Origin of the sequence: Hymenobacter frigidus (genome assembly GCF_014640435.1) — a bacterium.
Lineage (GTDB): Bacteria > Bacteroidota > Bacteroidia > Cytophagales > Hymenobacteraceae > Hymenobacter > Hymenobacter frigidus.
In genome coordinates, this window is the sequence record NZ_BMGY01000030.1 from 1 (window position 1) to 55,799 (window position 55,799).

Below are 55,799 nucleotides of genomic sequence, written 5' to 3' on the forward strand. Positions count from 1 at the left end.
CTTAGAGCGCTCATGCCAGCAAAAAAGACAAAGCTAAGCGGCCCTTTTTAATGCGTTTACCCTGGGGGTTTGGGGCGGTTCAAGGGGCGGCGCTGATAACCAGAACGTCATGTCGAGCGCAGCCGAGACATCTCGCCGGGTCGTCCTTACGATTGGGTTACAGCACCGGGCGAGATGTCTCGGCTGCGCTCGACATGACGTTCTTTTTCATGCGACTCCTCCCCTCATTCCACCTCACAAACACCCAACCCACCGGAAACCTTCCCTCCTTCCCTGTCGTTTCACCTCTACCGCGTACCTTCGCGGCCCGCTTAGCCTTTCGAGGCGACCGCGGGACTCGTTCTTTACCATTTGGGGATGACCGGAATTGACAGCTTGCGCAAATTGCGGGTAAGCGTGCCAGGAGTTGATGGAAGCTCTCCTGTCAAAAAATCTATCAAACAACAACTGGCGACTATTCGTACGCCATGGCTGCCTAATTCAGAATTAGGTAATTGCCATCGTTCCGCCCGGGTAAGTTTCTACACCTGGGAGTTCGGAGCGTCGTAAGTAGAAAATAGCCTTCGGGGAGCTGTGACTCGGGGGCGAAACTCCACTGTAGCTAGGGAGATTTCAAAGGCCTGACTGACGCCTGAAATTTCATGAAAATCCAAGTCTGGATACGCACGTAGAAAGCACGTTGATTTCCTTGTCTGGACCAGGGTTCGAATCCCTGCATCTCCACCCAATTATGAAAAAAGCCCCACTGGTCGCACGACCAGCGGGGCTTTTTTTTGCCTCACAATTTGGGGTTGCCCAACTGGGCTACTCCTGGCTTTTCTTTTTGACCATGGTCATAATCGTGGCTACGGCCACGGTTTCGCTCGTTTCGTCGGTTACGGTCACCAGCCAGCGCACGATGCCTTTGGCGATGTCGGTTTCGTCGCGCTTTTCCTGGCCGACCTTTTCCTTCACTGTGAGCTGCACGCCGATGGTGGTGCCGGGGTACACGGGCTTGGTGAAGCGGCACTCGTCAAGACCATAATTCAGCAAAACGGGGCCTTTGCGCGGGTCCACAAACATGCCGGCGGCCTTGCTCAGGATGTAGTAGCCGTGGGCCACGCGGCCGGTGAAGAGTGTGCCATCCAACGAAGTAGCGTCGACGTGGGCGTAGAAATTATCGCCCGATACGTTGGCAAAGTTGCTGATATCGGCTTCCGTCACGGTGTGCTTGTGGGTGGTGTAGGTCTGGCCGATTTCCAGCTCCTCGAAGTAGTGCTGAAACGGGTGCTTGTCGTATTCCAGCTGCTTTGCGCCGGTCTGGTACACCTGCGTGATGGCCGTAATCATGCTGGGCGAGCCTTGCAGGGCCACGCGCTGCATAAAGTGCTCCACGCCCCGGATGCCGCCCATTTCCTGGCCGCCGCCGGCCCGGCCGGGACCGCCGTGAATGAGCTGCGGCAACGGCGAGCCGTGGCCGGTGCTTTCCTTGGCCATTTCGCCGTTCAGCACCAGAATGCGGCCGTGGTGGGTGGCGGCGCCCAGCACGAAATCCTGCGCGGTGCGCGGGTCGTTGGTTGCCAGCGAGCACACCAGCGAGCCTTTGCCGAGGTTGGCGATGGCCACGGCTTCGTCGGTATCGCGGTAGGGCATCAGGGTCACGACCGGACCGAAGGCTTCGACTTCGTGGCTGTCGAGGTGCCGAAACGGGTCATTGTTCAGCAGCACGATGGGCGAGATGAACGCGCCTTTGGTGCTGTGCGCGCCCCGGTCCTGACCCAGAATTTCGACGTTATCAAGGTCGCCGTAGACGATGGGCGTAGTCTTGGCGAGCTGCCGCACCCGCTCGCGGAGCTGCTCGGCCTGGGCCCGGCCGGCCAGCGCGCCCATGCGCACGCCCTCGGCCTGCGGGTGGCCCACGGTAGTTTGGGCCAGGGCCTTGCCTAGGGCAATTTGTACGTCTTCCAGGAACTCAGCGGGCACGATGGCGCGACGGATAGCCGTGCATTTCTGCCCGCACTTGGCCGTCATTTCCTTACGCACTTCTTTGATGAACAGGTCAAATTCGGGCGTGCCGGGCTTGGCATCGAGGCCCAGCACGGCGGCGTTCAGCGAGTCGGCTTCCATCGTGAAGGGCACGGCTTCCTCGTTGATGCGCGGGTGGGCCCGCAGCTTGCGCCCCGTAGTGGCCGAGCCGGTGAACGTGACCACATCCTGGTAGGTGACGTGGTCGAGGATGCCGTGGCCCGAGCCGATGACCAGCTGCAAGGCCCCGGCCGGCAAGATACCGGAGGCAATAATCTCGCGCACCACGGCCTCAGTGAGGTAGGCGGTGGGCGTGGCGGGCTTAACCACGGCGGGCATGCCGGCCAGCAGGTTCACCGCAATTTTCTCCAGCATACCCCAAATGGGGAAGTTGTAAGCATTAATGTGCACGGCCACGCCCTCGCGGGGCACCATCAGATGCTGCGCCATGAAGGTGCCGCCCTTCGACAGGCCCACTGGCTCGCCCTCCACATAAAACGGCTTGTCGGGAAACTTGCGGCGCAGCGAGGCGTTGGCGAACAAGTTGCCGATGCCGCCTTCGATGTCAATCCACGAATCGGCGCGGGTCGCGCCCGAGCGGTAGCTCAACTCGTAAAACTGCTCCTTCTTCTCCTGTAAGTGGAAAGCCAGCGCCTTGAGCATACGGCCGCGCTCGTGAAAGGTCATTTTGCGCAGGGCCGGGTTGCCGACCCGGCGGCCGTAGTCGAGGATGGCGGCGAAATCGAGCCCTTCGGTATTGGCCACGGCGATAAGGTCGCCGGTGCTGGCGTCGAGCAATTCCTGCTGGGTGCCCGAGCCGGGCATCCAGTGGCCAAGAGCGTAGTTTTCGATAATCGGAGTCATGTCAGGGATGGGTGGGATGAGGCGAAAAAGTTAGGCCGGAAACCGCATACAGCGCCCCGGGACCGAGTTTTGCTACTGCACCAGCTGGGCAAACAGTCGCGTGAGCGTATCGGCCGCATCGGCGCAGCGGCCGGGGTGCACGGGCGAGCATTGCACCACAGTACTGCGGGTGGCCGTGAGCCAGCGAAACCGCTCAGCAATGGGTAGCTGGCCGATGGTGCCGCCAGTGGCCCGGCCCTGGCAAATACGCTCGAAGGCGTGCAGACGGGCAGTTATTTCCTCCTGCTCCAAATCCGGGGCAAAGGCGCGCAGTCGGGCCGCGGGCAGCGCACACCGGGTTTCGAGAAAGCCCAGGCTACGGCAGTACAGAATAACGCCGATGTTCAAAAACTCCTCGCGCTCCACGCGGGGCACCACGCGCAGCACGGCGTACTCAAATACGTGCATGGCGGGCGTCCTGAGCTTCCTGAACAAAGATTTCGGAGGCCGCCAGCCGCGCTTCAAGGAAGCGCACGTAGTCGGCGCGCTGGGCTTCGGGCGGGGCGTCGCCGTTGGTCAGCCACTCGTCGGGCACCAGGGCCACGATGGCGCGGAAGACCTCGGGCGTGAGGCGGGCGCGGTAGTCGGCGTCTACCTCGGCCAACTCACTGGCCTGGGGCAGCAGCACATGGTCCTTCACCTGTGGGAATGGGCGCGGGCGGGGCGCGGCCCATTCCGGGCCGGCGTGGTGGGCATAAAGGGCCGCGCCGTGGTCAATCAGCCACAGCTCCTTGTGCCACATCAGCAGGTTGGTGTTGCGGGCGGTGCGGTCCACGTTCAGCGTCAGGCAGTCGAGCCACACAAGTTGCGAAGCCAGCCGCGGCTCGACGGTGGTCACCAGCGCATCGAAGGTGATGGCCCCGGAGAGGTAGTGCAGGGCGAGGTTGCGGCCGGTGCTGGCCCGCAGCAGGTCCTGAATTTCCTCATCGGGCTCGGTACGGCCGAAGGATTCATCCAGCTCGCAGAACACCAGCTCGGGCACCCGCAGGCCCAGTACGCGAGCTATTTCGCCCACAATCAGCTCGGCAATCAGGGCCTTCACGCCCTGGCCCGCGCCTCGGAATTTGAGCACGTAGAGAAAATTGTCGTCGGCCTCGACCAGCGCCGGCAGCGAGCCGCCCTCGCGGAGCGGGGTCACGTAGCGCGTCACGGCCACGGTTCGGAGTTCAGGAACAACGGTTGCCGACATGCGGTATTGAATGGGAAAATTGCCGTGCAAAGGACGGACATTTTTCGGAGGGCAGAATCAGAATGAAGTAGAACGTTCGGGCTACTGCACCAAAATCAGGCTAATTTCAAGGTGCCGACCAGGAAGTTATTGTCGTAGGGAGCGCGTTTACGCTTGCGTTTGTTGCTGATGTTCTCCGGGGTTTGGCTCAATAAGTACGGCGCCATTTTACGCAAAGCATTGACGGTGAGGGCGGCGTTAGCGGTTCGCAGGCGGCACTGGTCCTCGCCGAAGGTCATGTCGGGTTGCCGATGCAGCGGGTTTTCAATGGACCAATGCTGCCGGACCAACCGGGCGTAGGCAGCCGGGTCGGGGTCGGTCACACTGCTCCGGCAAAAGCGTTGGGAGTGGGCCATGCCCGTAGCCGTGTGCCGTTCGGTTTCCACCAGCCCGAGCGTGCGCAACTCCGTCCAGGTCGTCGCAGCCCGCCAACGTGCCGCAGAGCAGCAACGCCAGCACATCTGCCAGCTGGTGCAGACAGCGACCCCGCACCCGAAAATCAGTCACTGTCAAAAAAGACTCAAAAGTAGACATCCCCAAAATCAGCGGCTAGTTTTGGTGCGGAAGCCCTGTTTAGGAGTTGGAATGAAGGAGATACCGAGTAGCGGGCCAATCGTTACAGCGGCCCCAAAAAAATACCGGCAGGCCGGGAGATAAGGCGACGGTGATTAGATAACACGCTTGTAATGTTGCGGTAATGGGTTCCTAATAGTTTTGGTAATTCATTCCACCAAGCCTCTCTTCTATGCCCTTCCACGCTTACTCTTCTCGATTTGCAACTGCTTTTACGCTGACGCTCAGTTTGGCTGGTATCGCCGCCCGGGCCCAAGCCGTGCCCGACCTGGGCTTTACCGGGGCCGCCACGCCGCTCATCGTGGCCGAAAACGCAAGCAGCGTGACGTTGCCGCTCAGTATTCGCAACGCCAACGCCACGGCCAGCACCGTGCAGGTGGTGGTAGCCCCGCTGGGCACGGCCACGGCCGGCGCTGATTTCACCTTCGCCACTGCCCAAACCCTGACGTTTGCGCCGGGCAGCACCACACCGGTCACACTCACGCTGCCTATTACCGATGATGCCACGACCGAGCCCGCCGAATACTTCACTGTGCGCCTCCAGAATCCCACCAACGCTACCCTCACGGCCGGCACTACCGAGTTCCTGGTGTTTATCAAGGATAACGACACGCCGGCCCCGACGCGCACCGGCAACCTGCGCCTCAACCTGCTGGGCAGCTACCAAAACGGCGCGAGCGGCACCAATTCGGCCGAAATCGTGGCCCACGACCCCAGCACGCAGCGCCTGTACGTGGCCAACTCCATTGGCGGCAAGCTTGATATTCTCAACTTCGCCACGCCCGGCATGCTCACGCCGGTGGCATCCATCAACATGGCCCCGTACGGCGGCATCAACTCGGTGGCGGTGCGCAACGGCCTGGTAGCCTGCGCCGTAGAAGACGCCGTGCTGCAGAACGCGGGCAAAATCGTGTTTTTCGACCAGAACGGCTTGTTTATCAAGCAAGTGACGGCCGGCAGCCTGCCCGATATGATAACCTTTTCGCCCGATGGCCGCTACGTCATCACGGCCAACGAAGGCGAGCCCAACGCGGCCTACACCAACGACCCCAACGGCTCGGTGTCGGTAGTGGACCTGACCAGCGGCATCGCCGCCGTGACCCAGGCCAGCGTCACCACCGTCGATTTCAGCGCCTATAATAGTCAGGCAGCCGCCTTGCGGGCGACCGGCATTCGCATCTACGGCGGGCCGGCGGGCACGCCCAGCACCGTGGCGCAGGATTTGGAGCCGGAGTACGTGGCCGTGTCGGCCGATTCGCGCACGGCCTACGTCGGCTTGCAGGAAAACAACGCCGTGGCCACGCTGGACCTCACCACCATGCAGTTCACCAGCCTGCGACCCATTGGCTACCAAGACCACAGCCAGTCCGGTTTCAGCTTCGATGCCTCGGACCAGGCCGCCGATGTGCTGCTGGCCAACTGGCCCGTGCGCGGCATGCGCCAGCCCGATGCCATTGCCTCTTTCGAGCTGCCCGCCAGCCTGGGCGGCGGCCGCTACCTCATCACGGCCAACGAGGGCGATGCCCGCGAATACACGGCCCTTACCGAAGCGGTGCGTCTTGGGGATGCCGGCTACGTGCTCGACCCCACGGTTTTTCCACAGGCTGCGGTGCTAAAAAGAGCCAGTGCCCTGGGCCGCCTGAACGTGACCAACCGCCTCGGCGACACCGATGGCGACGGCGATTTCGACGAGGTTTATGCCTTTGGCGGCCGCTCATTCAGCATTCTCAACGCCACCACCGGCGCGCTGGTGCATGACAGCGGCGACTTACTGGAGCGACTCACCAGCACCGATGCCGCGTTTGGCAGCATTTTCAACGCCAGCAACACCACGGGCAACCCCGTGCGGAAAAACCGCTCCGACGACAAAGGCCCCGAGCCCGAAGGCACCACCATCGGCATGATTCGCGACACGACCTACGCCTTCGTGAGCCTGGAGCGCCAGGGCGGCGTGCTTATCCTGAACGTAAACGACCCAGCCAACCCGCGCCTGGTGCAGTACCTCAACAACCGCAGCCTGACCACTGGCACCGGCGACCAGGGCCCCGAGGGCCTCCTATTCGTATCGGCTGCCAACAGCCCCACTGGCTCGCCCCTGCTGATTTTGGCCAACGAAGTGAGCAGCACAGTAGCCGTGTACCAGATTGGTCTGCGTGGCGTAGTCACAGCCCTAAAAAACGGCCTCATCGCCCCCGCCGCCCTCTATTGCTACCCCAACCCCGCCGTGCCCGGCGCGGCGGTGCGCCTCAGCCGACCCGTAGCCGGCGCCTTGCTCGACGGCCTGGGCCGCGTGGTGCGCCAGCTGCCGGTGGCCACCGACCAGCTCAATGTACAGGGCCTGCCCGCCGGCTTCTACCTGCTGCGCGCCGCCGACGGAGCCACCAGCCGTTTGGTAGTGCAGTAGAACTGCTTCCAGAATTTCGATTATGGGAAACTCCCTGTTCGCACCATGCGGACAGGGAGTTCCTTTTTAACCTGCTCACAGTCACTAATTACCTGGACAATTACTCTTAATTATATGAAGCTCCTTAATCCGAGCAGTACGCAGCCCAAAACATCAATTTATGAGCTCTTTGGTCGCACCAAACCGGCCCTGCAAATGTGGAGGAGGTCAACCATAATCGATTGTTTTTAGACATACAAATAGCTGATTTAAAATTATTTATCTCATTACAATATTTTGTCATTTTGTAACTATTGCTCCCTTCGGCTGCGTAAAGAATGACGAGATGCAGCAGTACTGCCGTGTCAGAATTTAGCCTCGTTTTTTCAACACTATCAAATTATCCAACTATGAAAACCAGCAAAATCTTTCTCGCCGCCTTTTTCGTCCTTGGTCTCAGCAGCACCGCTTTTGCCCAAACTACGCCGGGCGGTACCCCAACTATGCCCAACGGTACCACGACTACCCCCAACGGCACCATGTCGAACCCCAACGGTAGCATGACTACGCCCAGCGGCACCATGCCGAACCCCAACGGTACCATGACCTCGCCTAACGGCACTATGACCACCCCACGCTCCACTGAGGGGACCACCTACGACCGCGACCGCCAAGACCGTGGTAACATGAAGAGCAAAAGCAATATGCCGAAGGGCAGAGGCAAAATGAAAAACAGGCCCATGAACTAACCATTTGTATATCAGCCGCTTATTTGTGTATAAGCCGACTGTTTCATCAGAAGCAGTCGGCTTTATTTTTTGCTACTTATCCTACTTCCATGAAATCAGCCTTCTTATTTACCAGCCTGTTGCTGGCCGGCTCGGCCCAAGCCCAAACCGTGCCTTTCGACCCTTCCGCGCCGGTGCGCGGCGGCAGCCAGGGCCAAACCACCATCCCGCCCGTGAATCCGGCCCTGAACCAAAGTACCATTCAAGGCCCACCGGATATGCAGCGCACCGCCACCAACCGCGACGCGCAGCCCAGCCGCCTGCTGCCCGAACGCGGGTTCTCGCCCGCCGCCACGCCCGAATCCTCGCCCAACGCCGTGCCCGATATCCGGGAGCAACCTTTAATTAAAGACAACCGCCGGCGGCAGTCGACGGAAGTAACGCCCAGCCGTTCGCGCCGGAGCAGCAGCAGCAACGGGCAGCAGAACTGACCTACTGCCCTTGATGCACGAAAAGACCCCGTTCACAAAGATGAATGGGGCCTTTTCGTTGCAGCCGATGGGTTACCGCCGGGTACTATTTAGCAGCTTTCTCAGCGTGCGCCAACAGGTCGCTGCCGTGGCGGCGGAGGAGGTCGGCCAGTTCCACCAAGGGCTTTTGCAGGTCGGCAGAGGCTTGGGCACTCGCCTCACTGGTCTGATTGCCCAGCATGGTGAGCGAATTGCCGATGGCGCGGGCACTTAGGGCGCCACCGCTGAGCAGCGACTGCAGGTTGCCGATTTCGCGGGCAATGTCCTGTAGACCGGGCTGGCCACTTTGCAGAAACTGCTGCTGCCAGGTTTCGGTGTTGTCCATGGCCGAGCCCAGAGGCAAGCTGGTGAGGCCGTTTTTGAGGGCGCTAACGGTGGCAAGAAGGTGGTCTGAAGGCATGTTTTTGATGTAAAAATGTGAAGGTGTACTGATGTAAACGGGGTCGGTTTCTGCCAAGTCCGCAAGGCTGGTTGGCTATTTATTCACTGCTCACGGCCTTTTTGGCGCGCCGAACTTTGGGCGGCGCATTTGGGTCGGGCGGCAGGCTTAGGGGCGGACTGGGGATGTTGGGGGCGGGAACACTCAGGCCCAACTCACGCAGAATGGTTACGGCACGCAACGCGCTGGCTTCCTTGTTCTTAATTTCCAGCATCAGGTCCATGTCCAGACCGTGAAATTCCTGCAGGAAGCGGCGAAACTGGTCGTCGACCAAATCATCGGCGTGCTTGCCTTTGCGCTCGCCCAGCGCCTGCGAGCTGTAATCCATCATGGGCACGCCGTCGGCGGTGGGGTGCCAGGTGGCGGCGGCCAGGCGCAACGCCTCGGCCATAGGTTCGCCATGGTTGAGGCATTCGTGGTGGAAATTATCGAACAGAATGGGTACGCCGGTTTCGGCATGCAGCCGCAGGCAGTCGCGCAAGGGAAACAGCCGGTCGTCGTTTTCCACCACCACCCGGGCCTTCACGGCCGCGGGCAAGGTAGCGTGCACCGCCGCAAACCGGCTCAGGGCCAGTTCCCGGTCGCCATACAGTCCGCCCACGTGAATCTGGAGCTTAGCGGTGCCATCGAGGCCCATCAAATCCAGCATCGAACCCTGATAAATCAGCTCCTGAATGCTGCGCTGCACAATGTCGACGCTGGGCGAATTAAGCACCACAAACTGGTCGGGATGGAAGCTCACCCGCAGATTATTAGCCTTGATGTAGTCGCCAATTACCTGGAAATCGGCCGCGAAATGGGTCTGCCAGGGAAAAGTATTGATGGGGTGCGAGCCGAAAGGCACAATGCCCGAGCCCATCCGAAAAAAGAGCAGGCCTTGGGCCACGTTCCATGCCAGCATCCGGCGCAGGCAAGCGAGGTTAGCCGTCACGGCCGCTACCAGCCGCTCGTCGGCGTACGAGGCCAACCGAAAGGTATTGGCGGCGCTGCAGTCCATCGCCTCGTTCACGCAAGGATACCCAATTTTCATACCCTAGGCTTACGGCAAGGGCTGAAGATGGGTTGGCAATGAAGGTAGTGACGGCTAAACCAGCCCGTCATGTTCAATTTTAGTGAAGGCTTATTGGTCGTAGCCGCGATTGTCGCGGAAGGCCTTGTTATACTCGGCGCGGACCTTGCGGGCCTTTTCGGCTTTCTGGTTGGCTTCAATCTCCTCCATCTTGCGGCGCTGCTTGCCCTCGCGCGAAAATTGGTCGTAAATCAGGCTGATGGGGCTTTGAATGGTGGGCACCGGCATTTTGGGCGCAGTGGTGTCCACGGCAAACAACGGCTTGGGCTTGGGGGGGCGCTTGGCCCCGCTCGCCACGGGCACGGGCGGCCGTTTCATGTTGCGCAGCGCCCGGTTGATGATGGCGCGGTCGGGCCGGTCGGCGATTACCTGCACTTCGCCCAGGCGCACGCTGTCGCGGGCCAACTGAATGCGCACTACCAGCTGCGAGAGGCCCGTGCCGCCCAGCGCCATTCGCTGGGTTTTATAGCCCAGGGCCCGGAACAGAACGGTATCGGTGGTCAATACGTCGATGGTGAAGTCGCCGGTGGTGCTCGTGACCACGCCGCGGCGCGTGCGCTGCACCTGCACGGTAACCCCCGGAATAGACAGGCGCGTACCGGCCTCACTCACCGAGCCGCTCACGCGCACTTGCTGCGCCTGGACGTATCCCGTGCCCACACCTGCCAGCAGCCACACGGCTACCAGCAGACTCAGCCCCCGGCCCAGCCGGCCCCAGCCGGCCCACACACGAAACAATACTTCGACAGCCATCAATCAGATTAACGCAACGCTACCACAAAGTAGCAACCCATAGAGCCAAAAAAAGCCCGCGCCGTTGCAGGCGCGGGCTGGAAACACGGGGCCAGAGGCCGCCGTTCACTATTCCATTTTGGTTTTTTCGCCTTCAGCGGGCTTCATTTTTACGGTGCCATCATCGCCGTCTACTTTGGTTTTGTTGCCCGCAGCGTCTTTGATTTTGATGTCGCCATCGGCTTTCACCTTGATTTTTCCGCCTTCACCGGCATCCATCGACTTCATGTTGCTGCTGGTACTGCCCGACGACATGGCGTCGGCGGAAGTGTTATCCGTGGTCGACATGGTCGAGGCATCGGGCGTGTAGCTGTTGTCGTAGTCGTAGTACGTCGAACGGCTCGCCTCGTAGGCCTGGTACTGCGTGGGGTCCGTGAACACGGTCTTGAACTCGGTATCGGTTTCCATATTGGCCTCCCGCATGGCGGCGGCCATGCCGGTGGTGTCGGCAGTGTACCGGGTGCTCATCTCGTTCATGCGCTTGTAGCGGTTCACGTACACGGTGCGGATTTTGGCTTTCGTAGCCTCATCCGTGATTTTCATATCGGCCACCATTTTGTTGGCAATGCGCTGGGCGCGGGCGTTCATGTCGGCTTCCGACATGGCGGTGGTAGTCGTCGTGGTCGTTGTCGTGGTGGTGCCGTCGGCAGGGACAGTGGTTACCTCGGTGGTTTTTTCCTGCGAGCAGGAAGCCAGCGAAAGGGCAGCAGCACCCGCGAGAATCAACAGGGAATTTTTCATAAAGAAGAAAGGGGGATTGAGAAAAGCAGACCGTAAGTCGGTTTGGGGGCGCTTTACGGCGATGTTCCTGCAGATGTTGTCATTACCCTTTCCCAAGCATCTGATTACTTAGGCGCGGCGTAATTCAAATACCGTAATTTCCGGCAAGAAACCCACCCGGCCGGGGTATCCCAAAAAGCCCAGCCCCACGTTGACGTACAGCTTTTGGCGGCCCTGCTCGTAGAGGCCGGCCCACTGCTTATACACGTATTTCACCGGGCTCCACTTCAGAAAGGGCAGATTCACGCCGAACTGCATGCCGTGGGTGTGGCCGCTAAGGGTGAGGTCGATATCGGGGTAGTTGAGCACCTGCGCTTCCCAGTGCGAAGGGTCGTGCGAGAGCAGGATTTTGAACGGCGCGTCGCCGCTCGCGGCGTGGGCCTGGGGCAGGTTGCCGTGCTTGGGGAAGTTGGCGTGGCTGCTCCAGTTCTGCACGCCCAGCACCGAGATTTTATCATCGCCCCGCGTGATGGTGTGGCTGGTATCGTTGAGCAGCGTCCAGCCGATTTTGGCGTGGTTCTGCATCAGCCGCTCCAGGTTGGCGCGTTTTTCGGCGGGGCTTTCCCACTGCACGTAGTCGCCGTAGTCGTGGTTGCCGAGGCTGGAAAAAATGGGCAGTTCGGACCTTATTTGCTGCAGGGCCGGGATGTGCGGCTCCACCTCGGTGGCACGGTTGTTCACCAGGTCGCCGGTCATCAGAATAAGGTCGGCCCCCTGCCGGTTTATCATGGCCACGGCCCGCTCCAGCGGCTCCGTCGAGTTGAAGCTGCCGGTGTGCAGGTCGGAAATCTGCAGCACTTTGAAGCCATCGAAAGCCAGTGGCAGGTTGGGGTAGCGCAAGGTCACGCGGCGCACCGTGTAATCGGTACCGCCCTTCGCCATGCCCCAGAGCAGCGCAAAAAACGGGATGGCTCCCAGTCCCAGCGCCAATTTGGCCAGGAATTCGCTGCGCGGAATGGCCTCACCCACGCTCCCGGCGGGCCGCGTGGCCGCGCCCACGCCCCAGCGGCCCAGGCGCGTGAGGTCCTCCAGCAATAGCGGCAGCAGCATGAGCAGCTTGGCCCCCAGCAGCAGCAGCGGCAGGCTCATGAGGTAGCTTTTTAGCACGGTGTTGCCAGTCTGGCGCGTCGAGCCCGCCCAAAATGCCAGCCCCCAGACGCCCACCGTGAGCAGCCAGTAGGCCACGGCCGCGCCACGCCGAGCATTAGGCGATAGGTGCTGCGCCACCGTACGAACGGCTTGGTAACCATACCACTCGGCCAGCACTATTGCGGCCAGCATTAACCATAAAACCAACGGATTTCGCATAAATAAATTTGAGTCAGATTAAGCCGTTACACCTTAGTGCACCAGCAGCTTCGGGGCTTAAACGCGCCCGGCCGCCTTTTGCTTTACATTTAATTCGCTTTTTACATTCTACCCCACTGCGCCGCATGGAAAATCCTGCCCCACTGCCCAACTCCGCGGCCCTCCCGGCCGCAGCCGCTGCCCCACCCTACGCCGCGCCCGGCGCGCTGGGCATCAAGAGCTGGGCTGAGGAAGACCGGCCGCGCGAAAAGCTGCAAGCCAAAGGCCGCGCCGCCCTTTCCGACGCCGAGCTGGTTGCCATTCTGCTGGGCTCGGGCACGGTGAAACTGTCGGCCGTGGACGTGGCCAAGCTCATGCTGCAAGGCGTGAACAACGACCTCAACGCCCTGGCCCGTGAGAGCGTGAAGCAGCTCTGCCGCCACCCCGGCATCGGCGAGGCCAAGGCCATTGCCGTGGTAGCCGCCCTGGAGCTGGGCCGCCGCCGCAAGGAAGTCGACGCCGCCTCGCGCACCACCATCACCTGCTCGCGCGACATCTACAACCTGATTCGGCCCAACCTGATGGACCTGCCCCACGAAGAATTCTGGGTCATTCTCCTGAACCGAGCCAACGTGGTGATGCGCAAAACGGCTATCAGCCGCGGCGGCGTGGCCGGCACGGTAGCCGACCCCAAAATGATTTTCAAAGAAGCGCTGGAACAGCTGGCCAGCAGCATTATCCTGGTGCACAACCACCCCAGCGGCAACCGCAGCCCCAGCGCCGCCGATATCCAACTCACCAAGAAACTCAAGGAAGCCGGCAATTTCCTGGATTTGCCCATCCTCGACCACCTCATTTACTCCGACCAAGGCTACTACAGCTTTGCTGATGAGGGCATGCTGTAGTTTTGGTAAAATCACCGTTTTGCTGAACGAGTAGCGTTGTGGAATTAGGCGCCAGCGGGCATCTTTGCCATATCCCCCTTTGGGCATGGCGTCCTGCTTAGGTGCCGTTGGGACAAGGGTTAACAGTAAATGAAAAAAGTTTTCCTCCTTCTCATGCAGGCAATTCTTCTGACTGCCTCCTGTGCCAGGATAGACAGGGGACAAAACATTCATGCCGATTTTATGGACTTCGTATATCTCGAAGACCACAATCAATTTGTGTATAAATCCCGCGTCAATGCAGTCGCCGATACCGAATTTTTCCTAACCACCCGGTTCAGAGTAAATCTACCCAAGAACTTAAAAAACTGGCAAAGCTCCGGTAATGTATTTGTCTTTGAGTACGATAAGAAACAAATAATCTATATTCAAGCAGCCTATAAAAACAAGAGCCAGCTCCGGAAACCCACGATACGAGATGTTGACAACCAAGAGATTGATGAACGGCTGAGCCCGTACTGGAACGAGAGGAAGTATCACAAAAACACGTTGAAAGGTGGCCAAGCCGGCAGGGTTTCCAAGGTGTACTCCGATGGAAGGGTGGTGGTGTTATTATACAATGTCAAACAGGAGAACTTTGACCATTTCCTGAGCCTAACAAGCGGGCTAACCTATCTCGACTGAGAAAAGGCTCCTTTTTATGAACACTATCTTAAACCTCTGTAGAATTTTGCAAATTGTGACCTCAACTCCATAAAAGTTTAAGAAACTGGTTCATCCTTTAAAGTTTAGTCAAGCAGCTTTCGAGATGAGTTTCGCAAACTCCATTTCCTACACTTATACGGCCAGTCTTCCCTCAAGCGAGCCCGCTACTTCGCGGCCCGAATCTCCGCCACGGCCTGCTCTACCAGCCCGGCGGCGTGGGCGGCGTGGGCCCCGGCCGCCTGGCGCGCCTGAACCTGGCGTAGCAGCCCGATGATTCGTTCGGAATCGATAAACGCCTTGAATTCCACCGTCAGGTCTTTGATGCGCGCAATGCCTTGGTTTAGGGCCGTAGCATCATCAAGGTGGCCGAGGAACTCACCAATACCGGGCAGCATGTTGAAACGGCCGCTGGGGTCGGCGGCATCGTACTTGGCCAGCACCAACGGCCATTGTGCCGGGCCGCCCGCCTGACCGTATACATTCACCATAGCCGTAGTCAGGGCGCCTTTGTTATCGGCTTCAAAAGCCGTGGCGCGGGCCAGCGCCTGCGCCGGATTCAAAGGCAACAGCCCTTGCAGCGCCGCCGCCTGCACCCGGTACGACTTGCTCTCCATCGCCTTAGTGAATAGCGTAGCGTAGCGCTTTTCCTGCAAAGTGCCCAGCGCCATGAGGGCAGCGGCCTGCACCGGCACCGCCGAATCGGTGGCGGCCAGCAGGGCCAGCAGCGGCGCGGCGGCTTTGCGCAGCGCCGCGTTTTTGAGGTCTGTGCTTTCCACGGCCAACTGCCGGAGCATAGGGGATTTATCGCTCAGGCCCGCTACCAGCAGTTGCCGAGCTAGTGGTTCCGTCAGTTGCGCTTGGGCGGCAGCCAGGGCTTCGCGGCGGTCGAGGTAGCGCGGGGCGTGGCGGTATTGGTAGGCGTATTCGGCCAGGGATTTGTGGTCCTCCTTCTGCCAGACCAGCACTTTTTCCGCGTCCACGTTCACCAAATCCGGCTTGGCAGCGGCTGGGAAATACAGCGTGTCCACGGCGTGGCGCAGGGTGGCGGCGTAGCGCTGGGCGCGGCCGTTGGTATAAATATCCACCTTGAGCGGCAGCACAAACGGCCGCACGGCCTGAGTCTGACGCACCACCACGGCCTGCCGCTGGCGAGCCGCATCCCACTGGTAGTCAATGGTGACGATAGGGTGACCTGCGCCATAATACCACTGATTAAAAAACCAGTTCAAGTCGCGGCCCGAAGCTTCTTCCAGCGCCAGTCGCAGTTGGTGCGGCTCGCCGGTGCCAAAAGCGTTTTGCGTGAGGTAGCGTTGCAGGCCCCGGAAAAACACGTCCTCACCCAGCTCGGCCCGCAGCATGTTCAGAATGCTGCCGCCCTTCTGGTAGGTCACGGCGTCGAACATGTCCTCCTTATCGGCATACTGAAAGCGGGCCAGCGGCTTGGCATAATTGGCCGGGTTGCGGAAGTAGATGCGCAGGCTGCGGTCGGCCTGCGCGGCGCCGGCATCGGGGCCGTGGGCGTACTCGGCCCACAGCACCTCGCTGAAGTTGGCAAACGACTCGTTCATGGTCAGCGTGCTCCAGCTTTCGCAGGTCACGTAGTCGCCAAACCAGTGATGGAACAGTTCGTGGGCGATTTCGCGCTCCACGCCCGAATATTCCCAATCCAGCAGCTCGCGGGCCGAACCCTGGGCCTGCTCCCCGAACAGCGCGGCGGTGGTGTTTTCCATGGCCCCGCTCACGTAGTCGCGGCACGCTATCTGGCTGTATTTATTCCACGGAAACGCCACGCCGAGGCGTTCGGAGAAAAACTCCAGCATCCGCGGCGTGTCACCGAAAATGGTTTTGGCCTGGGCGGCGTAGCGGGGCTCCAAGTAATAGTTTACCTCCTTGCCGCGCCAGCTGTCCTGGTAAATTTTGAAGTCGCCCACGGCCAGCATAAACAAATACGGGGCGTGCGGCTGGTCCATTTTCCAGGTGTCGGTGCGCAGGCCGGGGCCGGCGGGCGCTTGCGCGGTGAGCTGGCCATTGCTGAGCGTGACGTACTTGGCGGGCACGGTCAAGCTGATTTCGGACGTGGTTTTCTGGTTGGGCCGGTCAATGGTCGGAAACCAAACCGAGCTGGCTTCCGACTCGCCCTGCGTCCAGATTTGCACCGGCTTGCCGCTCACCGCGCTGTCGGGGTTGATGAAATACAGTCCTTTGGCACCGCGAATGGCCGCGCTGCCCCTGGCCCCCAGCTCATCGGGCTTGGCCGTGTATTCGATGTAAACGGTGTAGGGCTGGTTTGCCGGTATCATCCGACCCAGGTGCACCAGCAGCTGCCGCTGGTCGTAATCAAATTTCAACGGCTGCTGGCCAGCGCCCTGCAGCAGCGCCACTGCTTTAATGTCCATGCCTTTGGCATCGAGCCGCAGCGAATCGATGGCGGTGGCGTGGGGTTTCAGCGTGAGCCACTCCTTGCCGTAGGCGTAGCGCCTGGCGTAATCGAACCGCAAATCGAGCTTGGTGTGCACCAAGTCGTTTACTTTGCGCTCGGTAGCGCGGTACGTGGTGGCAGTGGGCTGTTGGGCCGCCGCGGTAGCGGCCCAGCCCAGCCAGAGGGCCAGCAGCAAGGATTTTCGCATGAGGCGAACAAGGTAAGAAGGCTGTTGGTAGTGCAGGTTAGCAGCCTGGTTCAATTATTAGCCGACTCGTTGCCTCGCCATTCAAATAAGTAGCATGATTAAAAAAATAATTTTCGCCGCCGCTGTAATTGGTATTATCTTCTATTGCCTGAGCGACTCCAAGCCCAATTCAAGCGCTTATTTAGCGCAACTAAATAAATTTCGCAGCGAGAAGAACCGCAGCTTTCGCCAGTCCGAAGAATCACCGCTATCTACCCCGCAAAAGGCGAAATTCGATAGCCTGAAATACTATCCCGGCGACCCAGCCCTGATTCCGCACGCCGATGTTTCGCGCAATACTACTCCCGATACCACGCTGCTGCAAATGAGCGACAACAAATCGGAGAAATACCTGAATTGGGGCCAAGTGAAATTTACCATCAATAATGCGCCGCAGCAATTGCGTATTTATTTGAAAGCCAACGGCACCGATTCCACGCTATTTATTCCCTTCACCGACCTCACCAACGGCCGCGAAACCTACGGCGGCGGCCGCTACCTCGACGCGGCCATCCCCAAACTCAACGAAACCGAAATAACCCTGGATTTTAACCGCGCCTACAACCCGTTCTGCGCCTACAATAACGCTTATAGCTGCCCCGTCCCACCGGCCGAAAACCGGCTTCCGGTGGCCATTCCGGTGGGCGAAAAATCGTTTCACGATTAGCCCGCAGTAGTTGCCAGGTGGGCAGGTTGGCATGCTGCACTAGCTGCCCGTTGGGCCGAACCGCTCGGTTCGAATGGCGTTGTCGGGCAAGCCCTGGGCTTGCAACAAAGTCGCCGCCTCTTCGACCAAGCCAGTTGGGCCGCACACGTAGCACTGGGGCGGGCCGGACAAGTAGCCCCGGGCTTCGGCCAGCATGGCGGCGTCGAGCCGGCGCCGGTAACCGACCCAGCCCACCGGCACCCGCCGGGTGTAGGTGAGCAAGAGCGTGAAGGTCGGGTCGGTTTGGGCCAGGGCTTCTAGCTCATGCTGATAAATAAACTCGTCGGGGGAGCGCACGCTGAAAAGCAACACGACCGGGTTGGCCAACCCGGCCCGCTGGCGGTGGCGCAACATGGCCATCAGCGGTACCACGCCCGAGCCGCCGGCCACCAACAACAACGGAGCGTCAACGCCATCGACGGGCCACACAAAGTAGCCGCCGATGGGGCCGCGTACTTCCAGCTCATCGCCTACCGCCACGCCTTCGTACAGGTAGCCCGATACCTCGCCGCCACTAATCCATTCCACGGTGAGGGCGATTTCACCGATTTGCTCCGGGGGCGAGGCAATGGAGTAGCTACGCTCGGTTTGATAGCCGTCGGGAGCCGTTAGGCGCAGGTCGTAGTGCTGGCCGGCGCGGTGGGGCGTCCACTGGGGCAGGCGCAGAGTGTAGGTATTCACACGCTCGGTTTCGGACGTGATGGCCATGACGGTGGCAATTTGCCAATCGAGCCGGCTCACAGGCGGATGCTATTGGTAGAGGCGTTGTCGTCGTCGCTGTCGTAGCGCTGCTCCTGCCACGGGTCGCCGTACAGGCTGTAGCCGGCGGCCTCCCAAAAGCCGGGCTCGTTTTGGGCCATGAAGCGCAGGCCTTGCACCCACTTGGCGCTTTTCCAGAAGTAGAGGTGAGGCACCACCAGACGCGCCGGCCCGCCGTGCTCGGCCACCAAGGGCTTGCCTTCATACTGCAAGCCGATGAATGCCTGGCCGTTGCGCAAGTCGGCCAGCGGCAGGTTAGTCGTGTAGCCGCCGTAACTGAAGGCCATCACAAACTGGGCTTCGGGCTTGGGCTGCACGTGTTCCAGCAAGGTATCGAAGCTGATACCCCGCCACTTGGTGTCAAATTTCGACCATTTCGTAACGCAGTGAATGTCGGGGTTGAAGTCCTGCTGCGGCAGGGCATTAAACTCGTTCCAACTCCACTTCACCTGCTTCTCCACCAATCCTTCGAGCCGAAATTCCCAGTTGACCAGCGGAATACGCGGCGTGGGGCCGGCCGTGAGCACCGGAAAATCGGGTGTTTCGTACTGGCCGGGCGGCAGCTTGTGCGGCCCGTCGGTAGGCCGCCTAGCGTGGAAGCCTTTGTTGATAACTGGCATAATGAAAAGATTGACGTGGAGGGGGTATGACAACTGACTTCAACGCAATAATTTTTTCAAGCAAAAACAGCTTGCTGACCAGTGCGGCAGGGCAACAGCAGAGCCTGCGCTGTTTTTCGGGCGAGAGCTTGGGAGGATGTATACGAACGAGTCCCCAACCCGGTCATTTTACGCCGCCGTACCTTCGCCGTGGGTATTCGCCAACAAATACCTCTTTTACAATAAACCGAACAACCCAATGCGTATTTCTTTCGATTGGCTTAAAACCCTCATCCCAACCGACAAACCCGCCGCCGAAATCGGCGCTTTGCTCACCGGCTCGGGCCTGGAAGTGGAGAGTTTGGAGGAATTGGAAAGCATTCCCGGCGGGCTACGCGGCCTGGTGCTGGGCACCGTGCTCACCTGCGCCGCCCACCCCGACGCCGATAAGCTCAGCCTGACCACCGTAGACGTGGGCGACGGCACCCCGCGCCAAATTGTGTGCGGCGCCAGCAACGTGGCCGCCGGCCAGCGTGTGGTAGTGGCCTTGGAAGGGGCCATGCTCTACCCCACGCAGGGTGAGCCGTTCAAAATCAAGAAGAGCAAAATCCGCGGCGCGGCCTCCGAAGGCATGATTTGCGCCGAGGACGAAATCGGCCTCGGCACCTCGCACGCCGGCATTATGGTGCTGGAAACCGCGCTACCCAACGGCACCCCGGCCGCCGACTACTTCGGCCTGGGCTCCGACACAGTGTACGAAATCGGCCTCACGCCCAACCGCGCCGATGCCGCCTCGCACTACGGCGTGGCCCGCGAGCTGCGCGCCCTGTTGCGCCAGCCCTGCCACCTGCCGGACACCAGCGGCTTTCACGCGCCCACTTCGGCCAGTACCAACATTGGGGTCACCATTGAGGACTCAACCGCTTGCCCGCGCTACGCCGGCCTACTGCTCAATAATGTTAAGGTTGGCCCTTCGCCCGAATGGCTGCAGCGCCGCCTGCGCAGCATCGGCCTCTCCCCCATCAACAACGTGGTGGACGTGACCAATTTCGTGCTCCACGAGCTAGGCCAGCCCCTGCACGCCTTCGACGCCGACCAGATTGCCGGTGGCCAGATTCGGGTGAAACGCGCCGCAGCCGGCGAGAAATTCGTGACGCTAGACGGCACTGAGCGCACGTTAAAAGCGGAAGATTTGGTGATTGCCGATGCCCACGGCGCGCCCATGGCCCTGGCCGGTGTGTTCGGCGGCAAGACGTCGGGCATGAGCGAAACCACAACCCGCGTATTCCTGGAAAGCGCGTATTTCGGCCCTGCTGCCGTGCGCCGGACTTCGCAGGTGCATCAGTTGAAAACCGATGCCTCGTTCCGCTTCGAGCGCGGCACCGACCCGAACATGGTGCTGGTGGCGCTGCAGCGCGCTGCCTTGCTGCTGCAGGAAGTAGCCGGGGCCACCGTGGCCGCCCCCATCGTGGATGAGTATCCCGCCCCGGTGCAGCCGGCCACTGTGCGCCTGCGACTGCCCCGCGTGGCGCGGCTGGTGGGCCAGTACATCGCCCCTGAAAGAATCCGCCAGATTCTGACCGATTTGGACATTGAAATCACCGAGGAAAACCTGGACGAGGGCGACCAAGACACCTGGCTGCTAACCGTGCCGCCCCACAAAGTTGATGTGACGCGCGAGGCCGATATTATTGAGGAAATTCTTCGGATTTACGGGTACAACAACGTGGAATTGCGGACGAATAATTCGGCCTCTTTCCTGGCGAGATTTCCGAACCCCGACCCGGAAGTGACGCGGGTGAAAATTGCGTCATTACTAAGCGGGCAGGGCTTTTCCGAAATTCTGACCAACTCGCTGACCAACTCAGCTTATTTCGACAAAGAGGGCGAAGCAAATAATTCGCTGGTCCGTATTCTCAATTATAACAGCGTTGATTTGAATGCTATGCGGCCCACGCTGCTGCATTCGGGCCTTGAAATTATCCGGCACAATATCAACCGGCGGCAGCGCGATTTGAAGCTGTACGAATTTGGCAAAGTGTACTCGCAAAACGAGAACGGCAAATACCAGGAAAAGAACAAGCTGGTGATTTACCTGACCGGCAACGCCGATGGCGAAACCTGGCAGTACAAGTCGGAGAAAGCCGCTTTCCATGACCTGGCCGGGGCGGTGCAGCAGGTGCTGGCGGCGCTGGGCTTCGGCGGGGCGGCCTCACAGCCGGTGCAGCACGAGTACCTGGCCGGCGGCCTGGCCCTACTGTTGCACAACCAGCCCGTGGCGCAGCTCGGGGCCGTGGCGGCCTCGGTGTTGAAGCGCCTGGATGTGACGCAGCCGGTGTGGTACGCCGAGTTGGATTGGGACGCGCTGAGTAAGAAGTACAAGCCCACGCTGGTGGCCCGCGAGCTGTCGAAATTCCCGGAAGTACGCCGCGACTTGAGCCTCGTGGTGGACAGTAGCGTGAGCTTCGACCAGTTGCGCCAGATTGCCCAGCGCACCGAAAAGAAGCTCCTGCAAAGCATCAATGTCTTCGATGTGTACGCCGGCGAAAACCTGGGCGCGGGCAAAAAGTCTTACTCGGTGAGCTTCATTCTGCAAGATTTTGCGCAAACGCTCAGTGAGCAAGCCATCGACCAGGTGATGCAAAAGCTGATTGCGCAGTTTGAGAAGCAGGCCGGAGCACTGATTCGGAAGTAGTAGTTCGGGAAGTTACCGCAGAGGTCCGCGGAGAAAGTGCAGAGGTGCGCGGAGAATATTCTTCTGCGTATCTCAGCACTTCCTCCGCGGACTTCTGCGGTAATTTTCTACCAAATATTTGTAATGAGCAAGGCCGCACCCGCGATGTATGCCGGGCATGGTTGCGTTCGCAGTAGTAAGTTGCGGCCCAGTTCACGCTTTTGTTTTTCCATTTTCAACTTTTCCGCAAAAATGAACCTTCGTTTTCTATCTACTCTGGGCCTGGCCCTGATTACCACGGCCAGCCTGGCGCAGCAAAAGCCTGCTGCCAAAGCCCCCGCCGCCAAAGCCGCGCTCATGACCACGCCCGGTGGCACCCGGCTGGTGGAAAAAGTAACCCGCAAGCCCGGCGAGCTGGTGGTGCCCTATGAGAAGTACGTACTACCCAACGGCCTCACGCTCATCGTGGCCGAAGACCATTCGGACCCGCTGGTGCACGTGGATGTTACCTACCACGTGGGCTCGGCCCGCGAGCAGGTAGGCAAGTCGGGCTTTGCCCACTTCTTTGAGCACATGATGTTTCAGGGCTCCGACAACGTGGCCGACGAGCAGCACTTCAAGTTCGTGACGGCGGCCGGCGGCACCCTCAACGGCTCGACCAACACCGACCGCACCAACTACTTCGAGACGCTGCCCAACAACCAGCTCGAAACCGGCCTCTGGCTGGAAGCCGACCGCATGGGCTTCCTGCTCGATGCCGTGACGCAGAAAAAATTTGAGGTGCAGCGCAGCACGGTAAAAAACGAGCGCGGCCAAAACGTGGACAACCGCCCCTACGGCCAGGCCCAGGAATACATTCAGAAGGCCCTGTTCCCCTACGGCCACCCGTATTCGTGGTCGGTTATCGGCTCACTGGCCGATTTGGACCGCTCGAACGTGGACGACCTGAAGAACTTCTTCCTGCGCTGGTACGGCCCCAACAACGCCACGCTCACCGTGGGCGGCGATGTGACCCCGGCCCAGGTGGTGAAGCTGACGGAAAAATACTTCGGCTCCATCAAGCGCGGACCGGCCGTGACCCCCACCCGCGTGGCAGCCCCTAAGCTGACCCAGGACCGCTACGTGAGCTACCAGGATAATATCCGCTTCCCGATGCTGCAAATGGTATTTCCAACAGTGGCCCACGGCCACCCCGACGAAATACCGCTCGACGCGCTGGCCGAAATCATGGGTGGCGGCAAGAACTCGCTCATCTACAAAAACCTGGTGAAAAACCAAAAAGCCGTGCAGGCCCAGGTGTTTCAGCAGAACCAGGAGCTGGCCGGCGGCTTCACCTTCCTGGCCTTACCCTTCCCCGGCAAGGGCCTCGACAGCCTCGAAACCATCGTGCGCAACACCATGGTGGAGTTTGAGAAGCGCGGCGTGACCGATGCGGACGTGCAGCGTTTCAAGGCCCAGACCGAAGCGCAGAACGTGAACAGCCTGGCCAGCGTGAGCGGCAAGGTGAGCCAGCTGGCCGCCAACCAGACCTTCTTCGGCAACCCCAACTACCTCGCCGTGGAGCAGCAGCGCCTCAAGGCCCTTACCAAGGCCGACGTGCAGCGCGTGTACGACCAGTACTTGAAGGGCAAAAAGGCCGTTATCCTGAGCGTGGTGCCCAAAACCGGCGGTGCCCCCGCCAAGGCCGACAACTTCACGGTGGACCAGACCGGCTACAAAGCGCCGAAAGACGAGTACGCCGGCTTGAAATACAGCAAGGCCACCGACACCTTCGACCGCAGCAAGCAGCCCAAAGCCAGCGGTAATCCCGTGGTGAAAGTGCCCGCTCTGTACCAGGAAGCGTTTGACAACGGTCTGAAAATCATTGGTACCCGCAACACCGAAGTTCCGGCCGTGACCATGCTGCTGACTCTGCGCGGCGGCCGTCGCCTGGAGCAAGGCAATCCCGGCAAAGCCGGTGTGGCCGCCCTCACGGCGGCGATGCTCAACGAAGGCTCGCAGAAGTACACCGGCGAGCAGTTCGCGGCCGAACTCGACAAGTTGGGCAGCACCATTCAGGTGGGCGGCGGCACGGACCGCACCACGGTGTATGTGCAAAGCCTGACCAAGAACCTGCCCGCCACGCTGGCCCTTCTGGAAGAGCGCCTGCTGCACCCGCGCTTCGACCAAGCCGATTTTGACCGCTTGAAAAAGCAAACCTTGGAGGGTATTGCCAACCAGAACACTCAACCGGTGGTCATTGCCGATAAAACCTACGCCCGCTTGCTCTACGCACCAACCGACGTGATGGCCCTGCCCACCAGCGGCACGGCCACCAGCGCCGCCAGCCTGACCTTGGATGACGTGAAGCAGTTTTACGCGCAGAACTACGCCCCCAACGTGAGCTTCCTCACCGTGGTGGGCGACGTGAATCAGGCGGACCTGACGCCCAAGCTGGCTTTCCTGAAAAGCTGGGCCAAGAAGCCCATCACCCTGCCCACGGCCATGGCCGCCACGCAGCCCGACAAAACGCGCATCTACTTCGTGAACAAGGACGGGGCCGCGCAGTCGGAAATCCGGGTGGGCTACCTCAGCACCATGCCCTTCGACGCCACCGGCGACTACTACCGCGCCGGCTTGGCCAACTACGTGCTCGGTGGGGCCTTCAATTCGCGCATCAACCTAAACCTGCGCGAAGACAAGGGCTACACCTACGGCGCCAACTCGGGCTTCCGCAGCAGCGCCTACCCTGGCCCGTTCACGGCCAGCGCGGGCGTGCGCGCCGACGCTACGGCGGCTTCGGTGAAGGAGTTTGTGAAGGAAATCACGGACTACAGCAACGGTATCACGGATGAAGAACTGACCTTTCTGCAAAATTCGATTGGTCAGGGCGACGCGCTGAAGTACGAAACCGGCCAGCAGAAAGCCGCTTTCCTCAGCCGCCTGCTGGAGTACAACCTAGCCCCTACGTTCGTGGACGAGCAGAGCCAGATTCTGAAGAAGCTGACCAAGGAAGACGTGCAGGCCTCGGCCAAGAAAAATCTACCCGCCGATAAAATGTACATCGTGGTGGTAGGCGACCGCAAGCAGCTGCCCGCCGTGCAGGCCCTCGGCTACGAAGTAGTGGAGCTGGATGCCGATGGCAACCGCGCGGCCGAAGCCGCCAAGGCCCCTGCTGAGGCCTCAGTGCCAATGGCCGCGCCCGCCAATGAGAAGACCAAGACCAAGATGGAAGACGGCGGCAAAATGAAAACCAAGTCGAAGAAGGGCTAAGCGAGCGCCGTAAGAACGTCATGCTGAGCGAAGCCGAGACATCTCGCGTGCAGCAGTAATTCAATCGATTGGATTGCTACCACACGCGGGATGCTTCAACTTCGCTCAGCATGACGTTCTTTTTTTATGCATTACCCAGGCCCGAAAGCAAACCGACCTGACTAGCAGGCAGCGAACGGGCCGGGGATAAAGCGTAGCTTTCGCATCGCCGCTTTATCTTCACCCAAAAATTTACCGCCCGTGGCCTCTACTCAACAGCTTGCGCAACTCGACCGCCTGGAGCGGCAGATTACCACCTTAGTGGCTGCCTATCAGCAATTGCGCGAGGACCTGGCCGATGCCAACACCACCGTGCAGCAGCTGCGGGCCGATGTGCGCGAGCGGGACCGGCAACTCAAGGAGCGCCAAAATCAGGAAAATATCGTTAAACTTGTACATACCATAGCTGGGGAACCCACCCACGCCAACGAACTTAAACTACGCCTCAACGAATACATCCGCGAACTGGATAAGTGTCTTGCCTATTTGAGAGACTAACCCCACTGACCCTCACCTCCGCCGCCGTAACTGCCGCCTTATGAGCGAACTAGCCATCAAAATTCGTATTGCTGACCGGGACTATCCGATGCGCGTAGAAGTGCAGGACGAGGAACGGCTGCGCCTGGCGGGCCGCCTATTGGGCGACAAGCTGCGCGAATTCCGGGAAGGCTACGGCATTCAGGACAAGCAGGACCTGCTGGCCATGGTAGCCCTTGCCACCATGGCCGACCAATTGAAAGTGAGCAAAGAAAAGGACGGCACCGATGCGGCGCTGACCGAGCGGCTGGCTCGTTTCGACGAGCTGCTATCAGGCGTGGTGCTAACGAGCTAATACAGCCCGGCTAGCACCCACACACTCGTTGGCCCGGCAGGGCGGCGCGGCAATCGGCCGCTTCCGCCCGGCCCGGGCACATCTGTTCTACCCGGTTATGGTTTTTTACCCACCCCAAAAACCATAATTCCATGACCTCTTTAATAATGTACTGTCTGCTGACTGCAGTGGTCGCCCTGGTGGCGGGCATCGTAGCAGGCAGGCAGCTGGCCGGCAAAGCCCGGCTAGACCACGAGGGCGAGGCTACGGCCCGCGCTCAGCAAATCCTGCGCGATGCGGAGGAGAAAGGCAACCGCCTTCGCGACGAGAAAATCAAGCAGGCCGATGAGCGACTAGAGCAATCCAAGAACAAGTTCAAGAGCATCCGCAACGAGTTTGACCAGGAGAGCAAGCGCCTCAAGCAGTCACTGGACCAAGAGCTCACCGAGCGCCGCCAGGGCGTGGTGGAGCAAGAGCAAAGCATCAAAATGCTGACCGAAACCACCCAGCGCCAGCTCGAGCAATTGCAGCGCAAAGAGGTAGACCTGGAAAAAGCCCGCGAGAAAAACCAGACCGACACCCAGCAGCTGCGCGACAAGCTGGAAAGCCAGGCCGAAAAGCGCCGCACTGACAACGAGGAGGCCATGGCCGAGCTCGAAGAAAAGCAAAAAGAAGCCGACGAGCAGTTGCACTCCGTGCAGCGCCAGCTTGAGACCATAGCCAACCTGACGGCCGCTGAAGCCCGCGAGCAGCTGGTGGAATCGCTGAAGAACGAAGCTCAAATTCAGGCTAGTTCCTACGTGAAGGACACCGTGGCCCAGGCCAAGCTGACTGCCACTAAGGACGCCAAGAAGATTGTGCTGGAAACCATTCAGCGCACGGCTTCGGAGCACGCCATTGAGAACTGCGTGTCGATTTTCAACATTGAAAGCGACGACGTGAAGGGCAAAATCATCGGCCGTGAGGGCCGTAACATCCGGGCGCTGGAAGCGGCGACGGGCGTTGAAATCATCGTGGACGACACTCCGGAGGCCATTATCATTTCGGGCTTCGACCCGGTGCGCCGCGAAATTGCCCGCCTCTCCCTGCACTTGCTGGTGAAGGACGGCCGGATTCACCCGGCCCGCGTGGAGGAAATCGTAGCCAAAACCCGCAAGAATATTGAGGAGGAAATTATTGAGATTGGCGAGAAAACCATCATCGACCTCGGCATTCATGGCCTGCACCCGGAGCTGATTAAAATGGTAGGCCGGATGCGCTTCCGCTCGTCCTACGGCCAGAACCTGCTGCAGCACTCGCGCGAAGTAGCCAACCTCTGCGCCACCATGGCCGCCGAGATGGGCCTCGATGTGAAGAAAGCCAAGCGTGCCGGCCTGTTGCACGACATCGGCAAGGTGAGCACCGAGGAACCCGAGCTGCCCCACGCCATCTTGGGCATGGAGATGGCCAAGAAGTGGAAAGAGCACCCCGACGTGGTGAACGCCATCGGGGCTCACCACGACGAAATTGAGATGACGGCCATGATTTCGCCGCTGGTGCAGGCCTGCGACGCCATTTCGGGCTCGCGCCCCGGTGCCCGCCGCGAGATGATGGAGAGCTACATTAAGCGCCTCAAGCAGCTGGAAGAAACCGCCAACGGCTTCAAGGGCGTGAACCAGTGCTTCGCCATCCAAGCCGGCCGCGAGCTGCGCGTGATGGTGGACGCCGAGAACGTGACCGACGAGCGTGCTGCCGAGCTGAGCTTCGAGATTTCGCAGAAAATCGAAAAGGAAATGCAGTACCCCGGCCAGATTAAAATCACCGTGATTCGGGAGATGCGCGCCGTGGCCTACGCCAAGTAAGCAGCGGGCTACGTTTATGCAGGAAGCCCTTGAAGCAGTTGCTCCAAGGGCTTCTTTTTTTACTTTTTTAGCTCCTCTTTGATATCAAACTCTGAGCCGATGCAGGTCTGTTTCCCAGTTAACTCGTGCTGTCTGGCTGTAGCCCTCGTGCTGAGTGCCTGCGCCGTGCAGAAAAATCCCTACGCCACCACCAACCGCTCCTACAAAGCGCAGGTGAAGGCATATGCCCAGGCATTGCGCGCCACGCCCGGGCCCACGCCGGGGGCCGACAGCCTGGGGGGCAAGTATTGGGTGGGCACTACCAATTTCAACCTGCGCAAGCCCAACTATGTCGTAATTCACCACACGGCACAGGACTCTACGGCCCAAACGCTGAGGACCTTCACGCTGCCCCGCACGCAGGTGAGCGCGCACTACGTGATTGGGCGCGACGGCCGGATATACCACCTGCTCAACGACTACCTGCGGGCCTGGCACGGCGGCGTGGCCCGGTGGGGCAACACCACCGACATCAACTCCAGCTCGGTTGGTATTGAGCTGGATAACAACGGGACCGAGCCCTTTGCCGAGGCTCAGATGACCAGCCTGCTGCTCGTACTGACCGATTTGAAAAAGGCTTACGGTATTCCGGCGGCTAACTTCATCGGCCACGCCGACATTGCTCCCAGCCGCAAGAATGACCCCAGCGCCCAGTTCCCCTGGAAGCGTTTGGCCGACCAGGGTTTCGGCCTATGGTACGATGCCGGGCCGTTGCCCAGCCCTTTCCTGCCCGACAGTGCCGCTGCCTTAGCCAGCCGGCTGCTGATTCCGCGCTTGCCCGATACCGACACCGCTCTGCCCGCCCCTACCCTACCGCCCGACACCAGCACCGTTGATGTCCAGCTGGCCCGCCTCAACAGCTCGCTTACGGCCTTCGACCCGCAAGCGGCGCTGCGCATTATTGGATATGACACGCGGGACTTGCCGGCGGCCATCCGGGCTTTTAAGCTTCATTTCATTCAGCAAAACGTGGCCGGGCCGCTGACGGAGGCCGACAACCGGATTCTGTACAACCTGTACAGAAAGTGCCTCTGACCCACCACCACTGTTATATTTATCCTACTGAAGCCGCCGCAACAAGCATTGTGGGCTTTAAAGCAAGTATATGTTAGAAATATCTCAACGCGGGCAGGCCATGCCCGTTTCCCCGTTCCGCAAGCTTGCCCCCTATGCCGAACTGGCCCGCCAGCAGGGCAAAATCGTGTACCCGCTCAACATTGGGCAGCCCGATATTGAGACGCCGCCGGCCGCGCTGGCCGCCGTGCGCAACGCCGATATTCGGGTGCTGGGCTACACCCACGGCGCGGGCACCGAGAGCTACCGCCGCAAGCTGGCCGCCTACTACCAGCGCACCGGCATGCCCGTGGTAATGGAAGACATCATTGTGACCACGGGCGGCAGCGAAGCCATTTTATTCGCGCTGCTTACCTGCCTGAATCCCGGCGACGAGGTAATCATTCAGGAGCCATTTTATGGCGCGTACACGGCGTTTGCTATTGCGGCGGGCGTCAGCATCGTGCCCGTCACGGCGCACATCAAGGATAATTTTGCGCTGCCGCCACTAGCCGATTTTGAGCGGGCCATCACGAAGCGCACCCGCGCCATCCTCGTTTGCAACCCCAGCAACCCCACCGGCTACGTGTACAGCCGCGCCGAGCTGGAAAGTATGCTGGCACTATGTAAAGCCCATAATCTATACCTGATTTCGGACGAAGCCTACCGGGAATTCTGCTACGACGCGCCCTACGTGAGCGCGCTGCAACTGGCCGGAGCCGAGCCCAACGTGGTGGTAGTCGACACCGTTTCGAAGCGCTACAGTGCCTGCGGGGCGCGCATCGGCGCGCTCGTCACGCTGAATAAAGCGGTGTACGCGGCCGCCTTTCGCTTCGCCCAAATGCGGGTGAGCCCGCCCGGCCTGGGCATGCTGCTGGCCGAGGCCGCCGCCGAGCTGCCCGAGTCGTACTTCGACGCCAGCAAGGCCGAGTACCAGGCCCGGCGCGACCTGACGGTGGCCCGCCTGCGGGCCATGCCCGGCGTGGTGTGCCCCTGCCCCGGCGGCGCGTTCTACGTGCTGGCCCACCTGCCCGTGGACGACACCGAAGCTTTCGGCCAGTGGCTGCTCGAAAGCTTTTCCTACGAAAACCAGACCCTGATGCTTTCGCCCGCCAACGGCTTCTACCAAACGCCGGGCCTGGGCCGGCACGAAGTGCGCATCGCCTACGTGCTCAACCAAACCGACCTGACTGCCGCGCTCACCTGCCTGGAGCACGCCCTGCGCGAATATCCCGGCCGGACCGAACCACTGCCGAGCGTTGCCAAAACCGCCGCAGTGCTAACGGCCTAACTCCTGCATTCCTCGTTTCAATTCTTCTTACCGATGACCCCAACCATTGCTCCTGCTCCCGAAGCTCCTACCAAAGACTACCGCGCCCCGCTGCGGTTCTGGCACTGGGGCAGCGCCTTGCTCATAAGCGCGCAGCTGGCCACCATTCTGTTCCAGAAGGTTATCGTGAACGCGCGGTCGGCAGTGCCAGAGTTTCAGCAGGCGCTGAGCAAAGACAATGTGGTGCTCACCACGCAACAGGCCCGCTCGCTCACGCACATTATCAGCGAGCGCATCTGGGAGTGGCACATTTACATCGGACTAACGCTGGTGGGTTTCTGGCTGCTGCGCGTGGTGCTGGAGCTGCGCGGGCCGTCGGACATGCGCTTTTCGGCCCGGCTGCTGGCAGTGGCCCGGCGCTACCGCCTGGCCCCGCCGGCGGAAAAGGGGGCCGCGGGCAAAATCCTTTTTGCCACGGGCACCTACGCGCTATTCTACGCTTTCCTGGCCGTAATGTGCCTCACCGGCCTCGTGCTGACGTACCACAACGAGGTTGCCTTCTTCGATAAAATCGAACACACGGCCGAGGAAATCCACAACGTGACCATGTGGCTCATCATCGGCTTTTTTGTAGTGCACGTAGCGGGCGTGGTGTGGACTGAAATAACCAAGGACCACGGGTTGATTTCGCGCATGGTAGGCGGCGAAGCGCCCAAGGCGTAACCTGACTCCCTGCCTCCCTCTCCAAAAAAAAGGGGCACCGGATATGCACTGAAAGGTATACCCAACAAAAAAGCCCGCTTAGTAGCGGGCTTTTTTGTCTTTGGTGGCGCAATTTGCTCAGAGCCAGTGCCCCCTCTCTTTTGGAGAGGGGGTCAGGAGCTGAGGTTACTTAGTTGCCGCTGCCGGGCTTCTGCTCCATCTTCTGCATGGGGCTGGCCTGGGCGGCCTGCTGCATGGGGTTGGGCGCGGCTTGCTGCTGCTGCTGAAACAGTTCGAAGCGCGAGGCGGCGGGCTGGCGCGGGAAGGCGTTGTTGCTCAAATCCGTGTCGGCTGTTTGCTGAAAGGGGTCGATAACGAAGCTGATGACGGGCTTCTTGGTCACGATGATTTTCGTGACTTTCTCGTTGTTTTTGCGCCAAATTTCAGCCGGAATCGTTTGGATTTCCTGGGTGTTGTCGGCGTAGGTCATTTGCAGCACCACGGGCATCACGAGGCCGCCCGCGTTGCGCAGGCTTAGCTCGTAAAAGTTTTGGGTGTTGCCGAGGCGCTCCTGCTGCTCGGGGCTCAGGGTTTTCAGGTAAGCAGCGAAGCGCTGCTGGTCGGCCGAAGTCACGGCCAGCGGGTCGTAGCCGTTGTAGAAATCCTTCAGCTCGGACTTCTCCTCCACCAGGGTTTGCTTGATGTCGGTGGCGTTGCGCTGGGCCGTGATGGACTGCGGCGCGGCGGCTTTCTGCTGCTGCAGGCGCACGTTTTCTACCTGCGGGTTCTTGGTACTCACGTTGAAAGATTTCACCGATTCCAGGGCCAGGTCGGTATGGTCGGTGGTGTAGAACCAGCCGCGCCAGAACCAGTCCAAATCAACCGCCGAGGCGTCTTCCATCGTGCGGAAAAAATCGGCCGGCGTGGGGTGCTTGAAGGCCCAGCGCGTGGCGTAGGTCTTGAAGGCGTAGTCGAACAGCTCGCGGCCCATCACCGTCTCGCGCAGGATGTTGAGGGCCGTGGCAGGCTTGCCGTAGGCATTGTTGCCAAACTGCAGCGCCGACTCCGAGTTAATCATAATCGGCGACTGCAGGTTGCTGCCCGTGGCCATGTAGGCGGCAATGTTGCGCGGCTCGCCGCGGCGGCTGGGGTAGTTGCGCTCCCACTCCTGCTCGGTCAGGAACTGCACGAAGGAGTTCAGGCCCTCATCCATCCACGACCATTGCCGCTCGTCGGAGTTGATAATCATGGGGAAAAAGTTGTGGCCCACCTCATGAATAATCACCGAAATCATCCCGTATTTCCGCTCTGCCGAGTACGTGCCGTCCTTCTCGGGCCGCCCGCCGTTGAAGCACAGCATCGGATACTCCATGCCGCCCACCGGGCCGTGCACCGAAATGGCCACCGGGTAGGTGTAAGGAATGGTGTATTTCGAATACGTTTTGATGGTGTGGGCCACCACCTGCGTCGAGTACTGGCCCCACAACGGGTTGCCCTCCTTGGGATAATACGACATGCACATCACCGGCTTACCGTCCTGGTCAATTTCCATGGCATCCCAGATGAACTTGCGCGAGCTGGCCCAGGCAAAGTCGCGCACGTTGCGGGCCACGTAAGTCCAGGTTTTAGTGCCGGTGGCGCGGCCGGCCTCAGCCTTCACGGCCTCCTCCTGGCTCACGATGAGCACCGGCTTCTTGGCATTTTTAGCCTGCGCGAAGCGTTTCATTTGGCTGGATGACAACACCTGGGCCGCGTTCTGAAGCGTGCCGGTGGCCCCCACCACGTGGTCACTGGGCGCGGTGATGCTCACCTTATAGTCGCCGAAGGGCAGCGTGAACTCGCCGTTGCCCAGAAACTGCTTGTGCTGCCAGCCCTGGTTGTCGGAGTACACGGCCATGCGCGGGTAAAACTGCGCGATTTCGTAGAGGTAGTTCTTGTCCTCCGCGAAGTACTCGTAGCCGCTGCGGCCGTTGATTTTCGACTGGTCGTTGATATTGTAGTGCCACTTCACATTGAAGGACACCGACTGGCGCGGCAGCAGCGGCGCGGGCAAATCCACGCGCATCATGGTGTTGTTGGTCACCGTGTGCAGCGCCCGGCCGTTGGCCCCGGTCACGCTCTCAATCTTGAAGCCGCCGTCGAAATCCGACAACATGCCTTCGAGCGCCTGAAACGGCACCTTGTCCTGCATCGAGCCCACCTGCGTGGCGCTGGCGATGGAGTTCTGGTCGAAAATATTCTGGTCGAGCTGCACCCAGAGGTAGGGCAGCGCATCGGGCGAAAGATTGGTGTAGGTGATGGTTTCGCGACCCGTAATGGCCTGCTTGGCATCATCAAGCGTCACCTTGATGTCGTAATCGGCGCGCTGCTGCCAGTAGTCGGAGCCGGGCGCGCCGCTGGCGGTGCGGTAGCTGTTAGGCGTGGGCAGCATCGTTTCGAGCTGCGCAAATTTGTCGGTGCCCGAGTTGGTGTTCTGGGCCGCGGCGGGCAGCTGGCCCGCTACGGCCAGCACCAGGCCGGCGAATAAAAAACGACGCATACAGTAAGCGTGAGTTGAAAAAATCGAAAGAAGTTGGAAACCTTGATTGAAAAGGTCGTCGAAAGTTACGCCAACGTTGCGCCACCGCAACTGGTGCGATAGTCGCCAGTGGGTGGCGGAGCGGCTACGACCACAGCTGTTGCAGCAGCAGCACCGTGGCAATGCCCAGCGCCGCCCCGCTGGTGGTCAGCAGCCAGTCGCGGCGCGCCACGCCCAGCCCCCGCAGCAGCAGTGCCCCCAGCAGCAGAATGATGGTTACGATAAGCACCTGCCCCACTTCTACGCCCACATTGAAGGCCAGCAGCTCCTGAATGGGCCGGCTACCGGCCCCAAGCAGCGCCCGCAGGTAGTTGGAAAACCCCAGCCCGTGAATCAGGCCGAAGCCCAGCGCCAGCGCGTTGGGCGCGGCGGCCAGCACCGGGGCCCGGGGCCGCAGCGCCCGGCCTGCGCCCCGCAGGTTCAGCAGCGCCGTAACCATGATGGTAACAGGAATCAGGGCTTCGATGATGGCCGGGTTGAAGGACACTAGGCCCAGCGTGGCCAGCGCCAGCGTGAGCGAGTGCCCCAGCGTGAAGCTGGTGACCAGCGCCAGCACCCGCCGCCAATCCGTCAGCACATAGGGCGCGCACAGCGCCAGCAGAAACGTGAGGTGGTCGGCGGCGCGGGGCGTGCAGATGTGCAGAAAGCCCAACTGCCAATACGTTTGAAAAACAGAAGCCATGCGGCAAAGCTAGTGCTAGCCTCCGGAGGCCGACGTGTATCTTGCGGCGGTTTCTACCCAGTCAAAAATTTTATGATTAATCGTTTACTGCTCCTCCTCACCTTCGTCCTGCTCAGCACCGGTGCTTTGCGCGCCCAGAACCAAGAGTTGCTGGCTTCGGCCACGTTCAAGCAACGCCTGCGGGGGCAATACCTGCACAACGACACCGCCCAGGCCATTATCAACCTCTACAGCCGCCGTCAGGCCGGCGGGGCCAGCTGGATTGTGGGGGCCGCGCTCGCCGCCACCCGCCTTTCCATTGGCTCCACCACCCCCACGCCACCCAACAGCTACGTGGTGAACGACAACCGGGTCAATCCCGCGCTGGCCTTCCTCGTAGCCTCGCCCATTGCGGCCTACGGCGTGGGCAAGCTGCTGCATTACAGCAACGGCCATCTCGAAACAATCCTGACCAACTACGCCGCCGGGCAGCGGCTGCCCCGCTCGGTTCGGCGCAAACTGGCCCCCCGATTTTTCGCGCAGTCCATCATCCAGTACCAGCCCGTAAAGGTGCAGCCAGTCAAATAGAACCATTACGTGATTGCTATGCGCTTTTTACTTCTTTTGATGCTGCCGCTGTTTCTATTGAGCAGCTCGGCGGCAATGGCCCAAACGCCGGCCGTGACTGGCCCACCGGCCACGGCAACTCCCCGCCCCAACGTGCTGCCCGCCGATACCGGGGCCGTGCTGCTCTTCAATGGCTGGTACCTGCCCGCTTACCGCGGCGGCTCCTCAGCGGCCGATACCACCGGCGCATTGCTTTCGCTGTTTCGCAAGCGGCGCTACGCGGGCTTTTTGTTCGCCGTACCATTTATCTTGGGAGCGTCACTAGCCTTGCCCATTGCCTCCACCGATGCCAATGGCACCCGCACGGTGGCCTCCGAAGCGATTTCGCCGCCGCTGGGCTCGGCCATTCTGCTGGGTACGGTGGTGGGCTTTATCGCGCACGCCGCCAAGTTCAACAAAGCGCATTTGGTGGCGGTGGATGGCGCCTACGCTGCCGGCCGGCCCATTCCCCGCAAGTACCGCAGCCAGCTCAACGCCTCGCACTTCGCCGAAGCGGCCTACCTGCGCGAAGCCATTGCCCAGCAAAAGGCCCGCGAGCGGTCGGCCGCTCCGCGTTAGCGCAGTCGTCAGCCGCAAATAATTGCCTGCACCAGACTTTTCAACGTGCATCACTGCACGTTTCAAACCCATTCGAACGCTATTTATGGCAGTTTGAATGGGTTTATTAATTGAAATTTGTCAGTCGGTCATGCCGAGTATGTGGCGCATCAGGCCAGGGACCGAGGCATCTCGCTCGGGCCGTCCGGGCCGTTCAACGAGGCGAGCGAGATGCCTCGGTCTCTGCTTAATGCGCAGAATGCTCGGCATGACGGTCACTTAGTTTTTTTGACTTTCTAAACAGCTTCACAACTACCAAGCTTGCTGTCCTCAACAAAGCCAACAAAAATGCGCTGGTAAGTGCCTAAAGTAGCAGCAGAGCCCTTCCCGGAAAGATAATCCGTAAGCTGTCCTGCGGCTACTTCTTGTAAATCCGTTCAGCTGCGCTGATGTTCACCGCCGGGGAGGGGCTTACTTTTGAGGCTAAACCTGCTTTCTCATCGGGAGCACCGCCACTTGCTATGGACACTTTACTCGGCACCGATTTGGCCCACGCCGCGGCTTTGCTCCGCGCGGGCGAGCTCGTAGCCATTCCGACCGAAACCGTGTACGGGCTGGCCGGGCATGGCCTGCGGGAAGACAGCCTGCGCCGCATTTTCGCGGTGAAGGGCCGGCCCCTTACCAACCCACTCATCCTGCATTTTGCCAGCGTGGAGCAACTGCCCTCGTACGTGCGGATGGCGGCCGTACCCGCGGCGGCGCATCGGTTGCTGGCGGCGTTCAGCCCGGGGCCCCTCACGCTGTTGCTGCCCCGCGAGCCCGCCGTGGTGCCCGACCTCGTCACGGCCGGGCTGCCCGACGTGGCGGTGCGCATCCCGGCCCACGCCTTGGTGCAGGACCTGCTGCGGCGGCTCGATTTTCCGCTGGCGGCCCCCTCGGCCAACCCTTTCGGCTACATAAGCCCCACCCGGCCCGCGCACGTGCTAAGCCAACTCGGCGGCCACATTCCCTACCTGCTCGATGGCGGGGCTTGCCAAGCGGGCATCGAAAGCACGGTAGTGGGGTTTGGGCCAGCCGGTGAGCCGGTGGTGTACCGCCCCGGTGCCATTTCGCTGGAAATGCTGCAGGCCGTGGTGCCGGCCACCCGCATGCGCACCGCCCCGGAAAAGGCCCGCCCCGCCGCCAGCCCGGGCCTGCTGCCGTATCACTACTCCCCCCACACGCCGCTGCAGTTGTTTGGCCCGGGGCACGCTGCGTTGCCACCTTTCGATATGGCCACCACAGGCGCGCTCGCCTTTCGGGAACTACTGCCCGGCCTACCCGCCGCGCAGCAAATAGTGCTGAGTCCCGGCCGGGGCGATTTGGCCGAGGCCGCCCATGGTCTGTACGCGGCCCTGCACCAACTCGACGCGCTGGGCCTGCAGCTGCTGCTGGCCGAACGCCTGCCCAACACCAGCCTGGGCCTTGCCCTGAACGAGCGGCTGGAGAAAGCCGCCGCCCGAAAATAGCGAACCCAACAGCCGAGGCATCCTTCTCCTCCCCAACCCGCCCCGCCGCCGTGGCTGGCGCAGCGCGGGTAGCGGCAGTTTCTAAAGCAGCACTACTAGACTGCCTTGGGCTGGCGCGAGTTTAGCGCAGCGTAACTCGTGCCTATCATTCGGGCGAGGTTGCGCCTCACATTAGAAAAAACTACTGTAAACCCTTTGGCGCAATACCGCCTTGCCGCTGCGCGGCAGTGGAGGCTCAGCCTCCACGTCAAGGTTAGTCACGAGTTGCGCTGCGCTAAACTCGCGCCAGTTGGGGCCAGTTGGGGGCTGAAGCTGCGGGAGTAGCTGGAGTTTCGGCAGGCACATACTGGAGAGTCAGTAGCCTAGCGAGGCGGCTTGCACCATTTTGTAGGCCTTTGGCGTTAACTTGCTACTGACCTCTACACATTACTACCATGTCTCCCATTACTGCAATTCAGCCTACTAAGCTCAACAGCTTACAAATTAGCCTACTTCGCTTATTTGAGCGCGGTATGAGCGATGAAGAGGTTTTGGAGTTGCGGCGGGTGTTGGTGGCGCACATGTCGCAAAAAATGCTGGTCGCGGTAGAGCACATGGATTACGAGCGCGGCTACACCGCTGAAGATTATGAGCGAATGCTCAATGCGCCTTCCTGATGCGTCGAGCAGTAATTGATACGAATTGCCTACTTGCGTCGCTCAACTGCAATAGCCCGTATCACCGCTTGTACCAGTTGTTCGCCAGCGAAGCATTCGACTGGATACTCAGCAATGAGATACTGACCGAATACGAGGAGGTTCTGACCAGAGAATACACGGCCAGCACCGCCAAGCAGGTACTGGAGATTTTGCTAGCAGCCCCCAATACGGTGCAACAGGAAGCCTACTACAAATGGCAACTGATTGAAGCCGACCCTGACGATAACAAATTCACTGACGTAGCCATCGCCGCCACCGCCGATTACCTCGTCACCAACGACCAGCACTTTGAGGTTCTTAAGCAGCTAGAGTTTCCACGGGTGCCCGTCGTCAGCTTGCAGGAGTTTTTAGGCAACTTTCGATAATTGAGTTTCCGCATAGAAAAGCCCCGTTGGCACTACGCCGACGGGGCTTTTTGTGTGATTCCCCCGCGCCCCGCCGCCGTGGCTGGCGCGGCCGCAGCAGCACTAGTTTCTGCCAGCATGCCCTGGCGCGGGTGTAGCGCCGCGCAACTCGTGCCGGAACAGCTGGTAGGGCGGCCTTACACTAGCAGGGCTGGCGGTGGAATGACCGACCGGCGCAATTCAGCCTTGCCATTGCGCGGCAGTGGAGGCTCAGCCTTCACGTCGACACCAGAATATTGGGTGCTGGTACTGTTACCTTTCCGTAGGCAGGCCGAGTAGATACAATTTCTTGGCCTTGCCCGATATGAGGCCAGTTTCCCAAGTGTAGCCATCGGATTGCAACCCTTCGAGCAGCGTTGCCATATCGCCGAGGGTATACGTGCGGGCATTGGAAACTGCGCCGTCCCAGGCAAAGCAAAACGGGATAACGGGCAAGGCGTACGTAAAAAGTAGCTGTTTTACCGTAAGCGGGCGCGCAAAGGGGGTGATGAAAAGCGCCATCAGGAAGTTCAGCGGCAGGGCCACCCACCACAGGCTGATTGGAAAGCTGTTGTCGCTAAGTTCGTACACGCAGATTGCCTGTCGCTTTTCCTTGGCGTCTTGGAGGATACGCCGGGCTACCTCCGGGCGCATGTGGTGAAAACTGCCAACCAAAGTGCGCACACCGCGCAATTCCGGGGCTACGTCGGCCGCGTTTATGGATTGGGTATCGTACCGTAGCGCAGCATCGCCCTGCCCTTTGATGGCAGCGGCCAAGGTCAGATTCGGGTACAAATCCGTCAGCGTGAGCGTCAGGCAGTCCAGTCCGGGCTGCTTCTTCAGCGTCCGGTACACTTCCAGCATCGAGCCTCCGCTGCCCGAGCACAGGTCCACAATGGCCGCGCTTTCGGAATGGGCCAACGCCCGGCTGAGCAGCTGCACCAAGTCGGCCGACGAGCCCAGAAATTTGTGCATGACCACGATGAGCCGCGTCACGCCGATGCGTATCCAGTTGGGAAACCAGGCGAAGTCTTCGAGCTCGAACAAGTGGATTCGTTTCATGCAGAGTAGGTGTAAGCCGAAGTGCCGGTTTGGAAAGGAAAAACGAAGCAACCAACTTGCCTAAGGTTGACAGTCAGACACCGGCCTTAGCAGTTACCTCTGGTGGCTGTTGGGCAGAAACTGGTTTGCCGTGGCAACTTACAAAAAGGCCGTTGCGTGTGCGTTATAGTTGCTGCACATAAAAATGCAAAAAGCCCCGCCAGCACTACGCTAACGGGGCTTTCCCATTTACAAAATCGACTCCAGTGAATTACACCGCCGGCATTTCCACGTTCTCGAACTTCACCGCACCGTCTTCCAGAACGGCTTCTACCACGGCATCTTTACTCACGCGGCCCGAAAGAATATCTTTCGACAATTCATTCAAAATAACGCGCTGCAACACGCGCTTGAGCGGGCGGGCACCGAACTGCGGGTCGAAGCCGGCTTCGCCCAAGAAATCCAACACCTCGCTAGTGGCTTCTAATTGAATTCCGGCATCGGCCAACCGCTGCTGGATTTGCTTGAACTGGATGTCCACGATGCGGCGGATTTCCTTGCGCTTGAGGGGCTGGAACATCACGATTTCGTCGATGCGGTTCAGGAATTCGGGGCGCATGTGCTGCTTGAGGCGCTCCATCACTTCGTCGCGGGTGCGGTCGACTACCTCCTCGTGGTTGAACTCGTTGAGGTCCTTGAAATTCTTTTGGATGATATCGGCCCCGGTGTTCGAGGTCATGATGATGATGGTGTTCTTGAAGTTCGCCACCCGGCCTTTGTTGTCGGTGAGGCGGCCATCATCAAGCACTTGCAACAGGATGTTGAACACGTCGGGGTGCGCTTTCTCAATTTCATCGAGCAGCACCACCGAGTAGGGCTTGCGGCGCACGGCCTCTGTGAGCTGCCCGCCTTCGTCGTAGCCCACGTAGCCGGGAGGTGCGCCTATCAGGCGCGAGGTGGCGTGGCGCTCCTGGTACTCGCTCATGTCGATGCGCACCAAGGCGTTTTCATCGTTGAATAAATACTCGGCCAAGGCCTTGGCCAGCTCGGTTTTGCCCACGCCGGTGGAGCCCAGGAAAATGAACGAGCCGATGGGCCGCTTGGGGTCTTGCAGGCCGGCCCGGGAGCGGCGCACGGCATCCGAAATGGCCGCGATGGCCTCCGATTGCCCTGCCACGCGCTTGCCCAGCTCGGCTTCGAGCTGGAGCAGCTTCTCGCGGTCCGATTGCAGCATTTTGCTCACCGGGATGCCCGTCCACTTGGCCACCACTTCGGCGATGCTTTCGCTGGTGACGACTTCCTGAAGCATCGCGCCGCCGTCTTTATTAGCTGCGGCTTCTTCCTGCAAGATTTTCAGCTTGGCTTCGGCTTCCTGAATCTTGCCATAGCGCAGCTCGGCCACGCGGGCGTAATCACCCTGGCGCTCGGCCTGCTCGGCTTCCAGCTTGAACTGCTCGATGGCTTCTTTTTGAGTCTGAATCCCGGTCAGAACGGCCTTTCCGCCTTCCCAGCGGGCTTTGAGGGTGTCGCGCTTGTCGTTCAGCTCGGCCAGGTCCTTGCTGAGGACGGCTTCGCGGTCGCGGTTGTCTTCGCGGCGGATGGCTTCGCGCTCGATTTCGAGCTGCATGATGCGGCGCTGGATTTCGTCGAGCTCCACGGGCATGGAATTCAGCTCGATGCGGAGCTTGGCGGCGGCCTCGTCCATGAGGTCGATGGCCTTGTCGGGCAGGAAGCGGTCAGTGATGTAGCGGGCGCTCAGCTCCACGGCCGCAATCACGGCGTCGTCGGTGATGCGCACGCCGTGGTGCAGCTCGTACTTTTCCTTGATGCCGCGCATGATGCTGATGGCGTCCTCAATGGTCGGCTCGTCCACCATCACGGCCTGGAAACGGCGCTCCAGGGCCTTATCCTTCTCGATGTATTTCTGGTATTCCTTGAGCGTAGTGGCCCCGATGGCGTGCAGCTCGCCGCGCGCCAGGGCAGGCTTGAGCAGGTTGGCGGCGTCCATGGCACCCTCCCCCCCGCCGCCGGCCCCGATGAGGGTGTGCATCTCATCGATGAAAAGCACGATGCGCCCTTCCGAGTCGGTCACTTCTTTGATAACGGCCTTGAGGCGCTCCTCAAACTCGCCCTTGTACTTGGCCCCGGCCACGAGCAGGCCCATGTCGAGGCTCATGATGACTTTGTCGCGCAGGTTTTCGGGCACGTCGCCGGCCACGATGCGCTGGGCCAGGCCCTCCACAATGGCGGTTTTGCCCACGCCGGGCTCGCCGAGCAGCACGGGGTTGTTTTTGGTGCGGCGCGAGAGGATTTGCAGCACGCGGCGGATTTCCTCGTCGCGGCCAATCACGGGGTCCATCTTGCCGCGCCGCACCTGCTCGTTGAGGTTGGTGGCGTAGCGGTTCAGGCTCTGGTACTGGTCTTCGGCGCTCTGGCTGGTGACTTTGCGCCCGCCGCGCAGCTCCTGAATGGCGGCCTTCAAGTCCTTGTCGTTGAAGCCAGTGTCTTTGAGCAGCGTGGCCACGGCATCCTTGCCGCTGAGGATGCCCAGCAACAGGTGTTCCACAGATACGAATTCGTCGCCCATGTCCTTCATGGCCCCGTTGGCGCGTTGCACGGCGGCGGCCGCGTCGTTGGCGAAATAGGGCGAGCCGCCGCTCACCTTCGGGTAGGCGGCCACGATGGCATCGAGCCGCGGCGTGAGAATGTTGAGGTTGGCGCCCAGCTTGTTGGCCAGAAACGAGAAGACGCTTTCGTCGCTCTGGAAGAGGCCCTTCAGCAAATGGCCCGTTTCGACGGCCTGCTGCTGGTTGCCCCCGGCTATTTCGGTGGCCTTCTGCACGGCCTCCTGTGCCTTGATAGTGAAGTTTTTAAAGTCCATGGTGCGTAGTCTCTAGGTGGGTGCTTCCAAGGTAGAAGTTCTACGAGGGGACTAGCAAAGGGGGTGCGGGAAGTATTTTTCGGACTTTTTGGCTGGAAAATTCAGTGCTATATGAATAATTACTGCCAAAATTTCTCGGGTCTGGTCCAATAGAGTACAACTACTTAATTAAAGTAATGCGTTGCACAAAGTGAGAGACGATACATGGTTTTACCAAATTAAAAAATTAGGAAAGAGGCGGGAAAACTGACATGTGAATACGAATGATATCATCGTAGCTCCCATATTTATGCCACGCTTTATTTGATGTTACACGAGCTTTTACCATAAAATTTGCATCTACATCTTCATCAGTAAACACAAGCTCTATTAATTCTCCCGTTGCACGAATCTTATAATCTATGGACCATTCGATTTTATATTCGTCAAGAGCAAATGAAGAATCGATTTCGACTGACATCCTAATTCTATCACCGGGTCTAAATTTCGTATTCCCAACATTCAATTTTATAGAATTAAGCGCGCCTTCTTCCCACTCCTCTGAATATACTTTATTGCCTAAGGAATCTGAATACGAAAGAATCCTTGGTACGTTAAAATCCTGATTCATATTATGGTCTGAGTAATATTTCTTTATTGAATCAATGAGGTCGTTGCTGTAACATATTGCCTTTTCAGCATCACGAATGCTCGTTGGGTTAGCATGAGAAACCTTATTCCTTATCTTAATTAACGTATCGAAAACCGATTTTAAATGGATTCTGCCGAACCTAAATTCGGTTTCGAAGTAGGGTCTAAAATAATCATTGTACAGATCTTCTTTACATATTATAAATACCTGATGCTCAATAAGTGTTGCATCTATCCAACGAGGGTATCTATCCGGCTCAGCACTTACTCTTTCACTTACCTTGTTACGTATTTCCTGTTTTAATAGAAATAGCCCTTTATCATTATGATAACTCCAGTAATCTTTGCCATATGCAGAAGTTAAAGAGTCGTTAATAGTTCGTCTTAACCAGAATTCTAGACTCTCGATATGCTTTCTAGCTACTTCTCTAATCTCTGAATCCGTTAGTTTGAATAAAGGCATATACAGTAAGTCTTTAGTGTTTTTTTTAAAAGATACCATATCTGGTGCGGAAGTATTAACTATGGCATTCCAGAAGCTCTAGTTTCTCCCGCGGCGGGGGCAGCGGGCGGGGGCCGAGGTTTGACGCTTCTTACTGCACAGGGAGCGTCATCTGTTCGGCTGGCATCGGCAGCACGACATTCGCCATCGCCTTGAGGTCGAGGTCCGGTACAAAGCCATCACACACGATGAGGATGCTAAATAGATACCGCTTCAACTCTGCGGGTTCGGGCTGCTCCTGGCGCAACGCGGCCTGCACGAGATGCAGGGACAAATCGGCCAGCACGAGTTGCTTGCGCGTGGTGCGGTCGCTGGTCGCAACCGCTGCGGATTCCGTCAGGGCATGAGCTTGGCGAACGAGTTCCAGAATAGCGTCTTGCATACTCAATTAGGGAGTTAAGAGGGAAGAGTACGGCGCTGTGCGTTGCCGCCGCAATGTGGCAAAGCTAGTTCCTGCTTGGAGATGCTGAAAAGCGGTGGTTCTTATGCACCCAAACTGGTGCGAACGTTAAGCGCGTGCATGCAATGAAGTCGAGGTTGTATATCCACTGACGCGCAGCGGCAAGTTGCGATAAAACAATCCGCTGTCCACGCGCTGGGAGGCACTGCCTAACTAAGACATCATCAACACTAGTTACGCCGCGTTAAACTTGCGCCAAGGCAATAGCACAGAAGCGTCTGTTTCTTTAGCGGCGGGCGCAGCGGGCGGGGGACTTTATTCGTCTAACCCCATTTGTTGTGCAAACTCTGCCAGCGTCATGATGCTAGTGGAGCCGACGCTGCCCAGCACCAATAAATCCTCATCACCGGAAAGTAGGTAGTCGGCTTGGCTGTCCAGCGCCAGGTTGAGCAGGAAGTTGTCTTTCGGGTCGCGGCACAACTCGACGGCTGACGTTACCGGCGTGGTGGGAAAGGCCCAAAACTGGCGCGAGCTTGTAGCTCGTGCCTGCTGTAAGGTGGAGGTTGTTCCTCCGCTGACGCGAAGCGGCAAGCTACGTCAGAATAATAGCTAGCTCAAACGCCAGGAGGCACAGCCTCCCTCCCATCTCTGGCACGAGTTACGCTGCGCTAAACTCGCGCCAGTTCAAAAGAAGCTCCTGTTTCCTTCAGCGGCGGGCGTGGCGGGTGCTCGATACAACCTTGGCAAATCCCCTCTTAATCAGCAAGCCCCAACTAAAAAGTCCCAGCAGTCGCTGGGACTTTTTAGTTAGGGCTTGAGACAACCGGCTGGCGGTTGGGCAGCGGTGCTTACAGCTTGACGCCTTGCGCTTGCAGCTGCTTTTCCTGCGCGGCTTGGTTGGCCGCGAACTGGGCGTGCTGCTCGGGCGTGCGCGTGGTACCCAAGCTGGCCAAGTGCTGCTGCACGTCAGCAGCCGGCAAGTCGGTGCAGTACAAGGGCGTACCCGGCTGCTGCCGCCACGACTCGTGCAGGCTGCCACCGTCCACGGCGTCGAAGCCCAATTCGTCCACCAGGGCCATGGCCTGCTGCTTGGCGGCGGCATCATCGCCGGCCACCGCCAGCGCGATGCGGCCGGGCGTGCCGGCGGGCTGCCCCGATTTTTCGAGGTTCGCGGCGAAGATGTTGTTGAACACCTTCAGCACCGGCCGGCCCAGGTGCTGCTGCACCCATTCGCTTTCGGTCAGGTCGCCGCTTTCCAGCTCGGGCAACTGGCCATCGCGCAGCAGGGGGTAGTAGTTGCTGGTGTCAATCACCGGCACGTCGGCGGGTACGCCTTCAAATAGGTCCTTGGACAGGTCGGGGATGTTTTTCAGCGGAATGGTCACCACGATGAGCTCGCCGTGGCGGGCGGCTTCGCGGGCCGTGACGGGGGTAGCGCCGGTTTTTTGGGCCAGGTCCGTCAGCGTTTCGGGGCCGCGGGAATTGGCGATGCAGACCGAATGGCCGAGGCTGGTGAGCCGCACGGCCAGGGCGCTGCCGATGTGGCCGGCGCCAATGATTCCAATATTCATAAGCAGGAGGATAAGCTGGTGGTGAGTGAGTCGCCGTTTGATGACGCGACGTGCACTAAGACTACCCGTCAAGTAGGATTGTTTCGCCTGTCTGGCTTACCTGCATTACGTGAGCCACACCACATAGGTGAACAACCGCGCAGAAATGAGCTGGCTCAAGTGCAACTCATTGAAGCTTCTGGTTCACTTAGCGGCCGCCGCAGTGGGCGGGGATTATCCTACTGTTGGGTAACTTGCTTCGCCGTCTACCCAATTTTCCAGCAACATGCCCAGCATATCGGCGAAATGGCGAGTATTGCGCGTGACCAACGCTAATCCATACGCCAGCGCCGTACTGCCAATGAGCATATCGAACTCGCCTTGCAGCCAGCCAATGCGTTTCAATTGTGCCTTCTGCGCCGCGTAGGTTTCTAAAACGTCTGAGAGAGCCAGCCGGTGGGCCTTGGGGAACAGACGCAGGAACTTGTCTAATTTCTGACGGTTGCTGGCCTGCCGGTCAGGCGCACCGTTGGCGATGCCATACAGCAATTCGGCAATTGTCAATTCACTGATGAAGCAATTGCGCAGGCCCACTTGCTCCACCTTAGTATCAAGGTCAAAGTCGCCCTTCATCAAGTGGATGCAGATGTTGGTATCGAGCAGGTAGCGACTCATAGCTCCACTTCACGCGGCTGGTCCTGGCGGTCGGCATAGATGCGGCGCACCATTTCCTCGCCGCTCTCTTCTGATTTCCACGAGCCAAATACTTCATGTAGCAAACGGTTTTGCTCCGCTTCCGCCGCGCCTTCTTCGGCCGCTTCTGGCATCGTTGCTTCGCCTGGCAGGCGCTGGTTTCCCCGAAACTTGGCAACCAAGCCGCTAGGAATGCTTTGCAGCCAATTAAGCGCCGCTGCGGCTTGCTCATCAGGAAACTCTAATTCAAGGGCAACTCTCATGTGACTAAGTTACGCAGAAGCTCCCGTTTCTTTCAGCGGCACCCGCAGCGAGCGGGGCGGTAGGGGATGGGACGCTATTTCTTGGCCGCCAGTACCTCGCGCACTGGAGTCCACCGGATGTCCGGATAGCGGGCATTATCCAGCGGCGTGAGTTTGGGCAGCCCGGTGAACATGTTGTGCAGGTACTGCATGCCCTGCCAAGGCGGAAACACCTCGTCGGTGGAGGGCATGAGGGCTTTGGTCACCTTAATCATAGCCCCTAGCACGCCCAAAGGTCCCACCCGAAGCAGCTTAAACGGCTGGCCGGTGGCGGCAGTGGCGGCCGCTTGCAGGCCGCGCACGGTGGCTACTTCGCCGGCCACGCGCAGGTAGCGGGGCGTGGTAGGGTCGAGGGCGGCGGCAGCCGTGAATTCGGCGGCATTGGCGGTGGTGGTGAAATCCAGCGGCTGGTCAGCATCGCCGTAATACAGCACCCGTTTCACCCCAAAAAGCACCACGGGGGCCTGGCCGGTCAGCAAGTCCGTAAACATGCCGTTGAGGATGGACGTGGCCTGGATGGGGGCCTGGTCGAGCCGCTGATTGAATTCCCGGCGCAAGTCGAGGTTGCGGTTGCTGCCGTTGGAGAGCTTGGTGTAGTCGATGGAATAATCCGACGGAATGAAGCGGGGCACGCCGGCAGCTACGGCCGCATCGAGCAGACGCTTTTGGCCGTCCACTATCACATCGCGCAGCCCGGACAAGGCCGACACCACGCAGGCCGCGCCCGCGCAGGCATTGGTTAGCGCTGTCACGCTGTTAAAATCGACTTCGATGATGTCAGCCCCCAAGTCGCGTAATAAGGTTACCTCCGGCTTGGTATTGCCAGCCCGGACCAGCGCCCGCACCGCCGCGCCCCGCTTGAGAAGGGCCTGCGCAATGCGGAAGCCCAGGTCGCCGGTAGCCCCGGCCAGCACGATGGTGGCCGGTTCGGTAGTCTTGCCACGTTGGGGAATTACTGTAGGTTCGGCCAAAATCGGAGGAGGAAACGAGGGGTGGGGTAATGCTTATGCAGCAAGCTTTCTGACCGCACTGGCAAGGTGAACCCCGCAAGGCCGCAGAGGTTGAGCGTTGATGGATGACCGCACCTGCAGGTGGCGTGTTGGCAGCCACCCGTTTTTATCGGGCACTAATTGATAGCTTGGGCACTCACGCGCCAGATTTTGTCGGCAGCATCATCAGCCACTAGCAGCGAGCCATCGGGCAGGGTGGTCACGCCCACGGGGCGGCCATAGGCATCTTTCGAGTCGCCGCCGGCCAGGAAGCCGGTGAGGAAGTCTTCGGGCGGCCCGCTGGGCTTGCCGTTGGCAAAGGGCACGAACACCACTTTGTAGCCCGAAAACGCCGTGCGGTTCCAAGAGCCGTGCTGGCCGATGAAAGCGCCGTTGCGGTACTTGGTCGGGAAAGCGGTTTTATCGTAGAAAGCCAGGCCCAGCGAGGCCGTGTGCGCACCCAGCGGCACATCAGGCACCAGGGTTTTCTTCACCAAATCGGGCCGCTCGCCTTTGCGGCGCGGGTCCTCGTTGGGGCCGTAGTAAGCATAGGGCCAGCCGTAGAAACCGCCTTCTTTCACGCTGGTCAGGTAGTCGGGCACCAGCTCGTCGCCCAGCTCGTCGCGCTCGTTCACGGCCGTCCAGAGGGTGGTGGTGCCGGGGGCCCAGCCCAGGCCGACGGGGTTGCGCAGGCCGCTGGCGTACACTTTTTCGCCGCTGCCATCGGGGTTAATTTGGAGGATATTCGCGCGGCGAACCTCGTTCTCGGCCCCGTGCTCCTGCACGTTGCTGCCCGACCCCACCGTGACGTAGATTTTTGAGCCGTCGGGGCTGGCCAGCAGGTTGCGGGTCCAGTGGTTGTTGTAGCCGCTGGCGGGCAGGGCAAGAATGCGCTGGCCCGTGCCGCTGATTTTGGTGGCTCCCGGCTGGTACGGAAAGCGCAATACGCCATCGGTATTGGCCACGTAGAAGAATTTGCCAATTATCAGCATGCCAAACGGCTGCTTGAGGTTGGCCAGGAAAGTGGTGTGCACATCAGGCTTGCCGTCCTTGTTGGTGTCCCGAAACAGCGTGATGCGGTTGGCACTCTCCGAGCGCAGGGAGCGTGACTTGTCCAGGTCTAGCTTGGCCACTACTTTCATCAACGTCGATTTTGGCAAAGTGCTGGATTCGGCCACCAGCACGTCGCCGTTGGGGGCCACGTATATCCAGCGCGGGCTTTTCATCTGGCCCGCGTATTCGGCCACCGCGAAGCCAGCGGGTGCGATGGGGGTTTTGCCAGCGGGCCAGTTCACAACTTTCACCCGGTTTGATACCGATTCGGTGGCGTAGGGTGAAGGCAAGCGCACCGAGTCGGCAGCAGACGTGGCAATGGTTTGGGCCGGGAGAGCAGCGGCGGCTTCCTGCTTTTCCTGCTTGCTGGGGCCACTGCAAGCAGCGAGCAGGCCAAGGCTGGCCAGTAGCACCGTGGGGTTATTCGACAATATGTAGGAAGTGAGTGGCTGAAATGTCACGCCAACGGAGCCAGATTGGCCGCGGGTGCTTTTGCCTTCGGCTTTACTTCATCTTCCAGATTTTGTTGTGATTTCACAATCCCAGCCCGCCCTAATCGGCCAGCAGGGCTTGTTCGCGCAGCCAGTCAAAAATCAGCTGGTCGACGGCCGAGACCTGCTCCCGGTGCCGGTAGGTAAGCCACACAACTTCCGCGATTTCAGCGGCGGGCTGGATTTTGCCAGTGTAAGTGGCCCAGTAGCAAGTCATGCGTACGAGCACGCCCGCCGAGTGGCCGTGGGCGGGCGCTTCCCAAGTGCCCGCGTGTTCCAGGCTCACCGGGTCGAGGGCCACGGTGAGCTCTTCGCTGATTTCGCGCAGCAACGTTTGGTGGTCGGTTTCGCCGGCTTCGCGCTTGCCGCCGGGAATGTAGTACCGATCTTTGCCGTGGCTACGGGTACTCAAAAGTTGGCCGTCGCGCAGGTGCAGCCAGGCAATTTTATCAATCACAGCAGGTGAAAAGGATATAACGTTGAAATTAAGAAGGATTCTTATGAACAAGAAACGTCACGCTGAGCAATACCTGGGCATCTCTGCCGCTTCGGCATTGCTCCGCGTGACGTTCTTCTGAATTCATCGATACGGGTTAATTCGCCGCTGGCGTGGCTGGCGCTTTCACGTACTTGTTCAGCCACGAATCCATCTCCCAGAGCATGTGGAGAAGGTTTTCGCGGGCGGCGTAGCTGTGGGCCTCGGCGGGCAGCACCACGTAGCGGGCGGTGGCCCCCTGGCCTTTCAGGGCAGCATAGTACCGCTCGGTTTGAATGGGAAAAGTACCGGAATTGTTGTCGGCTTCGCCGTGAATGAGCAGAATCGGCGTCTTGATTTTATCAGCGTAGTTGAACGGCGACATGGCGTTGTACACCTCCGCCGCCTGCCAGAACGTGCGCTCCTCGCCCTGGAAGCCGAAGGGCGTGAGTGTACGGTTGTAGGCCCCGCTGCGGGCGATGCCAGCTTTGAACAAGTTGGAGTGCGACAGCAGGTTGGCCGTCATGAAGGCGCCGTAGCTGTGGCCCATCACGCCCACGCGGGCGGGGTCGACTACGCCCATGCGGGCTCCTTCGTCGATGGCGGCCTTGGCGCTGCTCACCAGCTGCTCGGTGTAGGTGTCGTTGGGTTCCTTGCTGCCTTCGCCCACAATCGGGATGCTGGCGTTGGCCAGCACGGCGTAGCCCTGCGTTACCCAATACACGGGCGAGGCCCAGCTTAGCCGCGTGAAGGTGTAGGGCGAGCCGCTTACCTGACCAGCGTTATCCTTGTCCTTAAACTCCCGGGGGTAGGCTTCCATCAAAGTGGGCAGCGGGCCATCGGTTTTCTTGTAGTTCTGGGGAAGGTACAGGTCGGCGGTGAGGTCTACCCCATCGGCGCGCTTGTACTTCAGCACTTGCTTTTTGAAGCTGCCGCCAAAATTGGCGTAGGGATTAGCGAACCTGGTTATGGCGGTCAGCTTGTCCTTTTTGGTCGCGTCGCGCAGGTAATAATTCGGCGCCTGGGTGAGCGACTCGCGGCGCGTGAGCAGCTGGCGCTGTTTGCCGCTGGCGTTGAGGATGGCCACCGGAATTTCGTAGGCGGGGGCCTCAGAGCGCCACCAGTGGATGGTTTTCTTGGTCGTCAGGTCCAGCTCGTCCACGAATGGCCGGTCGCCTTCGGGTGAAGCGCCGTTGCCAGTCAGGTAGATGCTCTGGCCCATGGGGCCACCGGTCAGAAGCACATACTTGCCTTGGGCATTACGGTGCTCGTAAGGCGTGCCGGGGTCCTTGTAGGTATCCTGAGAAGAGCCTTCGAACAGCACGGTGAGCGGGGCGGCGGGCGTGCTGGGGTTCAGCTGCCAGGTGGTTTGGTGGCGGTCGGCCCAGCGGTAGCCTTCCACCAGGGCCAGCTTGTCGGTGCCCCAGTTCAGGCCCGCGAAGCGCAGCGGCAGCGCGGCCAGCTCCTGGACCGGGCCGGTGAAGGGCGCGGGCAAAGTATAGAGCTTGTCCCGGATATCAGCCTTGGTCTTGGGGTCGCCACCGTCCTGCGCCTCAGCGTAGTAGATGGTCGCGGGCGCATCGGCGCGCCAGGAGTGGCCGCGCGGCCCGGTCACCACGGCGTCGAAGTTGGTGGGCACGTTGTCGGCCAGCGGCAGGTCGGCAATGGTTTTTACCGGAGCACCGGTAGCCAGGTCGAGCACATCAATACGCTGCGGGAAGCTGCTGAGCGGCAGCAGGTACGAGTACGGCCGGTGACGGGTGCGCAGCAGTACGTACTTGCCATCGGGCGAAGAATAGGCCGTCTGGATGATGCCAGGCTGGCCCATCGGCTGGGCGCTGCCATCGGCCAGCTTCACTTTCACCAGCTGTGAGGTGGCGTAGTAGTCAAATACCCGCTCATCGGCGGGGCTTTTCAGCAAATCCTGGTAGGTGCGGGCCCCAGACTTCTTACCGCCGCCGCTTTCCTGTACGGTGGGGCCAGTGGGCGCGGCATCGGCGGCCGGCGCAACGCCCCGGCCCGTGGGCACGGTGCGGGCCAGCAGCGTCTGGCTGTCCGACACCCACTCGAACGACGAGCCGAAGGCATCGTTGAGCGGCGCGGCCAGCAGGCGGCGAGCGGTGGCAGTGGCCACATCGGCCACCCACAGCTCCACCCGGCCATCGGTGCCAGAACCGGGCATGGTGAGGGCAAAAGCCATGGTTTTATTGTCCGGCGACCAAATCACGCTGCTGATACGCGCCTGGGCCGGCAGGCCTTTCACGTCGGTTTCGGGACCGTTGGGCAGCTTTTTCAGCTTGATGCCCACGGCGTAGCTCACCCGGCTGGGCCCATTGGTGCGGGGGTTGAAGCGCAGGCCGGCCAGGCGCAGCTCGGGCTGCGAGAGCTCGGCCACGGTAGGAAAATCCTGCACCTGCAGCAGCGCCAGCGTACGGCCATAGGAGGCGAGGCTGACGCGGGGCGTGGGCGGGGCCAGCAGCACGTCCTGAATGGCCTGAGGCGGCGTTTGGTACTTGAAATCCTGCGCCTGAGTCGCGGCGAAGCCGAGTAGCAACGTGGCAGAAAGAACGATTTTTTTCATGGAGCGCAACGAAAATGAACACGAAAGCCGAAGCAGCCAAGCCCCGGGGCCGAAAGGTAACCAGCAGACGGAACTCGCGCTCAGCATCGGCGCAACCCAGCCCGCAGCCGAACCCGCCGGCCGCTACCTTTGTCTGAATCCACCGTCACTCCTCCTCACCAATGAAAATGCACAACTACTTTCTCTCTGCCGTCAGCACCTTAGTGCTCAGCGGACTATTAGCGTTTTGCCCGGGCGTTCTACGGGCTCAGACCACGGTTGTGGGCACCATTCGCAGCGGGGGGCTGGTGCGCGAATACCGCCTCTATGTGCCCGCCATCTACACGCGCACCACGGGCCCGGTCCCGCTGCTGTTCAACCTGCATGGCTACGGCTCCAACAACGTGCAGCAGGAAGCCTACGGCGACTTTCGCCCCATCGCCGACACTGCCAACTTTCTCGTCGTGCATCCCAACGGCACCATCGACGCGGCCAACAAGCGCAACTGGAACACCTTCGGTCCGCGCGGCACGGGGATTGACGACGTGGCCTTTATATCGGCCCTGCTCGACACGTTGGCTACCCGCTACCGCATCGACCCTGACCGCGTTTACAGCACGGGCATGAGCAACGGCGGCTTCATGAGCTACGAACTGGCCTGCCAGCTCAGCGGGCGCATCGCGGCCATCGGCTCCGTCACAGGTAGCATGATTGCCAGCCGGATGAGCAGCTGCGCGCCCGGCCGGCCGGTACCCGTCATCGAAATCCACGGCACCGACGACGGCACCGTGCCCTACACTGGCGGCACGGCGCTCAACTTCGTGGCCATCCCCACCCTACTGGCCCACTGGGTGCAGGTGAACGGCTGCAACCCCACGCCCACCATCACGGCGGTACCCAACACCAACACCACCGACGGCAGCACGGCCGAGCGCCAGGTGTGGGCCGGCGGCCGCAACGGCAGCTCGGTGGAGCATTTCCGCATCATCGGTGGCGGCCACACCTGGCCCGGCTCAGCGTTTGTCGTCGGCGTTACCAACCTCGACATCAGTGCCAGCCGCGAGGTGTGGCGCTTCCTGCGGCCTTACCGCCTGAGCCGCCTCGCGCTGGCCAACCGCGGCGCTGGCCCGGCCGCTATGGCCCTGTCGCTTTACCCCAACCCCACCAGCGACGAGCTGACCATTCGGACCAGCCAGCCCTTGCGGACCGGCAGCCTGGCCGTGTTCAACACGCTAGGCCGCCGCCTGCCCGCGCGGGCCCTGCCCCAGGCCGATGGCAGCCTGCGCCTGGCCACCAGCGGCTGGCCCGCCGGCACCTACATCCTGCGCGTGGAAACCGCCACCGGCCAGCCTCAGCAGCTAAAATTTATGAAGCCGTAAGAGGCGAGGCACACCCGCCGCCCTTCGCCCCTGACCTATGAAAGCCCTGCTTCTGCCCACTAAAACCTACCGCCTGAACGGCCGTCTATGGCTCGAAACCGACGACGGCCGCTTCCTCGGCATTGGCCGGCTGGAGCTGCTGGAGCAGATTGCGGCGCTGGGCTCCATCTCCAAGGCGGCGCAGGCCATGGGCATGTCCTACAAGCGGGCCTGGGATTTGGTCAGCTCGATGAATGCGCAGGCCTCGGCCCCGCTCGTAGCCACCCAAACCGGTGGGGCCCGGGGCGGCGGCGCAGTAGTCACGGACGCGGGCCAGGTTGCCATCGGGGCTTTCCAGGAATTGCAGGCGCGTTTTCAGGCCTTTATGGTCCTCGAAACCCAACGGCTGCAGGAGTAGCCGGAACATTCGGGCCCGTTATATCTTTGTAAATATAACGGGCTTTTCATGATACCATCTCTACTCACTTCTGTCCGGGCCGGGCTGCTGGCAATGACTGTTTTCTCCACGCTGGCCGCGCAAGCTCAAAGGACTATCCCGGCCGACACGACCCGCAAAAAAGTTGATTTGGAGGAAGTCGTGGTGTCGGCTTCCAAAGTCGAGGAGAGCTTTCTGCAATCGCCGGTGACGGTGGAAAAGCTCAACGCCCGCGCCCTGCGGCTCACGCCCGCCCCTTCGTTTTTCGACGCCATCGAGCACCTCAAGGGAGTGCAGGTTATCACGCCCAGTCTGGCGTTTAAGGTTATCAACGCCCGGGGTTTCACCAACACGACCAACGTGCGCTTTGCCCAACTGGTGGATGGTGTGGATAATCAGGCTCCGCACATTGGCGCACCCATTGGAAATGTGTTGGGACCAAGCGACTTGGATGTTTTATCGGTCGAAATCGTCCCTGGCACAGCCGCCGCGCTCTACGGCCTGAATGCCATCAATGGGCTGGCTAATTTTAGGACGAAGAATCCGTTCAATTTTGAGGGATTGAGTGTGCAGCAAAAAACCGGCCTCAACCACTTGGGCGACCCAAATAGCGGAGCACGCCTATTCTCCGAAACCAGCCTGCGCTATGCGAAAGTGTTGCGCCCGAAACTGGCCTTCAAAGTGAATGGCACCTACCTGCGCGGCTACGACTGGATAGCCAACGACCAGACTGACATCAACCCCAACGGCAACGCCAACACCAACCTACTGGGGGCCGATAACCCTGCCCGCGACCCCGTGAACGGCTACGGCAACGAGTCGTCGGACCGCAGCACACTGAATTTGGGCGGCAAAAACTACCAGGTGGCCCGCACCGGCTACAACGAAAAAGACGTGGTGGACTATCACCTGAAAATTCTCAAGGCCGACGCCGCGCTGCACTACAAGCTGAGCGCCGGCACCGAACTGGCCTACACCTACCGCGTGGCCGCGTTCAACAACGTGTACCAGCGCTCGAACCGCTTCCAACTGCAGGGCTACCGCCTGCAGCAACACGCCCTGCAGCTCACCAGCCCGGTGGTGCAGGCCCGTGTCTATTTCACCCAGGAGAACACCGGCCAGAGCTACAACCTGCGCTCCGCCGCCGAAAATATTGACCGCGGCTTCAAGCCCGATGCGACCTGGAACCGCGACTACACTTCCGCCTGGAACGCTGCCACCCAGGCCGGCCAAGCCGTAGCCCAAGCCCACGCCACCGCCCGCGCCGCCGCCGATACCGGCCGCCCCCAGCCCGGCACGCCGGCCTTCGGGCAAAGCCTGAGCAACGTGCAGAATATCAACAACTGGGATGTGGGTGCGGCGCTGCGCGTACGTGCCAACCTGCTCCACGCCGAGGGCCAAGTGAACATTGCCGAAGCCCTGCGCCGCGGCGGCAAAACCTGGCTGCCCGCCAACGTTGACCTGCTGGCCGGGGCCGACCACCGCACCTACCTCGTGGTGCCCGACGGCAACTATTTCGTCAACCCCGAACCTGGTAAGGACCAGCTGCGCGACAATCTGACTTATGGCAAAACCGGCGGTTTTCTGCAAGCCGGTACGCGGCTGCTGAACGAGAAAATTCGCCTCACGGCTACCTTACGAGCCGATAAAAACGATTACTTCACCACCCGTTTCAACCCGCGCTTCACGGCGGTGTACTCGCCCAGCCAACAGGCCAATTTCCGGCTAAGCTACCAGAGCGGCTACCGGTTTCCGAGCTTATTCGAAGGGTTTTCGAACGTGAATAGTGGACAGGTGAAGCGCATCGGCGGGCTGCGCGTGATGTCGAATGGTGTGTTTGAGAATAGTTACCTGCGTACCAGCATCGACGCTTTTGTGGCCGCCAATACCGCTTACATAAATGCCAATACGCCTGCCAACGCCACGGCTACCCAAAAGCAGGCTATTAATAATCAGGCTATTAATTTGAACAAGCGCTTGTTGGTGAAAAACCCCTACACCTACCTCAAACCAGAGCATATCAACTCCCTGGAACTGGGCTACAAAGCAGCCCTGCTGCCCGGCCGCCGCCTGTTGGTCGACGTAGATTTTTACTACAACACCTACCGCGATTTCATTGCCCAGGTCGAAGCCTACGTGCCCAAAACGCTGAATCCAGATTCTACGGCCATTTATCTGAGCACCAGAACCACCCAAAACCGCTACCGGCTCTGGACCAACGCGCAAAGCCAGGTGTATAACTACGGTGGCTCGCTGGGCCTGCGCTACGAGCTGGCCCGCGGCTACCTCGCGGGGGCCAACACCACCTACACCCGCCTCGACCGCACCGAGTCAGGCGATGGGCTCGAAGACGGCTTCAACACCCCACGCTGGGCCTACAACCTGAGCCTGGGCAACGAAAATGCTTACAAAAACCTCGGCTTCGGCCTTAATTACCGCTGGCAGCAGGGCTACTATTCCCAAACATTTTTGGTGAGCGGCAACGTGGCCGCCTACCATACCCTTGATGCGCAGCTCAGTTATGCGGTTCCCGCGCCCAACCTGCGCATTAAACTGGGAGCCAGTAATATACTAAACGACTATTACGCCTCTTACCTTGGTGGACCGAGCGTGGGCGGGCTATACTACCTATCGGTGACTTACGGATTGCAATAAGACCAGCCTTACTCTACCCTACTATTTTAGTTAATTGATAAAGAGTTAGTTGGCAAATAATCCATCGAAACACGG

General features: G+C 60.1%; 48 protein-coding genes, 1 other RNA gene and 1 pseudogene. 23 read left to right on the forward strand and 27 right to left on the reverse strand.

Going from position 1 to position 55,799, the window contains the following annotated elements; all coding sequences use genetic code 11:
- The first annotated feature begins 353 nt into the window (after positions 1–353).
- Positions 354–726, forward strand: a transfer-messenger RNA (tmRNA) gene (ssrA, locus tag IEW17_RS14560).
- A 78-nt stretch (positions 727–804) separates the two neighbouring features.
- Here ssrA and paaZ read toward each other — a convergent pair.
- The 5 genes and pseudogenes from paaZ to IEW17_RS21510 all read right to left on the reverse strand — a co-directional run.
- Positions 805–2,868 carry a phenylacetic acid degradation bifunctional protein PaaZ gene (gene paaZ, locus IEW17_RS14565; RefSeq protein WP_188562788.1) on the reverse strand — a complete coding sequence of 688 codons (2,064 nt, stop codon included), beginning with the start codon at positions 2,866–2,868 and terminating at the stop codon, positions 805–807.
- Between the two features lie 72 nt (positions 2,869–2,940).
- The gene (locus tag IEW17_RS14570) at positions 2,941–3,315 is read right to left on the reverse strand and encodes a DUF3037 domain-containing protein (RefSeq protein WP_188562789.1); all 375 of its coding nucleotides are present in this window, start codon (positions 3,313–3,315) and stop codon (positions 2,941–2,943) included.
- Complete coding sequence (locus IEW17_RS14575) at positions 3,302–4,096, reverse strand: HipA family kinase (RefSeq protein ID WP_188562790.1); 795 nt, start codon at positions 4,094–4,096, stop codon at positions 3,302–3,304. Before IEW17_RS14575 ends, IEW17_RS14570 begins: the two co-directional genes overlap by 14 nt.
- Positions 4,097–4,191: 95 nt before the next feature.
- On the reverse strand, positions 4,192–4,539 hold the full coding sequence (locus IEW17_RS14580) for a hypothetical protein (protein ID WP_229749016.1): 348 nt from the start codon (positions 4,537–4,539) through the stop codon (positions 4,192–4,194).
- A gap of 31 nt (positions 4,540–4,570) precedes the next feature.
- Positions 4,571–4,669 (reverse strand): annotated as a pseudogene (locus IEW17_RS21510) (hypothetical protein); the annotation flags it as partial.
- A gap of 211 nt (positions 4,670–4,880) precedes the next feature.
- Between IEW17_RS21510 and IEW17_RS14590 the strand changes: the two are divergent.
- The 3 genes from IEW17_RS14590 (at position 4,881) to IEW17_RS14600 (ending at position 8,310) form a co-directional block, all read left to right on the forward strand.
- The gene (locus IEW17_RS14590) at positions 4,881–7,112 is read left to right on the forward strand and encodes a choice-of-anchor I family protein (RefSeq protein WP_188562793.1); all 2,232 of its coding nucleotides are present in this window, start codon (positions 4,881–4,883) and stop codon (positions 7,110–7,112) included.
- A gap of 389 nt (positions 7,113–7,501) precedes the next feature.
- Entirely contained in the window at positions 7,502–7,840 is a 339-nt protein-coding gene (locus tag IEW17_RS14595; RefSeq protein ID WP_188562794.1) for a hypothetical protein, read from the forward strand.
- Positions 7,841–7,929: 89 nt separating this feature from the next.
- Positions 7,930–8,310 carry a hypothetical protein gene (locus IEW17_RS14600; RefSeq protein WP_188562795.1) on the forward strand — a complete coding sequence of 127 codons (381 nt, stop codon included), beginning with the start codon at positions 7,930–7,932 and terminating at the stop codon, positions 8,308–8,310.
- An 85-nt stretch (positions 8,311–8,395) separates the two neighbouring features.
- On the opposite strand, the gene IEW17_RS14605 is transcribed toward IEW17_RS14600, so the two are convergent.
- The 5 genes from IEW17_RS14605 to IEW17_RS14625 all read right to left on the reverse strand — a co-directional run bounded on the left by IEW17_RS14605 (position 8,396) and on the right by IEW17_RS14625 (position 12,710).
- Entirely contained in the window at positions 8,396–8,749 is a 354-nt protein-coding gene (locus IEW17_RS14605) for a hypothetical protein (protein WP_188562796.1), read from the reverse strand.
- Positions 8,750–8,828: 79 nt separating this feature from the next.
- Positions 8,829–9,818, reverse strand: coding sequence for a UV DNA damage repair endonuclease UvsE (uvsE, locus tag IEW17_RS14610; protein ID WP_188562797.1), 990 nt, complete (start codon positions 9,816–9,818; stop codon positions 8,829–8,831).
- A 90-nt stretch (positions 9,819–9,908) separates the two neighbouring features.
- Positions 9,909–10,610, reverse strand: a complete 702-nt coding sequence (locus IEW17_RS14615) for a carboxypeptidase-like regulatory domain-containing protein (protein WP_188562798.1) — start codon at positions 10,608–10,610, stop codon at positions 9,909–9,911.
- 108 nt (positions 10,611–10,718) lie between these two features.
- A complete protein-coding gene (locus tag IEW17_RS14620; RefSeq protein WP_188562799.1) occupies positions 10,719–11,390 on the reverse strand; it encodes a hypothetical protein in 672 nt (223 codons plus the stop codon).
- A gap of 108 nt (positions 11,391–11,498) precedes the next feature.
- Entirely contained in the window at positions 11,499–12,710 is a 1,212-nt protein-coding gene (locus IEW17_RS14625) for a metallophosphoesterase (protein WP_229749017.1), read from the reverse strand.
- A 152-nt stretch (positions 12,711–12,862) separates the two neighbouring features.
- On the opposite strand from IEW17_RS14625, the gene radC reads away from it, so the two are divergent.
- Entirely contained in the window at positions 12,863–13,621 is a 759-nt protein-coding gene (gene radC / locus IEW17_RS14630) for a RadC family protein (protein WP_188562801.1), read from the forward strand.
- A gap of 129 nt (positions 13,622–13,750) precedes the next feature.
- On the forward strand, positions 13,751–14,284 hold the full coding sequence (locus IEW17_RS14635; protein WP_188562802.1) for a hypothetical protein: 534 nt from the start codon (positions 13,751–13,753) through the stop codon (positions 14,282–14,284).
- Between the two features lie 185 nt (positions 14,285–14,469).
- Here IEW17_RS14635 and IEW17_RS14640 read toward each other — a convergent pair whose 3' ends face one another.
- Entirely contained in the window at positions 14,470–16,932 is a 2,463-nt protein-coding gene (locus IEW17_RS14640; protein WP_188562803.1) for a M1 family metallopeptidase, read from the reverse strand.
- 94 nt (positions 16,933–17,026) lie between these two features.
- Between IEW17_RS14640 and IEW17_RS14645 the strand changes: the two genes are divergently transcribed.
- Positions 17,027–17,638: a DUF1684 domain-containing protein gene (locus tag IEW17_RS14645; RefSeq protein ID WP_188562804.1), complete on the forward strand. Its 612-nt coding sequence runs from the start codon at positions 17,027–17,029 to the stop codon at positions 17,636–17,638.
- Between the two features lie 39 nt (positions 17,639–17,677).
- On the opposite strand, the gene IEW17_RS14650 is transcribed toward IEW17_RS14645, so the two are convergent.
- Both IEW17_RS14650 and IEW17_RS14655 read right to left on the reverse strand, forming a co-directional pair.
- A complete protein-coding gene (locus IEW17_RS14650; RefSeq protein ID WP_188562805.1) occupies positions 17,678–18,418 on the reverse strand; it encodes a ferredoxin reductase in 741 nt (246 codons plus the stop codon).
- Entirely contained in the window at positions 18,415–19,056 is a 642-nt protein-coding gene (locus tag IEW17_RS14655) for a sulfite oxidase-like oxidoreductase (protein WP_188562806.1), read from the reverse strand. Before IEW17_RS14655 ends, IEW17_RS14650 begins: the two co-directional genes overlap by 4 nt.
- Before the next feature lie 238 nt (positions 19,057–19,294).
- On the opposite strand from IEW17_RS14655, the gene pheT reads away from it, so the two are divergent.
- The 8 genes from pheT to IEW17_RS14695 all read left to right on the forward strand — a co-directional run bounded on the left by pheT (position 19,295) and on the right by IEW17_RS14695 (position 30,737).
- Entirely contained in the window at positions 19,295–21,730 is a 2,436-nt protein-coding gene (pheT, locus tag IEW17_RS14660) for a phenylalanine--tRNA ligase subunit beta (RefSeq protein WP_188562807.1), read from the forward strand.
- A gap of 231 nt (positions 21,731–21,961) precedes the next feature.
- Complete coding sequence (locus IEW17_RS14665) at positions 21,962–24,961, forward strand: M16 family metallopeptidase (RefSeq protein ID WP_188562808.1); 3,000 nt, start codon at positions 21,962–21,964, stop codon at positions 24,959–24,961.
- 240 nt (positions 24,962–25,201) lie between these two features.
- Positions 25,202–25,498 carry a hypothetical protein gene (locus tag IEW17_RS14670; protein ID WP_188562809.1) on the forward strand — a complete coding sequence of 99 codons (297 nt, stop codon included), beginning with the start codon at positions 25,202–25,204 and terminating at the stop codon, positions 25,496–25,498.
- 40 nt (positions 25,499–25,538) lie between these two features.
- Positions 25,539–25,832 carry a cell division protein ZapA gene (locus IEW17_RS14675; RefSeq protein WP_188562810.1) on the forward strand — a complete coding sequence of 98 codons (294 nt, stop codon included), beginning with the start codon at positions 25,539–25,541 and terminating at the stop codon, positions 25,830–25,832.
- Positions 25,833–25,963: 131 nt separating this feature from the next.
- Positions 25,964–27,652 (forward strand): ribonuclease Y, encoded by a 1,689-nt coding sequence (rny, locus tag IEW17_RS14680; protein ID WP_229749018.1) that lies wholly within the window; start codon positions 25,964–25,966, stop codon positions 27,650–27,652.
- 78 nt (positions 27,653–27,730) lie between these two features.
- Positions 27,731–28,726 carry an N-acetylmuramoyl-L-alanine amidase gene (locus tag IEW17_RS14685; protein ID WP_229749019.1) on the forward strand — a complete coding sequence of 332 codons (996 nt, stop codon included), beginning with the start codon at positions 27,731–27,733 and terminating at the stop codon, positions 28,724–28,726.
- Positions 28,727–28,796: 70 nt separating this feature from the next.
- Positions 28,797–30,035, forward strand: a complete 1,239-nt coding sequence (locus IEW17_RS14690) for a pyridoxal phosphate-dependent aminotransferase (protein WP_188562811.1) — start codon at positions 28,797–28,799, stop codon at positions 30,033–30,035.
- A 33-nt stretch (positions 30,036–30,068) separates the two neighbouring features.
- Positions 30,069–30,737 carry a cytochrome b/b6 domain-containing protein gene (locus tag IEW17_RS14695; RefSeq protein ID WP_188562812.1) on the forward strand — a complete coding sequence of 223 codons (669 nt, stop codon included), beginning with the start codon at positions 30,069–30,071 and terminating at the stop codon, positions 30,735–30,737.
- Positions 30,738–30,906: 169 nt separating this feature from the next.
- Here the strand turns inward: IEW17_RS14695 and IEW17_RS14700 are convergent, their stop codons facing one another.
- Together IEW17_RS14700 and IEW17_RS14705 are read right to left on the reverse strand one after the other, a co-directional pair.
- A complete protein-coding gene (locus IEW17_RS14700; protein WP_188562813.1) occupies positions 30,907–33,255 on the reverse strand; it encodes a M1 family metallopeptidase in 2,349 nt (782 codons plus the stop codon).
- 124 nt (positions 33,256–33,379) lie between these two features.
- Positions 33,380–33,976 (reverse strand): HupE/UreJ family protein, encoded by a 597-nt coding sequence (locus IEW17_RS14705; RefSeq protein ID WP_188562814.1) that lies wholly within the window; start codon positions 33,974–33,976, stop codon positions 33,380–33,382.
- Positions 33,977–34,048: 72 nt separating this feature from the next.
- On the opposite strand from IEW17_RS14705, the gene IEW17_RS14710 reads away from it, so the two are divergent.
- The 5 genes from IEW17_RS14710 (at position 34,049) to IEW17_RS14730 (ending at position 37,690) form a co-directional block, all read left to right on the forward strand.
- Entirely contained in the window at positions 34,049–34,543 is a 495-nt protein-coding gene (locus IEW17_RS14710; protein WP_188562815.1) for a hypothetical protein, read from the forward strand.
- A gap of 18 nt (positions 34,544–34,561) precedes the next feature.
- Positions 34,562–35,140 (forward strand): hypothetical protein, encoded by a 579-nt coding sequence (locus IEW17_RS14715; RefSeq protein WP_229749021.1) that lies wholly within the window; start codon positions 34,562–34,564, stop codon positions 35,138–35,140.
- Positions 35,141–35,640: 500 nt separating this feature from the next.
- Positions 35,641–36,627, forward strand: a complete 987-nt coding sequence (locus tag IEW17_RS14720) for an L-threonylcarbamoyladenylate synthase (RefSeq protein WP_188562817.1) — start codon at positions 35,641–35,643, stop codon at positions 36,625–36,627.
- A gap of 434 nt (positions 36,628–37,061) precedes the next feature.
- On the forward strand, positions 37,062–37,283 hold the full coding sequence (locus IEW17_RS14725; protein ID WP_188562818.1) for a DUF8507 family protein: 222 nt from the start codon (positions 37,062–37,064) through the stop codon (positions 37,281–37,283).
- Positions 37,283–37,690 carry a putative toxin-antitoxin system toxin component, PIN family gene (locus IEW17_RS14730; RefSeq protein ID WP_188562819.1) on the forward strand — a complete coding sequence of 136 codons (408 nt, stop codon included), beginning with the start codon at positions 37,283–37,285 and terminating at the stop codon, positions 37,688–37,690. The genes IEW17_RS14725 and IEW17_RS14730 overlap by 1 nt, the downstream gene beginning before the upstream one ends.
- Before the next feature lie 291 nt (positions 37,691–37,981).
- On the opposite strand, the gene IEW17_RS14735 is transcribed toward IEW17_RS14730, so the two are convergent.
- From IEW17_RS14735 to IEW17_RS14790, 12 genes are all read right to left on the reverse strand, one after another.
- On the reverse strand, positions 37,982–38,770 hold the full coding sequence (locus tag IEW17_RS14735; protein WP_188562820.1) for a hypothetical protein: 789 nt from the start codon (positions 38,768–38,770) through the stop codon (positions 37,982–37,984).
- A 250-nt stretch (positions 38,771–39,020) separates the two neighbouring features.
- Positions 39,021–41,630 (reverse strand): ATP-dependent chaperone ClpB, encoded by a 2,610-nt coding sequence (clpB, locus tag IEW17_RS14740; protein ID WP_188562821.1) that lies wholly within the window; start codon positions 41,628–41,630, stop codon positions 39,021–39,023.
- Positions 41,631–41,856: 226 nt separating this feature from the next.
- The gene (locus IEW17_RS14745) at positions 41,857–42,723 is read right to left on the reverse strand and encodes a hypothetical protein (protein WP_229749022.1); all 867 of its coding nucleotides are present in this window, start codon (positions 42,721–42,723) and stop codon (positions 41,857–41,859) included.
- Positions 42,724–42,853: 130 nt separating this feature from the next.
- Positions 42,854–43,144, reverse strand: a complete 291-nt coding sequence (locus tag IEW17_RS14750; protein WP_188562823.1) for a hypothetical protein — start codon at positions 43,142–43,144, stop codon at positions 42,854–42,856.
- A gap of 333 nt (positions 43,145–43,477) precedes the next feature.
- Positions 43,478–43,753: a putative toxin-antitoxin system toxin component, PIN family gene (locus tag IEW17_RS14755; protein ID WP_188562824.1), complete on the reverse strand. Its 276-nt coding sequence runs from the start codon at positions 43,751–43,753 to the stop codon at positions 43,478–43,480.
- A gap of 257 nt (positions 43,754–44,010) precedes the next feature.
- Positions 44,011–44,733 carry an NADPH-dependent F420 reductase gene (locus IEW17_RS14760; protein WP_188562825.1) on the reverse strand — a complete coding sequence of 241 codons (723 nt, stop codon included), beginning with the start codon at positions 44,731–44,733 and terminating at the stop codon, positions 44,011–44,013.
- 213 nt (positions 44,734–44,946) lie between these two features.
- Positions 44,947–45,387 carry a type II toxin-antitoxin system VapC family toxin gene (locus tag IEW17_RS14765; RefSeq protein WP_188562826.1) on the reverse strand — a complete coding sequence of 147 codons (441 nt, stop codon included), beginning with the start codon at positions 45,385–45,387 and terminating at the stop codon, positions 44,947–44,949.
- Positions 45,384–45,668 carry a hypothetical protein gene (locus IEW17_RS14770; RefSeq protein WP_188562827.1) on the reverse strand — a complete coding sequence of 95 codons (285 nt, stop codon included), beginning with the start codon at positions 45,666–45,668 and terminating at the stop codon, positions 45,384–45,386. Before IEW17_RS14770 ends, IEW17_RS14765 begins: the two co-directional genes overlap by 4 nt.
- 74 nt (positions 45,669–45,742) lie before the next feature.
- Entirely contained in the window at positions 45,743–46,678 is a 936-nt protein-coding gene (locus tag IEW17_RS14775; protein ID WP_229749023.1) for an NmrA family NAD(P)-binding protein, read from the reverse strand.
- 155 nt (positions 46,679–46,833) lie between these two features.
- Positions 46,834–48,180 carry a PQQ-dependent sugar dehydrogenase gene (locus IEW17_RS14780; protein ID WP_188562836.1) on the reverse strand — a complete coding sequence of 449 codons (1,347 nt, stop codon included), beginning with the start codon at positions 48,178–48,180 and terminating at the stop codon, positions 46,834–46,836.
- 121 nt (positions 48,181–48,301) lie between these two features.
- On the reverse strand, positions 48,302–48,697 hold the full coding sequence (locus IEW17_RS14785) for an NUDIX hydrolase (protein ID WP_188562828.1): 396 nt from the start codon (positions 48,695–48,697) through the stop codon (positions 48,302–48,304).
- A 136-nt stretch (positions 48,698–48,833) separates the two neighbouring features.
- Positions 48,834–51,296 (reverse strand): prolyl oligopeptidase family serine peptidase, encoded by a 2,463-nt coding sequence (locus IEW17_RS14790; protein WP_229749024.1) that lies wholly within the window; start codon positions 51,294–51,296, stop codon positions 48,834–48,836.
- A gap of 167 nt (positions 51,297–51,463) precedes the next feature.
- Between IEW17_RS14790 and IEW17_RS14795 the strand changes: the two genes are divergently transcribed.
- The 3 genes from IEW17_RS14795 to IEW17_RS14805 are packed head-to-tail and all read left to right on the forward strand — an operon-like array spanning position 51,464 to position 55,724.
- Positions 51,464–52,654, forward strand: coding sequence for an extracellular catalytic domain type 1 short-chain-length polyhydroxyalkanoate depolymerase (locus IEW17_RS14795; protein WP_188562830.1), 1,191 nt, complete (start codon positions 51,464–51,466; stop codon positions 52,652–52,654).
- A 37-nt stretch (positions 52,655–52,691) separates the two neighbouring features.
- On the forward strand, positions 52,692–53,051 hold the full coding sequence (locus IEW17_RS14800; RefSeq protein ID WP_188562831.1) for a winged helix-turn-helix domain-containing protein: 360 nt from the start codon (positions 52,692–52,694) through the stop codon (positions 53,049–53,051).
- 48 nt (positions 53,052–53,099) lie between these two features.
- Positions 53,100–55,724 (forward strand): TonB-dependent receptor, encoded by a 2,625-nt coding sequence (locus IEW17_RS14805; RefSeq protein ID WP_188562832.1) that lies wholly within the window; start codon positions 53,100–53,102, stop codon positions 55,722–55,724.
- Positions 55,725–55,799 lie beyond the last annotated feature (75 nt).

Excerpts from the sequence above, each read along its gene's own strand:
- paaZ (WP_188562788.1), bottom strand. The coding sequence starts at position 2,868 with ATGACTCCGATTATCGAAAACTACGCTCTTGGCCACTGGATGCCCGGC.
- IEW17_RS14570 (WP_188562789.1), bottom strand. The coding sequence starts at position 3,315 with ATGCACGTATTTGAGTACGCCGTGCTGCGCGTGGTGCCCCGCGTGGAG.
- IEW17_RS14575 (WP_188562790.1), bottom strand. The coding sequence starts at position 4,096 with ATGTCGGCAACCGTTGTTCCTGAACTCCGAACCGTGGCCGTGACGCGC.
- IEW17_RS14590 (WP_188562793.1), top strand. The coding sequence starts at position 4,881 with ATGCCCTTCCACGCTTACTCTTCTCGATTTGCAACTGCTTTTACGCTG.
- IEW17_RS14595 (WP_188562794.1), top strand. The coding sequence starts at position 7,502 with ATGAAAACCAGCAAAATCTTTCTCGCCGCCTTTTTCGTCCTTGGTCTC.
- IEW17_RS14600 (WP_188562795.1), top strand. The coding sequence starts at position 7,930 with ATGAAATCAGCCTTCTTATTTACCAGCCTGTTGCTGGCCGGCTCGGCC.
- IEW17_RS14605 (WP_188562796.1), bottom strand. The coding sequence starts at position 8,749 with ATGCCTTCAGACCACCTTCTTGCCACCGTTAGCGCCCTCAAAAACGGC.
- uvsE (WP_188562797.1), bottom strand. The coding sequence starts at position 9,818 with ATGAAAATTGGGTATCCTTGCGTGAACGAGGCGATGGACTGCAGCGCC.
- IEW17_RS14615 (WP_188562798.1), bottom strand. The coding sequence starts at position 10,610 with ATGGCTGTCGAAGTATTGTTTCGTGTGTGGGCCGGCTGGGGCCGGCTG.
- IEW17_RS14620 (WP_188562799.1), bottom strand. The coding sequence starts at position 11,390 with ATGAAAAATTCCCTGTTGATTCTCGCGGGTGCTGCTGCCCTTTCGCTG.
- IEW17_RS14625 (WP_229749017.1), bottom strand. The coding sequence starts at position 12,710 with ATGCTGGCCGCAATAGTGCTGGCCGAGTGGTATGGTTACCAAGCCGTT.
- radC (WP_188562801.1), top strand. The coding sequence starts at position 12,863 with ATGGAAAATCCTGCCCCACTGCCCAACTCCGCGGCCCTCCCGGCCGCA.
- IEW17_RS14635 (WP_188562802.1), top strand. The coding sequence starts at position 13,751 with ATGAAAAAAGTTTTCCTCCTTCTCATGCAGGCAATTCTTCTGACTGCC.
- IEW17_RS14640 (WP_188562803.1), bottom strand. The coding sequence starts at position 16,932 with ATGCGAAAATCCTTGCTGCTGGCCCTCTGGCTGGGCTGGGCCGCTACC.
- IEW17_RS14645 (WP_188562804.1), top strand. The coding sequence starts at position 17,027 with ATGATTAAAAAAATAATTTTCGCCGCCGCTGTAATTGGTATTATCTTC.
- IEW17_RS14655 (WP_188562806.1), bottom strand. The coding sequence starts at position 19,056 with ATGCCAGTTATCAACAAAGGCTTCCACGCTAGGCGGCCTACCGACGGG.
- pheT (WP_188562807.1), top strand. The coding sequence starts at position 19,295 with ATGCGTATTTCTTTCGATTGGCTTAAAACCCTCATCCCAACCGACAAA.
- IEW17_RS14665 (WP_188562808.1), top strand. The coding sequence starts at position 21,962 with ATGAACCTTCGTTTTCTATCTACTCTGGGCCTGGCCCTGATTACCACG.
- IEW17_RS14675 (WP_188562810.1), top strand. The coding sequence starts at position 25,539 with ATGAGCGAACTAGCCATCAAAATTCGTATTGCTGACCGGGACTATCCG.
- rny (WP_229749018.1), top strand. The coding sequence starts at position 25,964 with ATGACCTCTTTAATAATGTACTGTCTGCTGACTGCAGTGGTCGCCCTG.
- IEW17_RS14690 (WP_188562811.1), top strand. The coding sequence starts at position 28,797 with ATGTTAGAAATATCTCAACGCGGGCAGGCCATGCCCGTTTCCCCGTTC.
- IEW17_RS14695 (WP_188562812.1), top strand. The coding sequence starts at position 30,069 with ATGACCCCAACCATTGCTCCTGCTCCCGAAGCTCCTACCAAAGACTAC.
- IEW17_RS14700 (WP_188562813.1), bottom strand. The coding sequence starts at position 33,255 with ATGCGTCGTTTTTTATTCGCCGGCCTGGTGCTGGCCGTAGCGGGCCAG.
- IEW17_RS14705 (WP_188562814.1), bottom strand. The coding sequence starts at position 33,976 with ATGGCTTCTGTTTTTCAAACGTATTGGCAGTTGGGCTTTCTGCACATC.
- IEW17_RS14710 (WP_188562815.1), top strand. The coding sequence starts at position 34,049 with ATGATTAATCGTTTACTGCTCCTCCTCACCTTCGTCCTGCTCAGCACC.
- IEW17_RS14715 (WP_229749021.1), top strand. The coding sequence starts at position 34,562 with ATGCGCTTTTTACTTCTTTTGATGCTGCCGCTGTTTCTATTGAGCAGC.
- IEW17_RS14720 (WP_188562817.1), top strand. The coding sequence starts at position 35,641 with ATGGACACTTTACTCGGCACCGATTTGGCCCACGCCGCGGCTTTGCTC.
- IEW17_RS14725 (WP_188562818.1), top strand. The coding sequence starts at position 37,062 with ATGTCTCCCATTACTGCAATTCAGCCTACTAAGCTCAACAGCTTACAA.
- IEW17_RS14730 (WP_188562819.1), top strand. The coding sequence starts at position 37,283 with ATGCGTCGAGCAGTAATTGATACGAATTGCCTACTTGCGTCGCTCAAC.
- IEW17_RS14735 (WP_188562820.1), bottom strand. The coding sequence starts at position 38,770 with ATGAAACGAATCCACTTGTTCGAGCTCGAAGACTTCGCCTGGTTTCCC.
- clpB (WP_188562821.1), bottom strand. The coding sequence starts at position 41,630 with ATGGACTTTAAAAACTTCACTATCAAGGCACAGGAGGCCGTGCAGAAG.
- IEW17_RS14745 (WP_229749022.1), bottom strand. The coding sequence starts at position 42,723 with ATGCCTTTATTCAAACTAACGGATTCAGAGATTAGAGAAGTAGCTAGA.
- IEW17_RS14750 (WP_188562823.1), bottom strand. The coding sequence starts at position 43,144 with ATGCAAGACGCTATTCTGGAACTCGTTCGCCAAGCTCATGCCCTGACG.
- IEW17_RS14760 (WP_188562825.1), bottom strand. The coding sequence starts at position 44,733 with ATGAATATTGGAATCATTGGCGCCGGCCACATCGGCAGCGCCCTGGCC.
- IEW17_RS14765 (WP_188562826.1), bottom strand. The coding sequence starts at position 45,387 with ATGAGTCGCTACCTGCTCGATACCAACATCTGCATCCACTTGATGAAG.
- IEW17_RS14770 (WP_188562827.1), bottom strand. The coding sequence starts at position 45,668 with ATGAGAGTTGCCCTTGAATTAGAGTTTCCTGATGAGCAAGCCGCAGCG.
- IEW17_RS14790 (WP_229749024.1), bottom strand. The coding sequence starts at position 51,296 with ATGAAAAAAATCGTTCTTTCTGCCACGTTGCTACTCGGCTTCGCCGCG.
- IEW17_RS14795 (WP_188562830.1), top strand. The coding sequence starts at position 51,464 with ATGCACAACTACTTTCTCTCTGCCGTCAGCACCTTAGTGCTCAGCGGA.
- IEW17_RS14800 (WP_188562831.1), top strand. The coding sequence starts at position 52,692 with ATGAAAGCCCTGCTTCTGCCCACTAAAACCTACCGCCTGAACGGCCGT.
- IEW17_RS14805 (WP_188562832.1), top strand. The coding sequence starts at position 53,100 with ATGATACCATCTCTACTCACTTCTGTCCGGGCCGGGCTGCTGGCAATG.